We start from the raw sequence: 44644 nt of genomic DNA, 5'->3' as shown, positions 1-44644 counted from the left end.
AATGTATGTTGAAAACTATACAAGAGCGGCTTAGAAAATGCTTTTGCAAAATAAATTTGGAAATATAAGAAACCTAGAATACCCGGTCTACGCTTTGCTGGACCACCCTCTCTCCGGCTTCGCCGCAAAGAGGGTAAAGAAAAAAGAAAGCCCCTCTATGTGCGAAGCGGAGAGAGGGGTGGCGAGCGAAGCGATGTCGGGGTGAGTCTACTCTCCCACAAGACTTTTCAACGATCCACACCATACAATCAGTAAATGATACCATTAGGATTGGTATTCGCCTGCTTATATTTGTTTCACCATGGAACAAAAACTACCATTACCACCGTTTACCTTCGAAACGGCAACCCAAAAAGTTCAGCTGGCCGAGGATGCCTGGAACAGTCAGGACCCTGAACGGGTATCTTTAGCTTACACCATTGACAGCGAATGGCGCAACCGCTCGCAGTTTATCAATGGCCGGGCCGAGATCGTAAAATTCCTGACTGCCAAGTGGCAAAAAGAACTTGACTATAAACTAAAAAAGGAACTTTGGGCTTTTACCGATAACCGGATAGCCGTACGCTTTGAGTATGAGTACCACGATGCCGCCGGGCAATGGTACCGCGCCTACGGTAACGAAAACTGGGAGTTTAACGAGCATGGCCTGATGCAAAAAAGATACGCCAGTATTAATGATGTGCTTATTAACCCCGAAGACCGCCGGTTATAAGCAACTATTGCTTAGTTAATTAACGCAGGGGCCTTTACAATCTGTAATATCATATTAATGATAGCGGCCGGGCCTTTGCCTCTTTTGGCCATCTTTTTAAACTTTTCCCAGGCTTCTTCTATATCGATTTGGCTTTCGGGTTTTACCAGCTCGCAGATCTCCCATACCAGTTTAAACTGTGTAAAATATTCTAAATTCTGCTTACTGGCGGCTATCCATTTGTCAATCGTTTCTATCTCGGTCAGCCTGGCTTCGCCCAGCATATATTTGGTTAATAGCCTGTCCATCGTGTTCATATCCATAAATTACAGACTGCTGGTTACATACCAGATGATCATGGGCAAATCATCAACCAGTTTAAAATGAAGCGCCTTTAAGGCCCTGTCTATATGATCTTCTATTATTTTCAAGGGGTTATTGCTTTCGTACTTTACCGCGCCAAAACTATCTGGCTGGCAATGGCTTATATCATTCATGGTTTTACTGATGTTTATTTTCACTAAAACACTCCCGGGTCAATTTACCCCTACCGGAATATAAAATTTATTTGATCTGCACCAGATCATCTGTAACGAATTGGAGATTACAGCGTCTTTTAATTAGTTCGCCTACTAATCCTCATTACATGAAAAAGATAAGCTGTGCTGTTATTTTACTCCTGGCTTTCACCCATGCATTTTCACAGGAGAAAAAGATAAGATCCTTTGCCGATGAGTATGGCATCCAGGGGCTGCAACTGGTTTATGTTAAGGGCAACCAAACCCAGGCGTACAACATCGGCACAGTAAATAAGGGATCGGATAAAAAAGTAAGCTCCAATACCATTTATGAGGCGGCCTCATTAAGTAAATGCATTTTCGCCTATACGGTAATGCGCTTGTATGACAGGGGCATCATTAGTCTGGACACGCCGTTATTACATTATACCGGCAGCTACGAACGGTTTGACCCCAAAGATGCCCGCTACGCCAAAATAACCGCGAGGATGGTATTAAGGCATACCACGGGCTTACCTAACTGGGGCGACGACAAAGGCGCCCGGTTATTATTTACGCCCGACAGCTGTTTCTCCTATTCGGGCGAAGGCTATGTCTTTTTACAAAAAGCAGTCGAAAAACTAACGCGTAAATCACTAAACACCCTGGTGCAGGAAGAGGTATTCATCCCTTTTAAAATGACCAACAGCAGTTACGTATGGGAAAGCAAATTTGATACTCTGTCGGCATTTGGCAATAACCCCGAAGCTATCACCCGGCATAAAAATGCTAACGCGGCTTATAGCCTGCTCACCACCGCCCATGATTATGCACTTTTTTTACAGGCCTTACTGGCCGGGCAGGGCTTAAAACCGGCTACCCGCCAGCTAATGTTTGAAAAATCAAGCTCGGGAAACCGCTTTGACCATCTCATCATCGACGCTAATCAACATATTGACTGGGGATTGGGCATAGGCTTACAGCAAAATGAACTGGGCAAATCCATCTGGCACTGGGGCGATAATGGCGACTTTAAAGGTTTCTTTATCGCTTTTCCCGATCGGCAGGAGATCCTGGTATATTTTACTCACAATCCTTACGGCTTAAATATTACCGCCGATATATTGAATACATTTTTTGGCAAGCAAACCTGGTGGCAGGCCCAATGGCTCGACTATGGATTTAAATCGCCCAAGGCCATTAAAGATTTACGCGCCAAACTGGCCAAACGGGGCTACAGTCACGCTATAGATATAGCAGCAAAAGAAAAGAAGAAAGATTCCGCCTATCAACTACCCGAAGATGATTTAAATAGCCTGGGCTATATACTGATGTCTGAGAACAAAAAAAAGGAGGCGGCGGAAGTGTTTAAACTCAATGTAAGTTTATACCCCGGCAGCGCCAATACTTACGACAGCCTGGCCGAGGCATACGAGGCTTTGGACGAACGGGAGCTGGCCCTTAAAAATTACAAACATTCACTGGAGCTAAACCCGAAAAATAACAATGCCGCGGAGCATATTAAGAAACTGGAGCTGCTACCCCTTTAAATCGATATTCAATCGCTGCTTCAGTTCAAATTCGCCTTTGGAGGTGATGAGCAAGCTTCTTTTTTGATAAACTTTTCGGAACCAGCCCTCCTTCAGAAAATATTGCAGCATGGCCGCGCCGAGTCCGCCCGCCAGGTGCGGGGTTTTCTCGGTCCAGTCGATACATTTCAGGGCAAGCGGTCTTTTGGCAACCGCTAACTGTGGAATATCTATATCCAACTCTTTAAACCAGCTGATGCCCTGGAGCGTAACGCTGAACTCCTTGAGATGATCGGGGTGATCAGTTATCAATCCTTTTTTGAGCAGTGCTTCGGTTACCTGTACCCCGGCCAACCCCGCCAGGTGATCGTAACAGCTACGTGCCGCCCTTACCTCCCGCTGAGCATGGCTAAGATTGATCTCTTTTGGTTTTGAAAAAACATTACTCAGTGTTTCTACAGCCACCGCTATCTCGGGATTGGCATATACAAAATATTTGTGCTTACCCTGTTTCTGCACCTTGAGTATCCCTGCCTCTACCAGCTTTTTAAGATGACTACTGGCCGACTGCGGTGTAATATTAGCCGCGATGGCCAGGTCGCCGGCAGATACGGGCTTGCCGTCAAACAGTTCCCAGATCATGGCGGCACGGGCTGGTTCGCCAAACAGCGCCGCCGCTTGTTTAAAACTACTCAGGTTAGTCATACTTTTTTGGTTAGTCCCAAATTTGGGGACGGTCAACATTCATTGTTCTCAGGTAGGATAGCAACTGCCCGGTATGTATAGCCTCGTGATAGGCTATCCTTTGCAAATAATCGCCCAGTTTACGTCGTAGATTGGCCTTCGGCCTTACAATCTCTATTTCTTCCAATTCTCTTTCTGAAAATCCGCGTATCACTTCTAAAAAAGCAGCATGATGAGGTGCTGCAAATGCTATTTCCTCTGCAATGCTCGTATATGGCTTATCCTGCCATGGTGTGATCAACTCTCCCAGATCTCCCCGGTTAATCACAATCTGCTGATAAATATACTGGCTTTCGATAATATGACGGATAATTTCGATGCAGGTCATTGCCTCCGCATCGGGTTTCCAATCGTATTTATCTTCGGGTATGCCGAGCCATACTTTGATGCTGCGGCGTCTTATTTCATTAAAATTTAAACAGATAACTTCTTGGCTATTCATATTGTATTATTATTTGATGTAAAAATACAACCGCTAAATAGCTTACACTTCGGACTGGATTTAACTGTGCGCATAAAAAAGCAGGAGCCCGGCTTTTTAGGGTCGGGCATCCTGCCACACACAAATTAAAAATTAAACCTTATCATGTATACAACACGCGCAGAGGCTTTTACCCTTACCGTTATTTGAAAAAATAATTGGTGATACGAATAAGAGAAATGGGCGTCATGCTGAGCGCCGTTGAAGCAGGTGGGCAGGCCTCTGCACACGCCCTTCGACAAGCTCAGGGTGACAGGCCTTTGGTGATAATGTTCGTTATTCTTTAATTTGCACTATGGCTCTATCTGCAAAAGATCATATCATACCGCAATACTCCTTCCAGGAAATGTTTCCGGCAGGTAACGGCATGTTTGAGCTGGTTGAAGCCAAGGGAGAGTTCAACAAACATAAGGCGATGTTCCTGGTACCACACCGGCGGGATTATTACCAGTTGGGACTGGTTGATGAAGGCGACGGGAAGCACTGGGTCGACTCTACCCTATACCAGCTTGATCCTAATTGTTTTTACTTTTCTACGCCGCAGCAGGTTCATATCAAAGAGCAGGCTAAACCCTTTATGGGCATAAATATTTGTTTTACCCGCGAATTTATCGAACTGGAAAGTAACCGGCTGTTCCGGGACCTTCCTATCATTACCAACCCGCAAAATGGGCATGAGCTGAAACTACGGGCTGCCGACCGTGATTTTATCCGCCACATCATTGCCCTGATGCTGGAGGAGCAGCATCAACACCAAAGCTGGAAAAACGCCGCCTTGCAGGCTTACCTGCATAATCTGCTCATTTATCTTAGCAGGCTTTATGAGCAGCAGTTTATGGCCACAGAACAAAATACCGACCGACAGTTACTCCGCCAGTTTACCGCCTTAATAGCAGAACATTACCTGCAATTGCATGAAGTAGCCACCTATGCTCAATTACTAAATATTTCGACAGGACATCTAACGGCCATTGTGAAAGCCCAAAGTGGTAAAACGCCCATTCGGCATATTCATGAACGATTGATGATTGAAGCCAAACGACTGCTTTTTCATACGGAGCACTCCGTTAAGGAAATTGCTTTTGAACTGGGCTTCGAGGACGATGCCTACTTTAATCGTTTTTTTAAACGCCTGGAAAATTTAACCCCGACAGAGTATCGCAGAGCCATCCTTGAAATTTACCGTTAATGCACTGTTTTGTACCATCGGCGTTAAGCCATACCCGGTAATTTTGCCCCTACGTAAAAGATAAAACATGACAGAACAGGAATTAAACAAAGCAGTAGTAACCCGTTTTAACCACGAGGTTTTAGAGCAAGGCAATTTTAACGTTTACCAGGAAATTGTAAGCCCCCATTTTATAAACCACACCGCGCCGGCAGGCGCCGACAATGGCTTCCAGGCCACTTTTGATTTTGTGGACCAGGTGGTTAAAAAAGCTTTCCCTGATCTTCGGATAGAGATCAAAAACATGGTAGCCGAGGGCAATAAAGTATTTACCCACAAAATACTACACGGCACCCATCTTGGTGAATTTATGGGGATAAAAGGCAGCGGCAAACAAGTGGTGATACCTACTATGGATATTATTTATTTAAAAGACGGTGTATACACCGATCACTGGGCCATCAGGGATATACAGGATGTGTTGAAGAAGGCGAATTAGGGTTTTATGTTGCCTCGCTGCAGTCGCACGGCTCCAGCCGAGTGACCATTATTACCCGGCCTCCGGCCGCTGTAAAAAAACAAGAGTGGTCATGTTTGAATCGCAGGCCAGAGGCCTGCGGATAGTCGTCACTCGGCAGGAGCCGAGCGACTGCGAAAGGGCCTTTTAGGACTTCGACAAGCGCATTAATCCCATCCTCAGAGCCGCCATTTGAATGCCTGGGGATCAACGGCACGGCTGATACAAAGGATACCTTCCAGGTGATCATACTCGTGCTGCAGCAGCTCGGCCAGGGCATCTTCCATGTGCCATTCCTGCGGTTGCCAGTTTTCGTCGAGATAGTTGATGGTGAGTTTTTTGTGGCGCGACACTTTTACCAGCAGATTAGGAAAGCTCATGCAATCATCCCAGAGCTCAAACTTTTCGTCGCTTAGCCAGGTAAATTCAGGATTGATGAAAACGGTAGGCTGGTCGATATTCATATAGATCAGCCTTTTCATGATGCCCAGCTGCGGGGCGGCTATCGCCCGGCCAAAATTGTATTTAGTACGGATCTCCCGCATCACATTATCCATATCGACTACCCAGCCGGGTACTAAAGGAAGTTCGGTTTGCAAAACGGGTTCGCATTTTTCATATAACCTGGGATCGCCCAGGAGTAACAGATCGGCTAATGTTTTCATATTATTTTACAGCGCTCGTGGCCACTGCTATTTTTGAATCGGCGGTACCATAGTACAGGTACCAATGATTGTCAAATATAGCCAAACCCTCTACAAAGCAAACCTGGTTCACCTGTCCCGAACGCTCGTAGGATTTTTCGGGTTTCATAAAATAATGATCCAGGCGTTTGAGCAGTTTGGTAGGATCATTCTTATCAAACAAAGCCTGCGAGGCGGTATAGGTACCCTCGGCCAGTAATAAGTCGCCGAAGGATGGCACATTACGGCTGTTATAGATGAGCACAATACCTCTATCCGTCAGTATAGCCGGCGGACCAGGTTCCACCAAATCACTGTCGAATTTACCTTCGCGGGTGGGCAGGGCTATTTTGAGTTCGGGCATGTTAAGTGCCTGCGACCGTAATTTTACCGGAGGCTTTTCGCCGGCTTGCATTTTTACAGGCATCCAGTTGATCAGATCGGTTGAAGTAGCCGTCCAGATCTGGGTATCACCCCAATACATCCAATACTTGCCATTAATTTTGGTGGCTATTACCTTACCGTTTTTCTTATAGGTAGATACGATAGAACCTGACTTGCTCCATTTAACGGCATATTTACCTGTATCGGCTTTGGCAAACACGCTGCCATGCTTTTTCCAGTGAATGAGATCGGTGGAGGTAGCTATCAGTAGCCGCGCGGTAGTACCATCGAAGGCGGTATAGGTCATGTAATAAGTACCGCGGCCGTCTTCCACCACACGGGGATCTTCGCAGCCGCCCTGCCATTCCAGTTTTTGGTAGTCGTCCTTATCGGGATATAATACAGGCGTTGGCTTGCGCACAAAATGTGTGGCGTCGGTACTCACGGCTAAACCAATGCGCGATGTACCCGCTGGTTTGCCTGTACTGTCCTGCGCCCGGTAAAGCATCCAGATCTTGCCGCCACGGTTCACGATAGCCGGGTTAAACACATCTTTTGATTCCCATAAAACCTTGGTTTTTAGTATCGGATCGATAAAATTGCCCCGGCCGGGGCCCAAAACAGGGTTAACACTATCCAGTTTGGTAAAAGGTAAAATGGCCCAGTTATTAGTAGTATCAACCGTAACTGCGACTTTTTTCTGATTGCTTTGACAGCTACTCAGAGTAAGGGTGGCGGCGAGACATGAAATGACAATAAAATTCAGTTTCATAGATGGTAAGAGTCAAGATATTAGAATCAAGGTTCAAGATAGCAAACAAAAAGATTGATCATAAAGTTCTTCGCTTTTAATAATCTCTTATGCGGCAAATAGACCTGACCAAGCAAGCGTTCGCAAGAGCGTAATACTATAAAATTTGTCATTTCGATAGAGCATGGATGGGGATGAGCGTTGTGCGAAAGAGAAATCTTCTGCATAATGCAAAGTTTCTACTTCCAATCGCAGAAGATTTCTCCTCGTGCCTCGTTCGAAATGACAAATTTTATTTCTTCCGAATCACTTTACTACATATGTTTTTTTATCCATACCCACCCCGGTAATGGTTAACGATTTCCAGTTTTTGGGCAGTTTGCTTTTGAGCTGCACAATACCATCGGGCGTAATATCCAGGCCGCCAAAACCCATCAGTAAACTCTGGATAATGCCACCCGCTCCCGTTGCGAAATAAGGATTGGTGCCACCCTTGGTTTCGGCAATCACCCTGAATGGTGGTAGCAGATTGGGCTCATAAGCATCCTTGAAAAAATGATAGGCCTTATCGCCATTGCCTAAGCGGGCGTACAGTAAGGTAAATATACCTTGCGTCATGGCGGGTGTGCCTTCGTTAGGTACGCGGGTTTCGTAATATTCCAGATCTTTTTTAATCTGCGCCGGATCGGTTATGGTTTTCAGTGGATAGGCCAGCAGGTTTACATCGGCCTGTTTAATGCCTTCGCCTTTGTAGCTGGCAAACTCTTTGGTAACCCCATCAGCAAATTGCAGCACCGGGATATTCCTTTCTACTTGCTGCCAATCCTGATCGGCGGTGATGCCCAATATTTTTGCAGCTGCCGTGGCGGCCTGCAGGTTGGCTTTGGCAGCGGCATTGGTATAGGCGTTGTTATCTACGTTTTCGGCCCATTCATCAGCGGCCACCACATCTTTAATATCATAGTGACCTTCGCCATTACGCTCTACACGGCTCGCCCAGAAATCGGCCGTAGCCGAGAGGATCGGCCACCCTTTTTCCTGCAGCCATTGCTTGTCCTGTGTAACACAATAGTAATTCCAGGCGGCCAGTGCTACATCGGCAGTAATATGGTGTTCAAAGGGACCACTCAGGGCCCAAACCGGGGTTTCTTCTACGCCGCTATCGGCGCTTTCCCAGGGGAACATAGCTCCCTTGTAACCGTGCGAAAAGGCATTCTGTTTGGCGGCAGCCAATCGCTGAAAACGGTACTCCACCAGCGACTTTGCGATATCAGGATGCATTACCAGCAGCGCCGGATACATCCACAGGTCGGCATCCCAAAAAACGTGACCATTATAGCCTAAGCCAGATAAGCCCATGGGCGATGGCGAATAGGCCGCACCCGCACGCGAGAATGAGTACAGATGGTACAACATACTGTGCACATCCTGCTGAGCCTGCAAGTCACCTTCAATTTTAATGTCGCTTTTCCAGAGCTCTTCCCAGGCTTGTTCATGATATTTTACTAATCGCTCCCGGCCTTCCAGTTTGGCAAACATGGTGAGGCGCTCGGCCTGGTTCAATGGGTCGGCATCGTGCGCTGAGGTAATGGACGAGCCCGCCAAAGCATACTGATATGTTTGCCCCCCAGCAATGCTTTTGCTAAACTTCATCAGGTGCATGTTATTATCCCACATCTCGTGGATCACCCTTGGTTCCTGGCCATGCTGTTCGTTAAATAAAAAGGTATTAGAAGCGCAAAGTTGCAACTTTCCTGTGGGGCTTTTAGCCGTTGATGTGAGCAGGCTGATGGTTACATGCGGCCTGTCTATCTCGTTATAATAATTCTGAACATCTTTCAAAGCATCCGGTGCTTCCATCACGCTGGCAGCGGTGATATTGATAGCTTTTTTAGCGGTGATACTGATATCCATCAACACAGTAAAAGGCAGCTGCCTTAAGGAATAATAAGTGTATTTAACCGATGCGGCATCGCCATAATCAAATGTGGTGGTAAAGGCAGCATGCTGCATATCCAACTCCTGCTTAAAATTGCGGATGTTTTTAGCCTCCACCCGTTTGCCGTTTATTTCCAGGTAGCTGTTCAACAGGTTAAAACTGTTCAGAAAATTACTTACCCGGCCGCGACCATACAGATCATACGCACCAGCAAGCACCACATTTTTCACCTTAAACGGCTCCGGCGACGATACAATACCAATCATGCCATTAGCTACCGTAATGCCATAGTAATTGGCTGGGTCTATCTTATCGGCTTTTATTTTCCAGGAGTCCTGGGCCTTTGATATCACGCTCAAACAACAGAAACCGGTTAGTAATAGGTATATTTTATTCATATCAATTATTCTACAATACGATCTGAGCTTGTATGCAATTCTGTCCGGAATCTTTTATAAAAACAATGGAACAGTTTTTAGCTGTTCCATTGTCCAATTAGTATAAATCAAATGAATTTATTAATAACCCGGATTTTGGTTCAGGTTCGGGTTAGAAATTTTTTGTTGTGACGGAATCGGCAAAATCAGGGTATGATTATCTGCCGCGTCCTGTACTTTTTCGGGCACCCTCGGACCAGTATAATATTTAACACCGTCCGCTACTTCAAAACGGATCAGGTCATTCCTGCGCCATCCTTCCCAGGCAAATTCACGGCCACGTTCGGCCAGTAAATTTGGTAATGTTAAGTCGCTCGCGCTCCAAACAGGCACACCCGATCTTGTTCTGATAGCATTAACCAAAGTAAGCGCATCGCCAGGTGCCCCCGCTCTTATTTCAGCTTCGGCCTTCATCAGGTAAGCATCAGATAAACGGAAAATAACACCGTCGTTACTCATATCACCAGCAGTTCCGGCCTGTGGATAATATTTAATACTCCGGGCTCCCGCATACCTGAAAGTATCTGCAGGGTTGCTTAATTGTAATACGTATGGGCTCAGAACTACCGAAAGGTTAGTTTTAACATCTACTAACGGTTGGCCGGTTGAGCTATATTGCTGACCGATAAGCCACATTTTTTTACGGGCATCCTGGTCAGTAAATGATCTGAAGAATGCCGTTGGCGTACACCAGCCATTATAAGGCTGTCCCGTTAACCCAAAGGTTAAATTATTAACATAATTCAGCGTATTCATTTCGATGCTAAAACCTTTGATATAGGTATTGTCAAAAGGCACCACAAATATATTTTCGACAGAACCATCATTAACTACGGCAAAATTATCCAGCATAATAGGCTGTAAGCTATATTGGCCCGATTGTATAACCTTATCGGCAGCGGCAGCGGCCTTAGCCCATTGCGGGGTACCGGTATATACCTGCGCGTTCATATATAATTTAGCTAATATCATATAGGCACCCCACTGATTCAAATGACCATAAGTACTGGCATCTTTTGATTGACCTTTGGTTGATAACAATGGAGCATTGGTTGTTAATTCGCTTTCAATAAACGCGTAAACGTCGGCGCGTGTAGCCTGCTTAACTTTTGAAGGGTCGGTATTATAATCTGTTACCAATGGTACACTACCAAACATATCTATAAACTTCAAAAAGTAATAAGCTCTCAAAACTTTCACTTCGGCTATGGTTGCTGGTGAAACACCAGATTGGCTGGCCAGCAGGTTGAGTACAAAATTACATTTGGTAATACCACTGCTAATATCTCCCCATGCACCATTAACAGTATTGTCGTCTACCTTAATGTTATGTGTCCAGTATGATTGCCATTTACCACCATCATACCAGTCGTTACCTCTTGTCGGAACAACCATTTCATCGGTGGTAACCTCATTGAGTACAAAAGTATTTCCATCGTTACCTATCGAGGTCATGGCGTTGTAAGCACTGGCCACAACTGCGGTAACCTGGGCCGGAGTTTTTGGAAAATTGTTTTCTGTAGCATTGCTGTAAACATTTTTATCCAACTTGGTGCAAGCCTGGGTAAGCATAGCCAAACATAGCATCGCGCCTATATGCTTTATATTTATTCCTTTTTTCATGTCTTTAATAATTTATCAGTTATAAATATTGACTACTTTAATGAAAAATTAGCGCCAATTACAAATGATCTTGTTTTTGGATATGGATTATTGTCAATATACGATTGATTCTGAGGCGTAACATTGCTTGGATCAGGGGTATATGAAATCGCGTTAGCAATCTCAGGATCGATACCCTTGTATTTTGTAATAACAAACAAGTTGTTTGTAGCCAGGTAAACCCGTAATGAACTGATGCCCTTAATTTTATTAAATGTATAGCCCAATGCAGCGTTGTCCAGTCGTAAATATGATGCACCCTGAAGCCATCTGTCTGATGCTGTAGGCGCGCTTTTTACGCCATTGGTGAGTGCATCTCGGGTAGTGTTATTGCCAGGTAAGCGGGTAACGGTTTCAAATTGCAATAAGGTATTGTTAAATGCTTTTTGTCCGTAAACACCTCTCAGGAAAAAGTTAAAGCTCCAGTTACCATAATTAAAGGTATTTGTTATCCCATAATTAAATTTAGGAGAGGGATCGATATAATGGCTTGGGGGAATGCCACCAGGATATTTATCAACAGTTTGGCCGTCAAATAATTCATTGCCGTTTGCATCAACACCTGTGTAATGAGGCAAATAAAATACAAATGGAGCATAGCCCGGTTTCAGATAAGTAATAGGTGTAGATGATAAACCACGGCCCAGCGCGTTACCCAATGGTATCTGATCTACCGCCAGATTAAACCCATTATATGTTCCGGATAATTTGGTGATCCTGGTTTTCACAAAAGTGATATTTCCCCCTATGGTCCAGTTGAAGTCTTTTCCTACTATGGGTTGTCCGGTTAAACCAATATCTACCCCCTTGTTGCTTAGGTTACCCACGTTTGCCAGAATGGTGCTGTACAGGAACGGAGGTGTTGGCACGTGATAAAGATAAAGCAGGTCCTTAGTTTTATCGTTATAGTAGTCAATATCACCAGAAAGCCTGTTGTTGAACAAGGAGAAATTAATACCAACGTTTGTACCCTGGCGTTTTTCCCATTTCAAATCGGGGTTAGGGTTTTGTGAAGGCTGATAGGATGGCTTATATGGGAAAGTTTTATCGGATGGATCATAATAAGTGTTTCCTGTACCATACAAACCTATGGCGCTATACGGCCCAATAGCATCTGAGTTACCGGTAACACCATAACCGGCCCTTATTTTCAAATCGTCTATCCACTCCACATCCTTTAACAGATCTCTTTTTAAACGGTAAGCCACATCCATAGCCGGGAAATAACCCCATTCATGGTTTGCCCCGAATTTGTTCGACCCGTCTCGACGGATAGAGGCTGTCGCGTAAAAACGTGAATCGTAATTATACTGTACCCTCGCCAGAAACGAAATTAATTTATACTCCGTTTTGTTTGATGTTATCGCCGATTTTTGAGGGTTGCCACCTTGCAGGTTATTATTCAGGTTTTCCGGCACAAGGTAGTTCTCGCCATAAGCGGTAAAATTATTGGTAAAATAATCATTATACTCATAAACACCAGTTGCTGATACGGAGTGCTTTCCGAAAGTTTTATCATAATTGATGTGAATGTTGGTTTTATAAGAATTGGCATCATAACTCTCGGCTTTAGCGTTGTTGATATTCCCCTCTGTAGGGAAAGCCGGGTTAAATTTGTTATTCTGCGTATGATCCGGGTTGGTAGCACCCATTACCCCTATCTTCAAGCTGGGGATGATGTTATAATCGGCCGTGGCATAAAGTATGGCCAGGTTTTCATAAGAGTTATTTAAGGTTAACGCCGCATGCTGAACCGGATTGTGCCCGTTATAATCTAAAGAGTAAGCATAATAGGATCCATCAGCATTATACACAGGATAAGTTGGCGGGGTATTAAACACGTAATCATAATTTATATTATTATAATTCTGCTTTATCCTCGAATAAGTAATACCCATATTAATCTCCAGCTTATTATCCAGCGCTTTTTGCTGAGCGCTAAAGCGCAGGCCCAGCATATTCTTATCGTTATTGATCGCAACACCCTGCTGGTTCAGGTACGATACCGACCCCCTGTAGTTAAAGTTCTTTGATCCGCCCGAAATGGCTACAGCATGGCTATTGGTATAGGCAGTGCGTGTTACAGCTTTTTGCCAGTCGGTATTGCCGCCTTTATCATAAGTGCTTACAGTAACGTTTGGCAGTTTTGATATGGCATCTAAAAATTGGCCTCTGTTTAACAAATCATAATATTTGCTTTGTTTATCAACACCGGCATAGCCATCATAGCTAATGGAGGTGCCGCCTTCACGGCCTTTTTTTGTAGTTACCAATAAAACCCCATTTGCACCACGTGCACCATATATAGATGCTGCCGAGGCGTCTTTCAGAACATCCACAGATGCGATATCGCCGGGAGGGATGTTTCTGAGCTGGTTAGGATCATCAAGCAAAACACCATCCAGAACAACCAGTGGGTTCTGGTTCCCGGTGATAGAAGTTTGCCCGCGTAAACGCACGGTAGGTGTTCCTGTCGGATCGCTGCCAGCATTGGTAATTACCAATCCCGGTACTTTGCCTTGCAATTGTAATAGCGGGTTGGTGGCTTCGCCCTGGTTAAAATCCTTGGCACTGATGCTCGAAATAGCTCCGGTTACGTCCTTTCTGCGTTGCGATCCGTAACCCACGCTCACTATCTGTACCTCGCTTAATGCGGTGGCGGTACCCACAAGCGCAATGTGCACGTTTGTTTTACCGGTAATATCAACTTCCTGCTTGGCATAGCCAATAAATGATACCTCAAGGGTATTATTGCCGGCTGGCATAGAAAGTTTAAAACTACCATCTGGCCCAGTATTGGTACCAATGGTTGAGCCTTTGGCTACAACGGATACACCTGGCATAGATGTACCATCATGAGAGTCTGTAACCTTGCCGGTTATTACTTTGTTTTGTGCCATTACCGACACAGCAAAGAAGCAAAAAATGGCAAGACAGCTTACTTTAAGTAAATTTTTTAGCTGCATAAATTTAGATTTAGTGTTTAATTGGTTTGTTATAAATGTAAACTATTAATTTATTATATAAAATAACTATAAATGTTATTTTGTACTAATAAATATTAAGTAACTGGCAATTAATTTATTATAATTAATCATTACGGAGGGCTACAGGCGTTGGTAAGTTTTCTATTCATATTCAGGTTATTTTAAAATCAAAAAATTACATATATGCCTAATGCCAACAACCGGCAAAAGCAGTTAATCTGTTTATGGCAAAAGATTATTATCCTTTGCTACACCGGTGGTTTAAAAACCACGCACATGAAAATTTAATTTATTATGGGTTTATATTTATTCGCTGGACAGGATCATTTATCATGAAAATATTTAAACTATTTTACAGGATATAAAATCACCTCATACAAAGTAATATGCGACTGCGGGGATTACCTATTTTTTTTGGTAAAATATAAAAATATATGGCTTTTTTTAAACATAATCAATTGATAATAAGTGTATTAAAAAAGAAAGCACTTCAAAAAGTATAAATAAAATTTAAGTGCTTTTAAGCCTGTTTTACACTTATTTTATACTTAAGCAGGCCATTTACACCCTATGCTTTGTTTAATACATCTACCGCTTTAATAGCCATTATTTTTTGATCGAACTGATCGCCGGGAAGTATGGATTTTGCTTTTATGCGCATTTTATATACGTAAATGGTGTTTACAGAATATTCCAAAATAGTGGCAATAGTTTCATTATCGGTAATTCCCATGCGTATCAGCGCGAATATCCGGAGGTCGGTATTCAGCACCTCATGGTCGCGGGGCCATATCTGGTCTTCCTGTTTAAAAAGGGAGTTAAAAACAGTAATAAAATTGGGGAATATTTTTAAAAAAATATGATCGAAAGTATAAAATAATAATTCGCGTTCTTTTTTAATATTTATTTCATTAACAGCCAGTTGTATATCGTCATATTTTCTGGCCAGCAACTTTCTGTCAATATTTCTTTTCAATTTTTCGAGCTTTAAGATGTAGCCCGATATTACATTAAAAAAGTAGCCGATATACTCCTCCTTAATGTGCGTATCCTCAACCAGCTTGTCGTTAATACTTTCCAGCTGCTGATTTTTTTCTTCGATGATCTTTTCTTTTGCTTTTAAGCGCTTGAGCTGGTTAAATATGATAAACGCCACCATCAGCACTAAAAGCGAAACCGCGGTAATAGATAAGAGGTATACCAGGAATTTATTTTTCTCCTTCTCCATTAAAACCAGTTTTTGAGCGGCTACTACGGGTAATACGGCCCCTATCTTTATTTTACGGAGCCGGGCGCCATAATACTCCGCATCGTTCATGGCCTGATCAACAAAGGTGTAGCCATCGATGATGTTACCGGTACGGTACAGTAAACTACCCAATTCAAAGCTGGCAACGGTTTCTTTGGTTGATGAGCGGATATCATTGATAACACCAATGATGAGCAAATTGGTACGCTCTTCTATTTGCGAAGGGTCGCGGTAAAAATTGCTCAAAGCAGTAGCTATCATAGCCTTCTGATGCGTGGTTAATGGCATATGGTAAAACAACCGGCTATAATATACCGATGGCTTTTTTGTGTCGCCAAGCCTCACCTGTTTATCACCATGGTGCCTTAACCACTCGTATGAATTCGGTGTACAAGCCGCAATGGTTGAATCGAGGTATTTGAGTGACAGCGAGTTATTATACTGGCTGTAAAACGCGTTATCGTCATAATCGGCCAGGTCTGAGTGTGCCCTGGCTTTGAGCGAGTAATATTCAATTTTGCCATCGTTATTTAATAATTTCACATTGATACCATTAAAACAATCAAAAGCCTCTTTAAACATCCCCGCCGAAAGCAAGATGAAACCCAGCTTCATTTTGCAATCATTTTGTTTGGGCGCATCCTTCAGCACATCGCTGATATCCTGCATTTTATGAATATAAACAAAAGCCGAATCGAACTGGTAAACCTTAAATTCTTCGTATATTTTGTTGCACAGCCTGTACCTGGTGTTTGGATCAGTTAAAGGGGTGGCGGCTAATGCTGTTCTGAGATTTTGTATGTCAGCCTCTTTTTTATCGTCGTAATTTTTTTTTCTTGTAAGCTCCATCTTGAGCACAGCCAGCAGACTATCTGTTTTTGCCGATGCGAACGTGGCGGCAGGTGCAAAAAGAACAAGAAATAAAATAAGTAAATAAACTCTCATAGTAAATCGATTAACTGATATGGTGTACTGCAATAGCTTAAATTTGTTTTGAAAACTGGCATTGTAATTTACTTACAACAGCATAAAAAAGGATAATTGTTTAAAAACTGTTACAACTGATTAACCTGGTAATGATTTAGCAAATTGAGCAGCAGGCTGATGGTCCACCCCAAAACCGTCCTGCAGCGGATATTCGTCCCCTCCGGCCTTTGATCCGGTATCCAGCACATTATACTTCTCCATTAGCTTCCCGCTGGCATCAAAAACACGAATACTGGTACTGATCCGGGCTCCGGCCATGGGGCTGTCCAATACCTTATTGTCAGGAAATATATCGGCAAGCTGTACCGCCTCAAACAAACCCGGGTATAATTGCCGGGGAGTAAGGCTTTGGGAATATGTTATTAAAAAAACAAATAACAGTACTAATGTTAAAAGCGCCTTTCTCATGCTTCAGTTAATATAAATGGAAATATGAAGGTAAATAAAAAGCTCAAAATATGTTAAGAGGCATCAAGAATTAACATTTTGGCATTTGATAGCTTGCTTTACAATCTGCTTGTTTAAAAAGCAGAGCTAATTGCTGCAATTACGCTAAGGATTAAAAATTCCACCTCTGCCGGGGCCCTTCCGTTTTGTACAATTTATCTGATTCGGGGCTCCCTATTTTTGAATTAGATTATTTAACAGAACAATAAATTAATTCAAAACAGAAATGAAACAGCATTTAAGCGCCATGCCCATATGGGCCATATTCATGATGTGTTTTCACATTCAGAGCCCGAAATTCGAAACATCATCAAGCTTAATTGAAGCTAAAAAGGCTATAGCAGCAAGCAACCGGGTATATTTTCAGGCGTTTGTAAAAAACGCCCCGGCTATTTTTATTAACCGGTATGCAGACGACTGCCTGATCATGCCGCCCAACATGGAACCACTACAAGGCACAGCAGGAGCACGCCGTTTTTTCAAAATGGCCTATGAGCAGTTTGGCCTGCGCGATGGCCAGTTTATAACCACCGCCGTTTATGGCGATGGAGGGATATTTGTTACCGAAGAAGGATTGTGGCGATCATTTGATGCCAAACACCGGCTCTTTGATAATGGAAAATTCCTGGTGCTGTGGAAAAAAACGATGAAAGGTTGGAAAATGTTTAGGGACTCATTCAGCAGCAACCGCCCCAGGAAATAGACGAGACCGATATAATTGCTAATCCATATTTAAGGACTCGTTACAGACGAGCGTAAGGTGGAAAGAGAAAAAGTGGAGGGCCGTGCGATTCCCATCATATGACAGAAAAGATGAAAATATTCAAAAAAGGGGCTGTCACCCTGAGCTCCGTCGAAGGGTAGAACGCAGAGGCCTGCCCACCATGCTTCGACGGAGCTCAGCATGACACCCTTTTCTTAGCAAATGTCTAATGATGGGCTATTACCCTCAAGAGGGGGAGCTTAAAAAGCTGATCTATACAAACGGGTTCAAAGTCGGAAAAGGTCGGTTAACATAATTTCATCTAATTTTTACACAATTAACTGATTGTTAAATAATGGAGATGTTGTTAACCGTAAAAAATGTAAACCATGTAAACCCACTTTCCGCCGCGCTCGGCTCCTGCCGAGTGACCATTATTACCCCGCCTCCGGCCGCGGTAAAGCAATACGTGTTTTATTCATGGGCCAGAGGCCTGCAAATAGTCGTCACTCGGCGGGAGCCGAGCGACGGCCGGAGATTTTTGAAGCCCTCTCTCCCGATAGCTGTCGGGATGGAGAAGGTTGGGTGAAGCTCTTGAAATGACGCGCGGAGGGACGCATCAACCACCCGCATCAGCCCACGCCCGTATCAATCCCGATATAATCACTTTACCTTTGAATGTAAACTGTTTTTATTGTAATTTAGCCATTGCCGCCAGCTAAATAGCGTAATATTTTTTTGGCCAGATTATAAATACAATACGGGTACTTAAGTCCTAATAGTAAGTACTGATCAACATGAGATTTTTTGTTTCGGGAATAATTTCGGTTATTTTTTTAAATATACTATTGATACAGCCTGTCCATGCGCAATCATACGGGCTTGGTTTTTATAGCCATGATGTAGTACAGGATAAACGTACCACTTTAGACCTGGGCATCAGCAACGTAGCGGCCAAAGACAATCTCGAAGTATCTTTTGATCTGTCGTTCATTCCCAACCAGCAGATCTATTTTGGTTATATGCTTCGCCTGGTGGGCGACGATAAGCAAAACATCGACCTGGTGTATGATAACCAGTACAATACCAAACATTTCAAGATCATCATTGGCGAAAAGCTTTCCAAAATATCTTTCAATATTGATGATAAAGAACTGTTTAATAACTGGAGCAAGCTCCGGATCTTTATCGATTTTAAGAACGATAAGCTCACCGTATCTGCCGGCAAAGTCTCTTACAGCGAAGCGGGCGTACACTTAAAGCCAAGTACAAACTATAAATTATTGTTTGGGGCCAATGCCTACCGGCAATATCAAACTACCGATCTGCCGCCATTTAAGCTGCGCGATGTAAAAATAACGCAGCAAGATAAGTTATTATCGTGGTGGCCGCTGAACGAGTGGCAGGGCGATGTAGTTCACGAAACAGTGAACCAGAACAGTGGCAGGGTTAGTAATCCGTTGTGGATCAAAGCGCGGCACCGCAACTGGCAGATGGAAAAAGAGTTTAGCGTTGTTGGCGATGCCAGTTTGGCTTTTGACCCTGCTACCGAAACCGTGTACGTGATCACCACCGATTCATTGCTTTCGTATTCCGTTAACAGAATAACGCCATTGAAAAGCGAGGCATACAAGATAGGCAGACAACAACTGATCCCGGGAGATCAGACCGTGTTTAGCAATGGTAAGCTGTATTATCTTTTTATTGATCAAAAGGTAGTGGCAACGTATAACATCCAGAGCGGACAATGGGATAAAAGTTTTAAAAACATGCCGCAGGAAACCAATACCGGGCATCTGAACAAGTTTTTCTGCAAAACCGACTCATCTATATACACCATAGGCGGTTACGGGCAACTGGTTTATAAGGATAGTGTGAAGCGTTATAACGTAAACACCAACACCTGGCAGGAAATTAAGGCCAGCGGAGATGTATTTACGCCCCGTTATATGGCAGGTCTGGGTACCAGCGCCTCGGGCGATACGGCTTATGTGATAGGCGGTTATGGCAGCGCATCGGGCCAGCAGATCGTGAACCCGCGAAATCTGTATGACATGATGCAGTTTACGGTTAAGACTAAAACGTTTAAGAAATTATTCAACATCAATGTTAAAAGCGAGGATTTTGCATTTGCCAATTCGCTCATCATCAACAGTAAAACCAAAACGTATTACGGGCTCATATTTCCGCAGCATAAATTTAACTCCAACCTGCAGTTGATCAAGGGCTCGCTGGATAAACCTTCCTACCAATTTGTGGGAGATACCATCCCTTATTTATTTCACGATGCCCGTGCCTATGCCGATATTTACTATTGCCCGCACAGTAATAAATTTTTAACGGTAACGCTTTTTAAGGATAAGGAGCAAACCCGAGTTAAGGTGTACTCGCTGTTGAGTCCGCCGGAGCCTTTGGATAACCCGATACTGAGCGAAGCAGGCATCAACTATATTTTATGGATCAGCGGACTGGTTGTAATTGGCATCGGTGCGGCAACGGTAATAATTATCCGTCGTAAAAAGAAGACCCGGCAACAACCGTCATTACCACAGCCTGCGGCAGAAGTTCCTGTTCAGCATCATACCGAACAAACGGAGCCGCCAATTGAACCTGATCATGACAACAAGCTAAACAGTAACAAGAACGCGATATTTTTATTTGGCGATCTGCAGCTGTTTACACCCGAGGGCCACGAGATCACTAAGTATTTTACGCCGCTGCTTAAAGAGCTGTTTTTGGTTATCTTGTTGTATTCGGTAAAACTGGGCAGGGGGGTAAGCTCCGAAAAGCTGAACGAGATCCTATGGTTTGATAAATCGGAAAAAAGCGCCCGCAACAATCGCTCGGTAAATATTGCCAAGCTTAAATCCCTGCTGGATAAAATGGGGGAGTGCCACCTGTCAAAAGATACAGGCTACTGGAAAATTGAGATCGACTACAACCAGATCATGGTTGATTATCATAATTACCTCAACATCGTATCCAACAAAAGCAAGCTCAACAAGCAAAAGATCATCCAGCTTACACATATTACGCAACGGGGCAATTTTTTATCAAATATCGAGTACGAGTGGCTGGATACATTTAAGTCAGAAGTATCCAACGAGATCATCGACTCCTACATCCAGTTTGCAAACTCGGTTCAGATTGCCGACGATGCCGAGTTCCTGATCAAACTGGCCAACGATATTTTTTACTTCGACCCGGTAAATGAGGATGCCATGATCCTGAAATGCAAGGCCCTATCCTTCCTGGGCAAACACTCGCTGGCCAAAAATACATTCGAGAATTTCAGCAAGGAGTATAAAGTGATCTACGGCGAAAATTTTGAACGGGATTTTCATTCGATACTGGAATAGGGAGTTCTGCATGACACGATATTTAAAAGATACTTGTCATCCTGAGCGGAGCGAAGGATCTATTCTTCGCGTTGTATAGCGTATACCCGCTCTTGGCCGCGGGAGGGCCTTTACTTTGTAGCCACAAAGTAACCAAAAGGCTTTCAGCAGAAATGTTTCTTTGCGCTCCTGGCCTTTACCCTGCAAAGCGGTCAGAACCAGGGCTGCAATTATTTTGCCCTACTTCGTTCGCACGGTCTTATGCTTCAGCAAAAACTTGCTATGCCCCGCATCCACACCAGGCCACCATCGTTCTACCCGCTTTCGCCCGAAGCTTATCTGCTGACGGGGAAAGAAAATCAATAATTCACTAATTCAATAACTTGATAATTCAATAATTAACATAGACCTATCTGCTGACGGGGAAAGAAAATAAAAGAAATCATGGTAATCCTTTAATCCTAAAAATCATGGTTCAGACAAAAGCATCTGCTGGCGGGAAGAAGAAATCACTAATTCACTAACTCAATAATTCGATAATTGCCCCCACCTTATGTTAAAGTTGGGTAATAATAGCGTTACTCGTCAGCATCTGATACTATATATTCCTGTAATCGCTAAACACATTCGTGGCGTTTTTTTTATATTTGCGCACTTGCTGCTATCAAACGTATAGTCAGTTTGCACCGCATACGATATCAGCAGGCAGGCTTTACGGCCATAATTTTTTAATAACACCAGAACAATGCAAGCTCAAATTGACCAGTATACAGCCGAAATAAATGCTTTTTCGCCAGCCAATGCCGATGAACTGGAAATATTTCGGATCAAATTTTTAGGTACCAAGGGAATTATAAAAGACCTTTTTGAGCAGTTTAAAACCGTTGGCCCCGAAGAAAAACGCACTTTTGGTAAAGTACTCAACCAGTTTAAGCAATTGGCCGAGGCCAAATATAATGAGCTGAAAGAAACACTTGACTCGGGCCCAAAGGCTAAAGACTTAGCACTTGATCTTACCCTGCCCGGCGAAGATTTTGCTGTTGGCTCGCGCCATCCATTGTCGCTGGTGCGCAATGAGATCATTGATATATTTAAACGCCTGGGCTTTGTGGTTGCCGAAGGACCGGAGATTGAGGACGATTGGCATAACTTTTCGGCCCTGAACTTCCCGGAAGAGCATCCCGCGCGTGATATGCAGGATACCTTCTTTATCAAAAAGAACAACGGTAAGGATGATATCGCTTTGCGTACCCATACTTCATCGGTTCAGGTGCGGATGATGGAGCATGGTAAACCGCCGTTCCGGGCTATTATGCCGGGCAGGGTTTACCGTAACGAGGCGATATCTGCCCGCGCGCATTGCTTTTTTCACCAGGTTGAAGGTTTATATGTGGATGAGAACGTATCCTTTGCCGATCTGAAACAAACCCTGTATCACTTTGTACAGGAATTATATGGCGAAGGTACAAAGGTACGTTTCCGCCCGTCGTATTTCCCGTTCACCGAGCCATCGGCCGAGATGGATGTATCCTGTACCATTTGCGGCGGATCGGGCTGTAATATGTGTAAATACAGCGGCTGGGTAGAGATATTAGGCTGTGGTATGGTTGATCCTAATGTACTGGAGAATTGCGGTATCGACAGTAAAAAATACACCGGCTTTGCCTTTGGTATGGGTATGGAAAGGATAGCCAACCTGAAATATGTTATCCGCGACCTGCGTTTATTTTCTGAAAACGATGTACGCTTTTTAAAACAGTTTCAAACAGAAATACTATGAGAAAGTTCATACTGATCATATTAACAGGTGCTTGTTTATTTTCATGCGGCAAGGGAAACCCGGTTCCGAGTGTGCTGGTAAACTTCCAGTCACCAATAAATCCGCAGTATAGTGCGCTTAATACCGTTGGCGGTCATGCCTATGCACCGGGTGGAGTGGCAGGTTTACTTTTATACCACTCGCAAACCCGCGGAATTGTTGCTTTTGACCGGTGCAGCAGTTATCAGCCCGAAAAAAAATGCGCTGTCACTGTTGATGATACCGGTCTTACGGCTACCGATGCCTGCAGCGGATCAAAGTTTTCGCTGGAAGATGGTTCCCCGGTAAAGGCTCCGGCTACGAAGTCGCTGCGTTCATACCAGGTGATTACCACTCAGTTCACTATTCAAGTTGTTAATTAGTAAATGGAAGCCGATAAAATAAAAGATAGTATAAAAAGGGCGGCGCAGGAGTTGTTCCGCAAGTTCGGTTACCATAAAACCAGTGTTAATGAGATAGCCAAAAAGGCCAAAATTGCCAAGGCTACTATTTATAAGTATTTTGATAGTAAAGAAGCGGTTTTACATGTACTGCTGATGGATTATATCAAAGCCAGTGTTGATGATCTGGTACAACATAATGCCCCGGAGATAGACGAGGAGGAGTATCTGAATAACCTGATCATGAAAACCTGTCGCCTGTCATACACCATATGCAATGAATTTATAGGCTGGGATTTTATCAGGGAATCAACCAATTCACAGGATTTTTTGAAGAATCTTTCCAACGAACTGGAAGAACTACTAATGGCATCATTTATACAACTGCCCGGTATCCGTAAGCATGAAACTTACCAGCAAAGGCTAAGGTTTTTGATCAAATGCAGTAAAAGCATTGTGTTTAGCTTTGCTTTCACCTCGGTGAGCGACTCAGATGTGCGTAAGAATTTTGTTTCTTTTCAGAAGGAGATCCTGCCTTACTTGGTAAAGGCTGCTATTTCGGTATAAAATCAATTTGCTGAGCCCTACATCCGCTCCATAATTTTTAACCGTTTAATGCGGATATAGCCCCGGCGTATAAAAAACAAACCCACAGCCAGTATTAGCCCGAGGATGGCCCATTTGCCGCCAAATTTGTATAACCATAGTGTAACATCGTCCATTTCAATGTTGCCCCCTTTGTTTTCCCATTTTTGTATTGCAAAGAAGCGTAAAGTGCCCGCGACAACAAATATTAGTCCGATGCCGATGTTGAACCAGGCACGGATATAAGGTTCTTTTTTATTACCGCTGTAAATATGGTCTTCAGCAAAGTTTTCCTGGTTTTTGTCTGTTTCGTTTTGCATAGTATTGTATGTTATTTTCTGAAGACCGCTGAGATATTACCTACTCTTTCGCCATTGGGGGTGTTAAACATTCGGTTTTCGTAATCGTGCAAGGAAAATATAGCTTCTTTGCTGCTGTCAAAATCAGTAAGTGCCAAAGTAGCTTCTTTAGTTATAGGTGGTGTATCAGGAATAACAGTTTTGGTGTAAGGCTCGGCCTTGATTGTTTTGGTACCGTGGTCGATAGCTGTTATTTGGTACATGACCATGGAGCTGCTATCAAACCGGTACACTTTTACAATATCACCGGTTTGCGGCCCGGCTGTGTACCTGGTTAAAAGTACCTGTTCGTTTTTATATCTATCATCGGCGGTTTTGGGTCTTGGAACCACGCGGTGATAAATAAATAAGCCAGCCAGGAATAAAATAACTGCTCCAAAAAATACGATGTTAAGCCATATCAAAACTTTTCCCTTTGTGCCTGTTTTAAAAGATGTGGATACCATTATTGTTTCTTTTTCGGTTATGAAAAAGGTGTCTAATGCACTATCCCAGCGAACAATGGGAACATCCTGGTTACATTGATGACAATAAACTGAGCCCGAGATCTGACGGGTGTTACGTTCCCAGCCTGCCTCCAATTGGATCTGGTAAAAGCTCATTTCTAACTTGCCCTTGTTTGCGCACAGGGGGCAAATCAAATCAGGTGCCTGTACTGTTTGCAGAAACAGGTGATTTTTATTTACGCGATTAACAACGATCATTCTGCTGAAGAGTTTTAATGTATATGATAATATCAAAGCTACGGGTGGGAGTGTCTTTAGGGAAATTTCGGTTATCTACAAAGTATCTACTTCTTTTCTGAGTAGGGTCTACAATACGACTACGTTTGTTTTTAATTATTTGGATATCAATAGTTTGAAATGAAATGTGTTTTAGGCTGCATATTGAACTCTCCTGGTATTATCTAAAGAGGAGCATAGCTTTTAAATAAGTTTTAGCAAAAATTATTTGGATTGTTTAATTCTTCTTTGTTACTTTGAATTGCAAAGTACTTTATATTGAAATATAGAATCGGGCCTTCGGGTCTTATTTTTGATATTGATACTTTGAATTACAAAGTACTTTATATTAAAAAATATATGATCCAGGACGAACCACACAAACACGGAATAATGGACGGGCTCAAGGAGTCGGTTACCGTTAAATTGCTCTTTATTGCTACATTGATCTTGGTGTTGCTTATACCATCATCATTGGTCAACAACCTTATAGATGAGCGGGCCAGCCGCCAGGATGAGATGATGCGCGATGTATCCGATAAATGGTCGGGCAGCCAGGTAATCAAGGGGCCCGTGCTGATCATTCCTTATAAGCAACAGATTAAGGAAACCGATGCGACAAACAAAGAAATTATGAGGGAGCATACCGGAAATCTGTACCTATTGCCTGATAACCTGCATATTAAAGCCGGGCTTACCACCCAGATCCTGCACCGGGGAATATTTGATGTGGCCGTGTATAACTCCCTGGTAAAAGTATCGGGCAATTTCTCCAAAGCCGACCTGAGTAGCCTATCCCTTACCTCTGACCAACTTTTACTGAACAAGGCCCGGATAGTATTTAGTATAACTGATTTGAAAGGGTTAAAAAACAACCCGGTTATCAAAGCCAATGAGCAGTCACTTACAGCCGAACCGGTATTTGATAATGCATCGATATTTGGCGGTGGCCTGCAGGTAGCCGTAGATATTTCAAACGCCAAAGACGGAAATGTACCTTTTGAATATGCCCTGGATCTGAAAGGGAGTCAGGGGCTAAGCTTTCTGCATTTAGGCAAAACAACGGATGTGGAAGCCGACGGTAGCTGGAGCAGCCCAAGCTTTGACGGCCGCTACCTTCCCGATGAGCGAACTGTAAGTAAGGATGGTTTTAAAGCGCGCTGGCGCATGTTGTACTACAATCGCCCATTTCCGCAGCAATGGGTGGATAATGACAGACTGCTCAGTAACGATAAAAAGCTTGCCGATGCCATATTCGGTGTAAAATTACGCCTGCCCGTTGATCAGTATCAAAAAACAATGCGTACCAGTAAGTATGCCCTGCTCATCATCGCTTTAACGTTTATCTCGTTGTTTTTAACCGAGGTGATCCGTAAACAAAGGATACATATATTTAATTACATACTCATTGGTATAGCCATGATTATTTATTACTCTTTGTTGCTTTCTTTCTCCGAGCAGGTGGGGTATAATTATGCTTATCTCATCGCTTCGGTATCAACCATCGTGTTGGTGTCGGTGTTCATCGCATCCTTGTTAAAAAGGAAAATGGCCGCCTGGTTGTTTGCCTTTATCCTATCGGTTTTTTACGCCTTTATTTTTGTGATCATCCAACTGGAAGATTTCGCGCTCATTATTGGTAGCATCGCTTTATTTATAGTTGTAGCTATACTGATGTACTTCTCACGCAAAATAAATTGGGAGAAACATTAAAATAGAAACGGGGATAGTGAAAGATCTATCCCTTTTTTTTATTAAATACCGTATACCGATTTGGTTTTTAGTATAATATTTACTATGTTAGCATAATAAATTTTTTATCATGAGTCCCGAACTGACAGAATTTTCAGACCTGATTGATGAGCAATTTGACATAGCCGATATGGATACCGACGATTTTGTATCCTACATATTGAGCCTGTTTGCCTGATTGCAGATCACATTGCTGGTAGTTCGCTTTTAAGCGGAAAGGATATTCTTTTGTCCGGCAATTCATGAAACCGAGCTTTTAAAACCTAAACCTTATTAACCCAAAACGAGCCGTGAAGCAGCCAATTTGTTGTTTCACGGCTCTTAAACCTTTAACCAGGTGCGTTTACCCTGGGTTTACATGTAAACCCACTTTTTGAAGCGGAAATTAATTTAATATATTGATTGTCAATTAAATATATCGATGTTAGCCATAAAAAGTGTAAACCCATGTAAACCCACTTTTTACTTATCTCTAACCTCCTGTTTTTATCCTAAATAAATACGGTTAACTTTGCACCCTGATGAATAAAGTTGCCAAACAGAAGTTTTTTGAGGATGTCCGGATCATTGATATTGCCGAAGAAGGCAAAGGTGTAGGTAAAACCGACGATTTTGTGCTTTTTGTAGATAAAGCCATTCCCGGCGATGTAGCCGACGTACAGGTTTACAAAAGCAAAAAGAATTTTGGCGAGGGCCGGATAATCGCGCTCAAACAGCCATCCGAATACCGGGTTGAACCCTTTTGTGAACACTTTGGCACCTGTGGGGGCTGCAAATGGCAGCATATGACTTATGAAGGTCAGCTCAAATTCAAACAAAAATCTGTGGCCGATGCCCTTGGCCGCATAGCCAAAATTGACGTACAGGGCATCATAGACATAGTACCGTCGCCCGAAGATCGTTATTATCGGAATAAACTGGAATATACATTTTCTGATAAACGCTGGCTTTACGACGGCGAAAACAAGGAAGATGAAACCCTGAATATGAACGCCCTGGGTTTCCACATTCCCGGCCGTTTTGATAAAATATTGGATGTAAAGCATTGCTATCTGCAGGCCGAACCATCCAATACCCTGCGCAACAGCATCCGCGATTTTGTAATTGCACAGGGCTACACTTTTTATAACCTGCGCAATCATGAAGGTGCTTTGCGCAACCTCATTGTACGTACCTCATCAACCGGCGAAGTAATGGTTATTGTGGTATTTGCCTATGTAAGCGAAGAGGAAGTAAACAAACTGATGAGTTTTATTGATGCCGGTTTCCCGGAAATCACTTCGCTGCTGTACATCATCAACCAGAAAAAAAACGATACCATTTTTGATCAGGATGTGATAGCCTTTAAAGGGCCCGAATACATCCATGAAGAAATGAATGGCATCAAATTCCGTATCGGGCCGAAATCATTTTACCAAACCAACAGCATCCAGGCACTGCGCCTGTATGAAATAACCCGCGATTTTGCCGGTTTTAAAGGCGATGAACTGGTATATGACTTGTACACCGGCGCCGGTACCATTGCTAACTTTATTGCCGGGCATGTAAAAGAGGTAGTGGGAGTAGAGTATGTTCCTACCGCTATTGAAGATGCTAAAGTGAATTCGGCCATCAACAATATCACCAATACCAAGTTTTACGCCGGTGACATGAAAGATGTGCTGGTTGCTGATTTCGTAGCAGAGCATGGTAAACCTGATGTGATCATCACCGATCCGCCCCGCGCGGGCATGCACCCAGATGTGGTGAACCGCCTTATGGAAATTGAAGCTCCAAAAATTGTTTATGTAAGCTGCAATGCCGCTACCCAGGCCCGCGACCTGCTGGTACTCAAGGAAAAATACGATACTGTAAAAATACAACCCGTTGATATGTTCCCACACACACAGCATGTGGAAAATGTGGTGTTACTGGTGTTAAGGAGTAATTAGTTCGTAGATCATGGTTCATAGTAAAAAGAGGAAAAATCGAAAGAGAAAAATTGAGGCAATCCTTTAATTCAACGAATCAGGATTCAGACAAAAGAAGTATCAACGTAATCAAAAAAATCAACGGTCAATATGCAACCCGAAGATCTGTTAAACGAAGGCAATGAAAGCCAGCAACCGGCAAAGGACAGCCCGCTGTTGAGCCTGGAGCGTGAGCTTAAAATTTTTAAAGAATCTATCCATGAAGTGGCCGTCGAAATTATGATGGAGGGGCTATCTTCTTACCCTATTTTTATAGCGCATCAGCATGAACTAAGTCTTGGAGAAGTGATCCTGGATCGTAACGAGCTGAACACCGATTGGAGTATCCATGCCTCAACCCTCGAAGAGTTTGAGGAGCGCGGTGTGATCAAGCCCGAACTAAAAGACCGTTTTATCAACAGCTATAAAAACCCCAACGATTTTATGTGCATTTTTGTGGTGGTACCCGAGGGCGCGAATTTTGTTTATTTCCCGTATGGGAAATGATTGTTGCAAGGTTTCAATGTTGTAAAGTTGAAAGGTTAAGGCGTATATTTACAAGGTTGATACTTAAAAACATTACAACGTTCAAACATTAGAACATTTCAACAAAGAAGCGCACATGTCTGAAAAGAAACTCCTCATATTAAATCAGCACCAGATAGAGCAAAAGCTCGACCGTATTGCCTACCAGATCCTGGAAGATAATTTTGACGAACAGGAGATCATCATTGCGGGCATATTACCCCGTGGCAATCATATTGCGCAACGGATCAAAACTATCCTGGATGGTATAGCCCCATTTACCAGTAAATTGCTCACCATTGAGCTCGAAAAACAAAGCAGCACCCTGCAGGCTAAAGTTGATTTTGATGTTCAGGAATGCAGCAATAAAGTGGTGATTCTGGTTGATGATGTACTGAATAGTGGCAAAACGCTGGCCTACGGTTTTGCGGTGTTTTTAGATGTACCCCTCAAAAAACTGCGTACAGCCGTATTGATAGATCGCAACCATAAAAGCTTCCCTGTAACTACCGATTTTGCCGGTGTTGCTCTTTCTACTGTGATCAAAGAACATGTGGATGTGGTGCTGGATGAAGATGGTGAAGAGGACGCGGTTTATTTGAGGTAATTTATTCGGTGTAAAAAGTACCCCTTGAGTATGTTTTAGCTTTACCGCCGATTAAAACCCGATCATCAATATCTATACAAACTAATTCACCCATTCTGTCAGATAATTGGAGTGCTCTCATTTGTTTTTTATGGAGTTTATTGCTCCAGTAGGGTATCAACGAGCAATGGGCCGAGCCTGTTACCGGGTCTTCTAATATGGATGCCTGCGGTGTAAAATAACGGGATACAAAATCGCAATTATCGCCTTTCGCGGTAACTATAACGCCACCCGGATCAAGGTTAATCTGATCAAGGAGTTGTTTATCAACTTTAATATCCCTTATTTCCTGTTCACTGTCATAAACCAAAACCAAATCTCTTGATTGTAGCGTTGTTTTTGGTTGTATATTGAGCGCGCTTTTGATTACTTCTGGTAAAGAAGCGGGTACAGGATTTCTCGAGGGGAAATTTAGCCAATAAAGGCCATCCTTGTCATTAAAAGTTACAATAAGCTCACCGCTGATAGTATTGAAAATTATTTTCTCTTCGGGGTAGTTAAGAATGGTTTTAAGCACATGGGCTGCTGCTAAAGTTGCATGGCCGCATAAATCCATTTCAATTTCAGGGGTAAACCATCGCAGATGGACCCCATGATCATTAATTACAAAAAATGCGGTTTCGGCTACGGCATTTTCTTTAGTGATATTTAAAAGTACATCATCAGGAAGCCAGCTTTTGAGTGGGACTACGCAGGCTGGGTTTCCTCCAAATATTCTATCAGTAAAACTGTCGATCTGAAAAAAATCTAATTCCATTCTGTTTTATTGTTGATTGAAGCTGGGATTTAATCCCAGTGCTTCTTCCAGTTTTTCTACAGACATGTCAATGCCTTCTACAATGTGAGCGGCCTGTAAATAAAAACTTTCCCGCTCGGCCAGTTTGCCGGTTATAAATTCAACCAGTTCATCACCTTGTTTGCCTTGTAATACCGGGCGCACGGTTTTGCTGTTGGTGAGCCTGTCGGCCAGGGTTTTAGGCGATAGTTTGATATACAGGGTTTGGCCATGCGTATTCATCCATTGCATATGGTCAAAAAAGCAAGGGAGGCCACCACCTGTTGATACCACTACATTCTCTGGGTATTCGGTTTGTTTCAGCACTTCCGATTCCAGTTTACGAAAAGAATCTTCGCCAAAGCTCGAAAAATATTCGGCTATGCTCATGCCTGCTTTTGCTTCGAGCACATGGTCCAGATCAATAAATTCATAGCCTAATTTGGCTGCCAGTTTACGGCTCCAGGTGGTTTTTCCACAGCCCATAAAACCAACTAAAAAGTACTTCATGTAGCAGTAATTATTGAATTAGTGAGTTATTGAATTAGTGAATTTTTCCATCTCCTTGGGCTGCCTCATCTGCATATTTGCACATATAGAATCTGCACATTTTACTGTATCAGCTTAATTTAACCCGCGGATCGATCCAAACATAAATAATATCGATCAGAATACTGATCACCACAAAAATAAAGGCGATAAAAAGGATAGATCCCATCACCACCGGAAAGTCCGACATCTCCAGGGCATCAACAGTGGCCTTGCCCAAGCCATTGTATCCAAAAATATATTCTACAAAAAACGAACCCGCCAGTAACGATGCAAACCAATTGGCTATAGCCGTGATTACCGGGTTCAATGCGTTTTTTAAAGCATGGCGATAGATGATGGCCCGGTTGCCAAGTCCTTTTGCTTTCGCGGTGCGGATATAATCTTGTCCCAGTACATCCAGCATGGCATTGCGGGTAAGCTGCACAATAATAGCCAACGGGCGCAAACCCAGCGTGATCATCGGTAATATTAAATTCCGGATGCTGACCACCTCGCCCCGGAAAGGATCATAACTATACAAACTGCCCGACATATTGAGACCGGTATATTTACTCAGCTCAAAACCAAATATCCAGGCAATAATAATCCCGGCGAAAAACGATGGCGCAGATATACCCAGTGTCGAGAAACTGATGGCCAGCTTATCTATCCAGGTATCTTTATTTACCGCGCTTAATACACCCAAAAACACGCCGATAATGATGGCGAATATCATTGCCGTGGTAGCCAGTACTAAGGTGTTGGGGATAACGTCCATCAATAAGCTTGCTACATCCTTACGGGTTTGGTACGACCGGCGCAAATAAGGCCATTTCAGCGCCAGCACTTTGGTATCACTCACTGCGAACAGCTTGGCGTAATGATACCGTTGCTGTTCTTCGGTATTATTTAAGTGAATGCCTACCGGCGAAAGATCATTCAGATAATAGGCAAACTGCACAGGTATGGGTTTATCCAAACCAAACTCTTTGCGTACGGCCTGTAACGATTGTACATCGGCGCGCTGACCCTGTGTCATCCGGGCCGGGTCGACAGGTAAAATATTGAACAGAAAGAAAACCACCAGCACAACGCCCAGCATTACCGCTAGTCCGTAAAATAATTTGCGGATGAGGTAACGGATCATAACTACTGTTTCTGGAAGTATTTTTTTACTAAACCATCATAAGTAGGTACCGTGTGGTAATGCCATTTGTTAATGATAGTACCGTTTTTAAGCAGCAGCACACCCGGATTGGCCCTCACCATTTCTTTCAGCGGAACGCCATCGGCGTAAAAAATTTCGGTAACCAGTTTATGTGCTTTGGCAAATGCTTCGGCGCTTTGTGCCGAATTGGACGTAAGTAATACCGTGCGGATATTATAATTTTCGGTAGCGTTTATAGCCAGCGCGTTTAAGCGGTTGATAGCTTCGGCATTGGTTTTATCCAGATCATGAGCTACGATAACCAGGCTATAAAATGGATTGGATAATAACTCTTTGGTATAATCATTACCCTGGCCATCCTGTATAGATAAATCGCGGATCTTGGGTTCGAAGCCTTTTTTAACCAGGCGGCTTTCCGGGTTTCCTACAACTTCCCAATTAGCGTCCTTCCAGATATTGGTTTTCAGGTACTCTTTATCGCTCATGGTTTTGGTTTCGCCGGTCTTTTTGTTTTTAAGATTGTAGGTTACCTCAAATTCATCCAGCTGTACTCCCGGCGGAATTTTCATCTCGTCGGGAATATTAGCGCCTATTTTATACGGTAAAAAATCGATGATAGGCATAAAGTTATAGGTATATATGCCAAAACTCAATGCAACAACGGCTGCGCCGATAAGCCATTTATCGGCCGTTTTAGGTTTAAATATGGGCTGTATTTTTTTACGGTTGATAAATGGCACCAATACCAGTAAAAGCAGGATCATATCCTTACTGAAGGATTGCCAGGGCGTTAGCGGTATAGCATCACCAAAACAGCCGCAGGTTTGTACCACCTTAAAAAAGGCCGAATAGAAAGTTAAAAAGCCAAAAAATATAATGAGCAGCAATAATCCCCAGGCCACTTTTACAGCGCGAACACCGATAAGCAGGGCAAAACCCAGAACCATTTCCAATGTGCACAGCAATACAGCTATAGTAAGCGCAAAGCCATTCAGGAACATGATATGGAAAACCTCAAAATACTCCTCCAGCTTGTACGAAAAACCCAGCGGATCATTAGCTTTAATCAGTCCCGAAAAAATAAATAATAAACCAACCGCTATCCTGCAAAACCAAATAAAGCTGTTTTTCATAGTTATATGTTATGAGATCAAAGATTTTGGGAGTAAGGAGCAAGGACTTTTTCTTTGTCTTGTTTTAAAAATCTTTGCTCTTTGTTCCTTTTATCCTTGCTCCAAAAATTCTTGCTCCAAAAGTCTATTATACCCCTAATTTTATTAAAGCGAACACTGAATAATTGAGCATGTCCTGGTAATTGGCTTTCACGCCCTCAGATACTTCGGTAAGGCCCTGGTTATCCTCAATTTGTTTAACACGCAGTAGCTTCATCAATATCAGATCGGTTAATGAACTGATGCGCATATCGCGCCAGGCCTCGCCATAGTCGTGGTTTTTGGCAAACATGAGTTCCTTGGTTTCCTTTACGCGCTCGTCAAACAGGCGCTCTACATGATCGGGGGCAAGCTCCATGGCGGTTTCGGCACTGCATTCCAACTGCATCATGGCAATAACGCAGTAATTTACTATGCCAATATATTCGCCGGTAATATCCTCACCCACCTTAGATACTTTTTTTTCTTCCAGGGTACGTATACGCTGGGCTTTGATAAATATCTGATCCGTGATGGATTGCGGGCGCAGTATGCGCCATGCGGTTCCGTAGTCGCGGGTCTTTTTCATGAAAAGGCCCTTACATGTGTTAATTACTGCGTCGTACTCTGCTGATGTATTAGCCAAAAGTTGAAATATTTGAATGTTGAAACGTTTTGAATAAAGCGTGCTTGCGCCAATGCTGCAAAGTTAAACTAAATTACAATATTTAAACTTTGTAAAACACATGGTTCAAGATACATTTTTTCATAAAAAAACTACCCTGAACGCGAGGGGAAAACTCATCGACCTATCCAGCCCAAAGGTTATGGGGATCATCAATATTACGCCTGATTCATTTTATGCCGGCAGTCGCAAGCCCGGTATTGACGAGGCCCTGCAGCAAGCTGAAAAGATGCTGGCTGACGGTGCCACTTTTTTAGATATCGGGGCATATTCTTCGCGGCCCAATGCCGAAGATATTGCCATTGCCGAAGAAACCGACCGCCTGTTGCCTGCTGTTGAGGCTATTGCAGCAGCTTTTCCTGACGCGGTGATGTCTATTGATACCTTCCGGGCGCAGGTTGCCGAGGCTGCTATTAATGCTGGCGCGCATATCATCAATGATATATCGGGTGGAACCCTGGATGAAGCTATGTTTACCACCGTTGCCAGTTTGCAGGTTCCCTACATTTTGATGCACATGAAAGGCACGCCGCAGACTATGAATCAATTAGCCCAGTACGATGATGTTTTTACCGAAGTACTCGACTATTTTGTAACCCGGTACCAGCAGCTAAAGCAATTGGGTGTACACGATGTGATCATCGACCCGGGTTTTGGTTTTGCCAAAAAGAACGAACATAATTATAACCTGATGAACCGCCTGCAGGATTTTGATATGTTATGCTTACCAACCTTAGTAGGTATCTCCCGCAAACGGATGATCTACGGACTACTAGAAACTACTGCCGCCGAAGCCCTGAATGGTACCACCGTTTTGAACACCATAGGCCTGATGAAAGGCGCCAATATCCTGAGAGTTCATGATGTTAAAGAAGCGGTAGAAGCCGTAAAGATCTGGGAAGCGGTTAACAGCTGAAAAACTTTTTAAACCTCAAATTTTAACAAATTTTTGCTCAAAAAGGCCCTTTTTTTCATCAAAAGTGTTCGGAAAACATCAATTTTAACACTTTTTAACAAATTTTAACCGTGTTTTTAATGTGCTTTTTTAGGTTTAAAAAGTATTAAATATTTGATTTTCAAATAACTAATAGAAAAATGGATGCTTTCTGGCTTGCTTTTTCCCTTAACTAAACAGCCCGGTTCTCCTTTTTGAAGAGGAACCGGGCTGCTAGCTATACAAAGATACGAAATTTAAGGATGCCTTAAAATGGCTATATTTAGTTTTTAATATTCAATAAGCTTATCATGAAAAATTTACTGCTCCTGCTATTTGTTGTACTCCTGTCATCCAAATCCTTTGCCCAGCAGCCGGATCAGGAGGGTATTAAACAAACCATCAATACCCTGTTTGACGCCATGCGCAAGGGCGATAGTACCCTGCTGCGGTCAACATTTGCAAAAGATATTGTCTTTCAGAGCGTCGCCAACAAAAAGGATGGTTCAGTTGCCCTGGTGACTGAAAACGCGAATGATTTTATAAAGCAAATAGGCACGCCGCATAAGGAAGTGTACGATGAACAGATTGTTTATAACGATATTAAAATTGACGGCGACCTGGCCAGCGTTTGGGCGCCCTACAAATTTTACCTGGGCAAAACGTTCAGCCATTGCGGGGTGGATGTTTTCCAGTTGATGAAAACCAAAGATGGCTGGAAGATCATTTATATTGTAGATACGCGCAGGAAAGATAATTGTCTTTAGTGGTGAGTAGTGAGAAAGAAAACAATATGAAATTAAAAGCATGGGAAAGTGCGATTCCCTCCCGACGGGAGGGGGAGGGAGGGGTTTCTTCGCTATGCTTGTGGTATAAATCCCTCCCTGTTACTACACTATCCCTCCGCTCCCCTCCCCTCCCCAAGGAGGGAATTTAAGCTGCAAATAATCATTTGCGTTTTAATGTGTATTGGGGGCTTAACAGGGAATCTTAAAAAACATAAAACTTTACAACGCCCCCAGTTTCACCATGCCATAAAACAAACCCGTGCAGTGCATGGCCTGGGCTATTTTATTTTCGAGCAGCAGTTGTTTTACTTCGGCGATGGTGTATTCTTCTACGATTAACTCTTCATGAGCATCCAATGACTGATCTTTTACTTTTTTGCCGCCTTTGGCCAGGTAAGTAAAAGTTTGATTGTTGGCGGTTGCCGGGTTGCCGTACACGGTACACAGATGTTCAAAATTATCAAACTGGTAGCCCGTTTCTTCCAGCAGTTCGCGGCGCAGGGCTTCCTCTGGTTTTTCGTCACCGTCGATAACACCACCCGGAGGTTCGAGCGAAATAATTCCGGCAGCATGGCGGTATTGTTTTACCATCAATACTTTATTGTCTTCGGTTATAGCTACGCCGTTAACCCAGTTGCTGTATTCCAATACGTAGTAATCATCAACTATTCGGCCATCGGGCATTTCGCATTTGTCAATCCGCAAGGTAGCCCAGGGGCCTTTATGTATGTAATGTGATGAAAGTAGTTTCCAGGTGAGATCCATTATTTAATTAGTGAATTATTGATTTAGTGAATTAGTGATGGGGGGAATGTTTAATTAGTGAATTAGCGATTTAGTGAAGTTGGTAGTTAAATTCTGAAAATTAGTTAATTCTGAAAATTCTGATTCAGACAAAAAATCACTAAATCACTAAATCAATAATTCAGTAATTCAAAAAATCACCAGCTGCCACTTGAGCCGCCGCCGCCGAAATCGCCGCCGCCAAAACCACCGAAGCCCCCACTGTCGCCGCCACCACTATCATTACCTCCACCGCTGAAGCCTCCCCAGCCACCACCACCGCTGCCACGACCTAGCAGATTGCCGGCTAAGAACCACCAGAAAGGACTGGCTCCGCCACGGCTACCAATGATCTGGCGACCGCCACCACCGCCACCGCGGTTGCGGAAAATGAGTACGATGATCACAATTACGATGATAATGACAATGAGCACACTGCCGCCACCGCCGCCATTTTGTTTAGCCTGTGGTTTTTTATCGGCCTTGTACTCGCCTTTGGTATATTTAATGATCTGATCTACGCCTGCATTTAACCCGCCATAGTAGTCGCCCGCTTTAAAGCGTGGGTTAATATCATTCACCCTGATCTCCTGGGTTACAATATCAGGCAATGCACCTTCGGCGCCGTAGCCGGTTTGAATAGTAAGTTTCCTGTCGGCAAGGGCCACCAGAATAAGTATGCCGTTGTTTTTTCCTTTTTGCCCGATACCCCATTTACGACCCAGCGCGGCACCATATTCGGCGATGTCATAGTTCCCTACCGATTTGATCATTACAATAGCGATCTGGGTGGAGGAGGAATCGTTAAAAGCTACCAGTTTACTCTCCAGCCGTTGTTTATCATCGGCAGACAGGGTGTTAGTATAATCGGTAACCAGCGTGTTTGATCGTTCCGGAAAATCCTGAGCAAACACGGCAAAGGCGCACAACACCAGGGTAAAGAACAATATGATTTTTTTGAACATGAGTTTTAAAGGTTAATCGCCATCCATAAAGGCAACGTCATCAGGCAATTCATTGTTATTATCCCCGGTATGCGGAAAATACTTCTGCAACTGTTCGCCGGCAATTTTTAAGCCGGTAACTATGCCCTCTATAATATCGCCATACTTAAAATGCTGCAGCATATCTTCCTTGGTAGCGTCCCAAAAATTGGCCGGTACCACCGAATTGATGCCCGCATCGCCAATAATGGCAAATTTCCGATCTACAGTGGCTACATAAATCAATATGCCATGGCGCAGTTTGGTTTTGTGCATATTAAGCTGGTAAAAATATTTAGCGGCACGATCAAGCACATCTTCGCTGCATTTTTTTTCGATGCATACCCTGATCTCGCCCGAACTGCGGTTCTCGGCTTCCTGTATAGCTTTGCGTATCCGCAGCTGCTCTTCTTCGGTAAATACGGGCATCTTTTTAATTATTGAATTATTGAATTAGTGAATTACTGAGTAATTGAATTAACGATTAGTGAATTGGTGATCTGGAATGCTTTCCTGAAGCTCAAATCACTAATTCACTAAATCAATAATTCACTAATCAGAATTGAACCTTAGGGGCTTTATCAGCTCCGGGTTCGGCGGTGAAATAGCCTTTTTCGCTAAAGCCAAACATTTTGGCTGTTATATTGGCCGGGAACGAGCGGATCTTGGTGTTAAATTCCTGTACGGAAGCGTTAAAATCCTGGCGGGCTACCTGTATACGGTTTTCGGTACCTTCAATCTGCGCCTGTAAACCCAGGAAGTTTTCGTTGGTTTTTAAGTTAGGATAATTTTCTGTTACCGATAATAAACGACCCAACGCGGTGCTTAATTCACCCTGCGCTGCCTGGAAAGCTTTGATGGATTCCGGGGTAAGCTTGGTAGGGTCAACCTGTACAGATGTTGCTTTGGCGCGTGCTTCAACAACGGCGGTTAAGGTACCTTTTTCAAAATTGGCAGCTCCTTTAACGGTGTTCACCAGGTTAGGGATCAAATCGCTGCGGCGCTGATACTGACTTTGAACGGCCGCCCATTTGGTTTTTACGTTTTCATCCATTTTAACCATGCTGTTATAACTGCATGAGCTTAATGACATTGCCGCCGTTATAATTAATATTACCGAGAATAACTTTTTCATTTTAATTATGCTTTTTAGTGATGTGTTTCAAATTAGATTACAAAAGGCGTACCGTTGTTACAACAGTTAATGGTTATGACAACATGGCAAGATACACATCGCTAAAGATAATCAAAACATTTGTGGTACGCGATTAAAGCATGGAGATGATTTTTTAGGATAGGAAGGACTTTGGGGACGCTAAGAAATAGATTTGTCATACTGAACGCAGTGAAGCATCGGTTATTGAACTTTTCAATTGTAAAACAGATCCTTCGTCCCTCAGGATGACATGTTTTAGGGGGGCTTATAAAAAGGGCTGTGTGTCTGAGCCTGTCGAAGACTCGCGCGTAGAGGCCTGCCCACCATGGTTCGACGGAGCTCACCGTGACATCCTTGTTTTATTATTAAATATGCATTTGATTATGGAATAAGCTTTTATGGCTTACTGGTATAAGTTCAGGCGGGTTGCCTGAACTGCGGCGGTGATAAGTGTACGGGTTATGGGATAACCGGGCGGAAAAGGGGGCAGGGTAAGGGCTGATTACCCTGCCAGGCAATGCTGCTCACGCATGGTAAGCTGGCCAATCATGTCTTTTAAAATATTGCGTGCACGGTATAAGGTAGTGCGTGATAACAATTCTGTCATACCCAATGAGCTGCCAATTTCCTGATGGGAGTAGCCCTCAATAGCATACATGCTAAATACAGAACGGTAAGTTTTGGGTAGTTTCTGGATCAGTTTCATCAAATCTTTTGCTTCCAGTCCGTTATCATTGTATGATCTGCTGCCCATAGCCACGCTGTTTTCGGCGGCAAAATCTTCCACCAAAACCATGGGTTTTAATTTGCGGTAGCGTGATATGGCGCAATGTACCATAATACGGCGGATCCATCCTTCCAGGCTGCCCTCGCCACGGTAATTGTTCATGTTTTTGAACATTTTTATAAAGCCTTCCTGTAATATATCCTGTGCTTCGTCTTTATCAGTTGCATAGCGCATGCAAACTGCCAGCATTCTTGGGGCCAATGCCCTGTATAATTGTTCCTGTTGCTTGCGGTCGTTTTTCAAACATCCTTCCCATAGGGTCATCAAGCGGTCTTCGGCGATATTCATTTTGTGTGTTATTTTTATAACGAGCCTATGCCAATACCAATGCCATTTTATAAGTTATTGATTTTCAATTAAATAAATTTTAATGGTCATTTCAAACTGTTCGATAGCGGACGGTTAATGTGCACGGGCGAACAGTTTGGTTTTACATGTTTTAACGGATATCACCCTTTTAGGGGGAGGAGAAAGGGGCCACACCCAACCCTCTCCATCCCGATAGCTATCGGGAGAGAGGGCTTTACTTAACATATCTGACTCCCTCTCCAAAGGAGAGGGCTGGGGTGAGGCCTTTTTTCCTTACCTTTGCACAGCTCCGGGATAAAAACCTGGCAATTATCATGATCAAAGAAGTAGAAATAGTATGCCCGCCCGGGCAGCAAGAAGATGAAGCCGTAATAACCCGTTTGGCGGCGGCTTCTCTGAATATTCAACCCCAAAAAGTTTCGGCAGTAAAAGTTTTAAAACGATCCATAGATGCGCGTGGTCGCAAGGTGGTTTACCGCATGCAGTTGCAGGTGTTTTTGGATCAGCCTTATCAGCCCGAAATATTTACCGTTAATTATCCTGATGTGCAGTTTGGCAGGCCCGTTATTATTGTAGGCGCCGGTCCCGCAGGGATATTCGCGGCGCTGCAATGTATCCAGTCGGGATTAAAGCCCATTATTGTAGAACGTGGTAAGGACGTAAAACAGCGCCGGCGGGATTTGGCCAATATTAACAAGCAAGGCCTGGTAAATCCCGAATCAAATTATTGCTTTGGCGAAGGAGGGGCTGGAACTTACTCGGATGGTAAACTATATACCCGGTCTACCAAACGTGGCGATGTAAACCAGGTGCTGAAAATGTTTGTAGCGCATGGTGCCGAGGAGAATATATTGATAGATGCCCGGCCGCACATCGGCACCAATAAACTACCGCAGATCATCACCGCCATGCGCGAAACCATACTGAATGCCGGCGGCGAGATATTGTTTGATACCAAAGTGACCAGCTTACTGGTAGAATTTGGCAAAATAAAAGGCGTAAAACTGGCCAATGGCGAAAAACTGACGGCCGATGCGGTAATACTGGCTACGGGCCACTCTGCACGCGATGTTTTTGAAATGCTGCATCATCAACATATATTGATTGAGGCTAAGCCTTTTGCATTGGGGGTGCGGATAGAACATCCCCAGGAAATTATCGACCGGGCCCAATACCATTGTGAATATCGCGGCCCTGATCTGCCGCCATCCTACTATAACCTGGTGGAGCAGGTGGACGATAGGGGCGTATTTTCCTTTTGTATGTGTCCCGGCGGTATCATTGCCCCCTGCGCAACGGAACCGAATGAAATTGTGGTGAACGGCTGGAGCCCATCTAAACGGAACAACCCTTTTGCCAACTCGGGAACTGTAGTGCAGATCAATATGGAAGATGTGGCCGGTGATGACAACGATCCTTTTAAAATGCTGCGCTTTCAGCAGGAGATTGAGAAAGCAGCTTTTGTGGCAGGAGGTGGTAACCTGGTAGCTCCGGGTCAGCGTATGGTTGATTTTGTGGAGGGGCGTTTGTCGCGAGATCTGCCGGAAAACTCCTACCTGCCCGGAACCAAAAGTACCGAGTTGAAAGAAATACTGCCTTTATGGATCCATAAGCGGCTGCAAAAAGCGCTGCCAGCCTTTGGCAGAAAGATGAAAGGTTATTATACAAATGAAGCTATATTAGTAGGAGTGGAGTCGCGCACATCATCGCCGGTAAAAGTTCCACGCGATAAGGAAACACTGCAGCACCCGCAGGTTCAGGGTTTGTTTCCTTGTGGTGAGGGTGCCGGTTACGCGGGTGGCATTATTTCTGCGGCAATTGATGGCATCAACTGCGCTTTGGCAACTTTAAAAATATTAGCATGAGTACCTCAGAAAATCTTTCGCACGAATTGCAAAATGTACTGTCGGGCAATCCCTGGTATGGTTCGCCGGTTTATACTATATTAAAAAGTGTCAACTTTGAAACCGCGTACGAAAAGCCGCCGGGCTCAATACATAATATAGCCGAAATAGTGCTCCACATGATTGCCTGGACAGAAGAGGTGATGGATAGGATGAACGGCCTGCCATCGGGCCTGCCCACCAGTGGCGACTGGCCACCTATAGGCAAACCTGACGAACAAAAATGGCAGAATTATGTTGAAGATTTGAAACTGGTTAACGTAAATTTGATTGGCATCATCCAAAACTTCCCTCCGGATCAATGGAATGAGCCAACAAACGACGAAAGGAACCGCGAACAGGGAACCGGTGTTACCTATGAAGAACTGATCAACGGATTGATACAGCATCATATCTATCACTCGGCCCAGATAGCGTTACTAAAAAGGATAATTAATGGCTGATAAAAAAACATTGGTATTGGGCGCTACGCCTGATCCCAGCAGATACGCTTACCTGGCCTCGAACAGACTGGTAAGCAAAGGACACACCATCGTAAATGTAGGGATAAAAACGGGTGAGGTAGCTGGTGTACCCATCGAAAAGCCCGAAATCATCCATCACGATATTGATACGGTAACCTTATATGTTGGTCCACAACATCAACCGGAACTATATAACTATATATTAGATACTCATCCGAAGCGAATTATTTTCAACCCAGGTACCGAAAACTCCGAGCTGCGCCGTCTGGCCAATGAAAAAGGTATCCAGACAGAGAATGCCTGCACGCTGGTGCTGTTATCTATAGATGGGTATTGAGCCCCCCAGCCCCCTGAAGGGGGAACTCTTAGCGGGTTACTTGTCAGAACCACGATTTTCATGATTAAGGGATTACTATGATTTTTTGGAGTGGTTAATGAAAATCGTGGTAATCCCTTTATCTGTTTAATCCCGGTTCAGACAAAAGCACCCGGCTCATCAAAAGCTCCCCCTTCAGGGGGCTGGGGGGCTCGGGGCATGACTTATAATCCTGATCTCTTTAGGATAATAGTTATTGATACGATTGGGCAGGAGTTTAGCCCAACCCATGGCCTGGCTTTGAAAGGTCATCAAACTCCAGCCTTTTTGGGTAGGGTTCAGGTCGATATTATCCCGGCGCAGGTATTGGATAGCCTGATCATAGTTAAGTTCGGTTTGTAAAACTGCGTCCTTATTAATAATAGTGCTCAGGGCCAGTTCATGGTCGGGTATCAGATCTTTCCCCATCAGCTGACCTACGCGTACGCCAGATTTTTTGAGATACAGGTGGCGTTGCAAAATATTCAGACTTTCTTTATGTGCGCGGTTAATGACCAGCCAATCATCATTTACTTTAAAATAATAGAAACTTTCGGGGTTATAGAGATAGGTCTTTACCTGGTCAATTTCCTTGCTGCTTATTTTTTGCTGCATATTGTTTTTAAAGTTGCCCAACTCGCCTGTATTGTTTCTCTTGCGCAGGCAGGAGGCAAACAAACCTTCGCCCTTTACCTGGCCTGGATAAAAGCGGTAACCCCATGCTTTTTGCTGCGCCGATTCGGTTTCCACAATACCCCACTCCTTATATATAGGTATACGGATGCTTTCCAGATCGAATTCCTGGCAAAGCCAATCGAGGATATCCTCATTTTCCTGGTGCGAGTAGGAGCAGGTACTATATATAAGGTAACCATCCTCGTTTAAGGCGGGGAGCATATCGGCCAAAATCCGTTCCTGCCGTTGATGACAGAGATTGACGTTGGCTTCAGACCACTCGTTCATCGCCTGCGGATCTTTGCGAAACATGCCCGAGCCAGAGCAGGGGGCATCAACCAGGATAATATCAAAAAAGCTTTTGAGCCGGCCAATGTCTTTAGGGTCGTTATTACTCACGATGACGTTGCTTTGGCCCCACCGGCTCAGGTTATCTGTTAATATAGGTACACGCGTTTTAATGATCTCGTTAGCCACCAGCAGATCATCAGCCCCGATAGCCGAATTAAGCAGGGTGCTTTTACCGCCCGGCGCCGCGCAAAGATCAAGCACTTTGATAGGTTGCTCCTTATTTTGCCTGATGTGTTTCATGATATGATCAATAAACATCGACGATGCCTCCTGTACATAATAACATCCGGCATGAAAAAGAGGGTCAAAAGTGAAGGACGGACGGGTATCTAAATAAAAACCATCGGCACACCAGGGCACTTGCGCGCTTGTTTTTAAGGCCGAGGGTTTAAATGGATTTAATCTTATAGAGGTAGGCGCCTCAGAATTTTCATGGGCTTTAATAAAATTTTGCTCATCAAATCCACTTTCTGCGCTTAAAGAGGCCAGGAAGTTTTCGGGAAATGGGTGGTTGTTCATATACTTTTCAAATATACAAATTAGGTAAATGCTATTATTATAGGATAAAGAAGGCTTGTTACGACAGAATTTAGGGTTAGTTTACAGACAGTTGTAAAATAGTTTTAATTATTTCAAAATTTCTCTTGGAAGGGATGTGTTTTTCTCTGTACATTTGTGACCGCTTAAGGAAAAAGGGCGTTGTTTTTTGAAGATTTAGCGAATAAAAAAAAGTTTAAAAAAGTGAAAATTTCACTTGATAAATTAAAAAAGGTTTCGCACCTTTGCAGCCCGCTGAGGGAGGAATAGAAGAGAGGGAAAAGGCGGTCAAAACTTAGAATAAAAAAAAGAAAAAAAAGTTTTGGAAATAAGAAAAAGGTTTCTACCTTTGCACTCCCGAAACGAAGGAAAGAAAA

At 43.5% G+C, this 44644-nt stretch carries 43 protein-coding genes; 18 read left to right on the top strand and 25 right to left on the bottom strand.

Annotated features, from left to right (window positions below; translation table 11 throughout):
* The first annotated feature begins 301 nt into the window (after nucleotides 1–301).
* Complete coding sequence (locus FHW89_RS27995; RefSeq protein ID WP_172338348.1) at nucleotides 302–712, top strand: nuclear transport factor 2 family protein; 411 nt, start codon at nucleotides 302–304, stop codon at nucleotides 710–712.
* A gap of 11 nt (nucleotides 713–723) precedes the next feature.
* On the opposite strand, the gene FHW89_RS27990 is transcribed toward FHW89_RS27995, so the two are convergent.
* Entirely contained in the window at nucleotides 724–1014 is a 291-nt protein-coding gene (locus tag FHW89_RS27990) for a hypothetical protein (protein WP_172338347.1), read from the bottom strand.
* A 3-nt stretch (nucleotides 1015–1017) separates the two neighbouring features.
* A complete protein-coding gene (locus tag FHW89_RS27985; RefSeq protein WP_172338346.1) occupies nucleotides 1018–1188 on the bottom strand; it encodes a hypothetical protein in 171 nt (56 codons plus the stop codon).
* Between the two features lie 149 nt (nucleotides 1189–1337).
* Here FHW89_RS27985 and FHW89_RS27980 point away from each other — a divergent pair, with 149 nt between their 5' ends.
* Complete coding sequence (locus FHW89_RS27980) at nucleotides 1338–2738, top strand: serine hydrolase domain-containing protein (RefSeq protein WP_172338345.1); 1401 nt, start codon at nucleotides 1338–1340, stop codon at nucleotides 2736–2738.
* On the opposite strand, the gene FHW89_RS27975 is transcribed toward FHW89_RS27980, so the two are convergent.
* Nucleotides 2727–3422, bottom strand: coding sequence for a helix-turn-helix transcriptional regulator (locus FHW89_RS27975; RefSeq protein ID WP_172338344.1), 696 nt, complete (start codon nucleotides 3420–3422; stop codon nucleotides 2727–2729). The genes FHW89_RS27980 and FHW89_RS27975 overlap by 12 nt on opposite strands.
* Nucleotides 3423–3432: 10 nt before the next feature.
* Nucleotides 3433–3903 carry a DinB family protein gene (locus tag FHW89_RS27970; protein WP_172338343.1) on the bottom strand — a complete coding sequence of 157 codons (471 nt, stop codon included), beginning with the start codon at nucleotides 3901–3903 and terminating at the stop codon, nucleotides 3433–3435.
* Nucleotides 3904–4237: 334 nt separating this feature from the next.
* On the opposite strand from FHW89_RS27970, the gene FHW89_RS27965 reads away from it, so the two are divergent.
* Both FHW89_RS27965 and FHW89_RS27960 read left to right on the top strand, forming a co-directional pair.
* A complete protein-coding gene (locus tag FHW89_RS27965) occupies nucleotides 4238–5131 on the top strand; it encodes a helix-turn-helix domain-containing protein (RefSeq protein ID WP_172338342.1) in 894 nt (297 codons plus the stop codon).
* 67 nt (nucleotides 5132–5198) lie between these two features.
* Nucleotides 5199–5609: an ester cyclase gene (locus FHW89_RS27960; RefSeq protein WP_172338341.1), complete on the top strand. Its 411-nt coding sequence runs from the start codon at nucleotides 5199–5201 to the stop codon at nucleotides 5607–5609.
* Between the two features lie 197 nt (nucleotides 5610–5806).
* Here the strand turns inward: FHW89_RS27960 and FHW89_RS27955 are convergent, their stop codons facing one another.
* The 7 genes from FHW89_RS27955 to FHW89_RS29075 all read right to left on the bottom strand — a co-directional run bounded on the left by FHW89_RS27955 (nucleotide 5807) and on the right by FHW89_RS29075 (nucleotide 17114).
* Nucleotides 5807–6292 (bottom strand): peptide deformylase, encoded by a 486-nt coding sequence (locus tag FHW89_RS27955; protein WP_172338340.1) that lies wholly within the window; start codon nucleotides 6290–6292, stop codon nucleotides 5807–5809.
* A 1-nt stretch (nucleotide 6293) separates the two neighbouring features.
* Nucleotides 6294–7466 carry a glycoside hydrolase family 130 protein gene (locus FHW89_RS27950; protein ID WP_172338339.1) on the bottom strand — a complete coding sequence of 391 codons (1173 nt, stop codon included), beginning with the start codon at nucleotides 7464–7466 and terminating at the stop codon, nucleotides 6294–6296.
* Between the two features lie 285 nt (nucleotides 7467–7751).
* Complete coding sequence (locus tag FHW89_RS27945; protein WP_172338338.1) at nucleotides 7752–9782, bottom strand: glycoside hydrolase family 65 protein; 2031 nt, start codon at nucleotides 9780–9782, stop codon at nucleotides 7752–7754.
* A gap of 120 nt (nucleotides 9783–9902) precedes the next feature.
* Nucleotides 9903–11444 carry a RagB/SusD family nutrient uptake outer membrane protein gene (locus tag FHW89_RS27940; protein WP_172338337.1) on the bottom strand — a complete coding sequence of 514 codons (1542 nt, stop codon included), beginning with the start codon at nucleotides 11442–11444 and terminating at the stop codon, nucleotides 9903–9905.
* Nucleotides 11445–11476: 32 nt separating this feature from the next.
* Nucleotides 11477–14449, bottom strand: coding sequence for a SusC/RagA family TonB-linked outer membrane protein (locus tag FHW89_RS27935; RefSeq protein ID WP_172338336.1), 2973 nt, complete (start codon nucleotides 14447–14449; stop codon nucleotides 11477–11479).
* Between the two features lie 589 nt (nucleotides 14450–15038).
* Nucleotides 15039–16664, bottom strand: coding sequence for a DUF6377 domain-containing protein (locus tag FHW89_RS27930; RefSeq protein ID WP_172338335.1), 1626 nt, complete (start codon nucleotides 16662–16664; stop codon nucleotides 15039–15041).
* Between the two features lie 120 nt (nucleotides 16665–16784).
* Entirely contained in the window at nucleotides 16785–17114 is a 330-nt protein-coding gene (locus FHW89_RS29075; protein WP_305848685.1) for a trehalase family glycosidase, read from the bottom strand.
* A 265-nt stretch (nucleotides 17115–17379) separates the two neighbouring features.
* Between FHW89_RS29075 and FHW89_RS27920 the strand changes: the two genes are divergently transcribed.
* The 5 genes from FHW89_RS27920 (at nucleotide 17380) to FHW89_RS27900 (ending at nucleotide 23960) form a co-directional block, all read left to right on the top strand.
* The gene (locus FHW89_RS27920; protein ID WP_216650711.1) at nucleotides 17380–17856 is read left to right on the top strand and encodes a DUF4440 domain-containing protein; all 477 of its coding nucleotides are present in this window, start codon (nucleotides 17380–17382) and stop codon (nucleotides 17854–17856) included.
* 797 nt (nucleotides 17857–18653) lie between these two features.
* On the top strand, nucleotides 18654–21215 hold the full coding sequence (locus FHW89_RS27915) for a galactose oxidase (protein WP_172338334.1): 2562 nt from the start codon (nucleotides 18654–18656) through the stop codon (nucleotides 21213–21215).
* A gap of 724 nt (nucleotides 21216–21939) precedes the next feature.
* Nucleotides 21940–22974, top strand: coding sequence for a phenylalanine--tRNA ligase subunit alpha (gene pheS / locus FHW89_RS27910; protein WP_172338333.1), 1035 nt, complete (start codon nucleotides 21940–21942; stop codon nucleotides 22972–22974).
* Nucleotides 22971–23375: a hypothetical protein gene (locus FHW89_RS27905; RefSeq protein WP_172338332.1), complete on the top strand. Its 405-nt coding sequence runs from the start codon at nucleotides 22971–22973 to the stop codon at nucleotides 23373–23375. The genes pheS and FHW89_RS27905 overlap by 4 nt, the downstream gene beginning before the upstream one ends.
* Nucleotides 23376–23378: 3 nt before the next feature.
* Nucleotides 23379–23960: a TetR/AcrR family transcriptional regulator gene (locus FHW89_RS27900; protein ID WP_172338331.1), complete on the top strand. Its 582-nt coding sequence runs from the start codon at nucleotides 23379–23381 to the stop codon at nucleotides 23958–23960.
* Nucleotides 23961–23977: 17 nt separating this feature from the next.
* Here the strand turns inward: FHW89_RS27900 and FHW89_RS27895 are convergent, their stop codons facing one another.
* Together FHW89_RS27895 and FHW89_RS27890 are read right to left on the bottom strand one after the other, a co-directional pair.
* Entirely contained in the window at nucleotides 23978–24298 is a 321-nt protein-coding gene (locus FHW89_RS27895; RefSeq protein ID WP_172338330.1) for a hypothetical protein, read from the bottom strand.
* An 11-nt stretch (nucleotides 24299–24309) separates the two neighbouring features.
* Nucleotides 24310–25041 (bottom strand): hypothetical protein, encoded by a 732-nt coding sequence (locus FHW89_RS27890; protein ID WP_172338329.1) that lies wholly within the window; start codon nucleotides 25039–25041, stop codon nucleotides 24310–24312.
* Between the two features lie 297 nt (nucleotides 25042–25338).
* Between FHW89_RS27890 and creD the strand changes: the two genes are divergently transcribed.
* The 4 genes from creD (at nucleotide 25339) to FHW89_RS27870 (ending at nucleotide 29892) form a co-directional block, all read left to right on the top strand.
* On the top strand, nucleotides 25339–26772 hold the full coding sequence (creD, locus tag FHW89_RS27885; protein WP_253952339.1) for a cell envelope integrity protein CreD: 1434 nt from the start codon (nucleotides 25339–25341) through the stop codon (nucleotides 26770–26772).
* Nucleotides 26773–27332: 560 nt separating this feature from the next.
* Entirely contained in the window at nucleotides 27333–28742 is a 1410-nt protein-coding gene (rlmD, locus tag FHW89_RS27880) for a 23S rRNA (uracil(1939)-C(5))-methyltransferase RlmD (RefSeq protein WP_172338328.1), read from the top strand.
* Nucleotides 28743–28871: 129 nt separating this feature from the next.
* Nucleotides 28872–29267 (top strand): hypothetical protein, encoded by a 396-nt coding sequence (locus FHW89_RS27875; protein WP_172338327.1) that lies wholly within the window; start codon nucleotides 28872–28874, stop codon nucleotides 29265–29267.
* Between the two features lie 115 nt (nucleotides 29268–29382).
* Nucleotides 29383–29892: a phosphoribosyltransferase family protein gene (locus FHW89_RS27870; RefSeq protein WP_172338326.1), complete on the top strand. Its 510-nt coding sequence runs from the start codon at nucleotides 29383–29385 to the stop codon at nucleotides 29890–29892.
* Between the two features lies 1 nt (nucleotide 29893).
* Here FHW89_RS27870 and FHW89_RS27865 read toward each other — a convergent pair whose 3' ends face one another.
* From FHW89_RS27865 to FHW89_RS27845, 5 genes are all read right to left on the bottom strand, one after another.
* Nucleotides 29894–30688 carry a PhzF family phenazine biosynthesis protein gene (locus tag FHW89_RS27865; protein ID WP_172338325.1) on the bottom strand — a complete coding sequence of 265 codons (795 nt, stop codon included), beginning with the start codon at nucleotides 30686–30688 and terminating at the stop codon, nucleotides 29894–29896.
* A 6-nt stretch (nucleotides 30689–30694) separates the two neighbouring features.
* Nucleotides 30695–31216 (bottom strand): shikimate kinase, encoded by a 522-nt coding sequence (locus tag FHW89_RS27860; protein WP_172338324.1) that lies wholly within the window; start codon nucleotides 31214–31216, stop codon nucleotides 30695–30697.
* Between the two features lie 109 nt (nucleotides 31217–31325).
* Complete coding sequence (locus FHW89_RS27855) at nucleotides 31326–32384, bottom strand: ABC transporter permease (protein WP_172338323.1); 1059 nt, start codon at nucleotides 32382–32384, stop codon at nucleotides 31326–31328.
* 2 nt (nucleotides 32385–32386) lie between these two features.
* On the bottom strand, nucleotides 32387–33538 hold the full coding sequence (locus FHW89_RS27850; protein WP_172338322.1) for a BT_3928 family protein: 1152 nt from the start codon (nucleotides 33536–33538) through the stop codon (nucleotides 32387–32389).
* Between the two features lie 127 nt (nucleotides 33539–33665).
* Nucleotides 33666–34145: a DUF1599 domain-containing protein gene (locus tag FHW89_RS27845; protein ID WP_172338321.1), complete on the bottom strand. Its 480-nt coding sequence runs from the start codon at nucleotides 34143–34145 to the stop codon at nucleotides 33666–33668.
* Between the two features lie 157 nt (nucleotides 34146–34302).
* On the opposite strand from FHW89_RS27845, the gene folP reads away from it, so the two are divergent.
* Both folP and FHW89_RS27835 read left to right on the top strand, forming a co-directional pair.
* Nucleotides 34303–35157, top strand: a complete 855-nt coding sequence (folP, locus tag FHW89_RS27840; RefSeq protein ID WP_172338320.1) for a dihydropteroate synthase — start codon at nucleotides 34303–34305, stop codon at nucleotides 35155–35157.
* A gap of 329 nt (nucleotides 35158–35486) precedes the next feature.
* Nucleotides 35487–35942, top strand: coding sequence for a nuclear transport factor 2 family protein (locus FHW89_RS27835; protein ID WP_172338319.1), 456 nt, complete (start codon nucleotides 35487–35489; stop codon nucleotides 35940–35942).
* 240 nt (nucleotides 35943–36182) lie between these two features.
* Here FHW89_RS27835 and FHW89_RS27830 read toward each other — a convergent pair whose 3' ends face one another.
* The 5 genes from FHW89_RS27830 to FHW89_RS27810 all read right to left on the bottom strand — a co-directional run bounded on the left by FHW89_RS27830 (nucleotide 36183) and on the right by FHW89_RS27810 (nucleotide 39960).
* On the bottom strand, nucleotides 36183–36728 hold the full coding sequence (locus FHW89_RS27830; RefSeq protein ID WP_172338318.1) for an NUDIX hydrolase: 546 nt from the start codon (nucleotides 36726–36728) through the stop codon (nucleotides 36183–36185).
* Nucleotides 36729–36904: 176 nt separating this feature from the next.
* A complete protein-coding gene (locus FHW89_RS27825; RefSeq protein ID WP_172338317.1) occupies nucleotides 36905–37711 on the bottom strand; it encodes a YgcG family protein in 807 nt (268 codons plus the stop codon).
* 12 nt (nucleotides 37712–37723) lie between these two features.
* Nucleotides 37724–38158 carry a TPM domain-containing protein gene (locus FHW89_RS27820; RefSeq protein ID WP_172338316.1) on the bottom strand — a complete coding sequence of 145 codons (435 nt, stop codon included), beginning with the start codon at nucleotides 38156–38158 and terminating at the stop codon, nucleotides 37724–37726.
* A gap of 127 nt (nucleotides 38159–38285) precedes the next feature.
* Nucleotides 38286–38864, bottom strand: coding sequence for a LemA family protein (locus tag FHW89_RS27815; protein WP_172338315.1), 579 nt, complete (start codon nucleotides 38862–38864; stop codon nucleotides 38286–38288).
* 523 nt (nucleotides 38865–39387) lie between these two features.
* Nucleotides 39388–39960 (bottom strand): RNA polymerase sigma factor, encoded by a 573-nt coding sequence (locus FHW89_RS27810; RefSeq protein ID WP_172338314.1) that lies wholly within the window; start codon nucleotides 39958–39960, stop codon nucleotides 39388–39390.
* Nucleotides 39961–40295: 335 nt separating this feature from the next.
* On the opposite strand from FHW89_RS27810, the gene FHW89_RS27805 reads away from it, so the two are divergent.
* The 3 genes from FHW89_RS27805 to FHW89_RS27795 are packed head-to-tail and all read left to right on the top strand — an operon-like array spanning nucleotide 40296 to nucleotide 42686.
* Nucleotides 40296–41846: an NAD(P)/FAD-dependent oxidoreductase gene (locus FHW89_RS27805; RefSeq protein ID WP_172338313.1), complete on the top strand. Its 1551-nt coding sequence runs from the start codon at nucleotides 40296–40298 to the stop codon at nucleotides 41844–41846.
* Entirely contained in the window at nucleotides 41843–42328 is a 486-nt protein-coding gene (locus FHW89_RS27800; protein ID WP_172338312.1) for a DinB family protein, read from the top strand. Before FHW89_RS27805 ends, FHW89_RS27800 begins: the two co-directional genes overlap by 4 nt.
* A complete protein-coding gene (locus FHW89_RS27795) occupies nucleotides 42321–42686 on the top strand; it encodes a CoA-binding protein (protein ID WP_172338311.1) in 366 nt (121 codons plus the stop codon). Before FHW89_RS27800 ends, FHW89_RS27795 begins: the two co-directional genes overlap by 8 nt.
* Nucleotides 42687–42860: 174 nt before the next feature.
* On the opposite strand, the gene FHW89_RS27790 is transcribed toward FHW89_RS27795, so the two are convergent.
* Both FHW89_RS27790 and FHW89_RS28740 read right to left on the bottom strand, forming a co-directional pair.
* The gene (locus tag FHW89_RS27790) at nucleotides 42861–44249 is read right to left on the bottom strand and encodes an RNA methyltransferase (RefSeq protein WP_172338310.1); all 1389 of its coding nucleotides are present in this window, start codon (nucleotides 44247–44249) and stop codon (nucleotides 42861–42863) included.
* Between the two features lie 164 nt (nucleotides 44250–44413).
* On the bottom strand, nucleotides 44414–44644 hold a 231-nt coding region (locus FHW89_RS28740), incomplete at its 5' end, for a hypothetical protein (protein ID WP_216650710.1).

Origin of the sequence: Mucilaginibacter sp. SG564, from assembly GCF_013149275.1 — a bacterium.
Classification (GTDB): Bacteria; Bacteroidota; Bacteroidia; order Sphingobacteriales; family Sphingobacteriaceae; genus Mucilaginibacter.
Note: the sequence above shows the minus strand (reverse complement) of the source record. Positions and strands in the feature narration are given on the sequence as shown.

Bases quoted from the DNA above. Each gene is read 5' to 3' on its own strand.
- FHW89_RS27920 (WP_216650711.1), top strand. From the start codon at position 17,380: ATGAAACAGCATTTAAGCGCCATGCCCATATGGGCCATATTCATGATG.
- FHW89_RS27970 (WP_172338343.1), bottom strand. From the start codon at position 3,903: ATGAATAGCCAAGAAGTTATCTGTTTAAATTTTAATGAAATAAGACGC.
- FHW89_RS27825 (WP_172338317.1), bottom strand. From the start codon at position 37,711: ATGTTCAAAAAAATCATATTGTTCTTTACCCTGGTGTTGTGCGCCTTT.
- FHW89_RS27995 (WP_172338348.1), top strand. From the start codon at position 302: ATGGAACAAAAACTACCATTACCACCGTTTACCTTCGAAACGGCAACC.
- FHW89_RS27795 (WP_172338311.1), top strand. From the start codon at position 42,321: ATGGCTGATAAAAAAACATTGGTATTGGGCGCTACGCCTGATCCCAGC.
- FHW89_RS27790 (WP_172338310.1), bottom strand. From the start codon at position 44,249: ATGAACAACCACCCATTTCCCGAAAACTTCCTGGCCTCTTTAAGCGCA.
- folP (WP_172338320.1), top strand. From the start codon at position 34,303: ATGGTTCAAGATACATTTTTTCATAAAAAAACTACCCTGAACGCGAGG.
- pheS (WP_172338333.1), top strand. From the start codon at position 21,940: ATGCAAGCTCAAATTGACCAGTATACAGCCGAAATAAATGCTTTTTCG.
- FHW89_RS27895 (WP_172338330.1), bottom strand. From the start codon at position 24,298: ATGCAAAACGAAACAGACAAAAACCAGGAAAACTTTGCTGAAGACCAT.
- FHW89_RS27950 (WP_172338339.1), bottom strand. From the start codon at position 7,466: ATGAAACTGAATTTTATTGTCATTTCATGTCTCGCCGCCACCCTTACT.
- FHW89_RS27915 (WP_172338334.1), top strand. From the start codon at position 18,654: ATGAGATTTTTTGTTTCGGGAATAATTTCGGTTATTTTTTTAAATATA.
- FHW89_RS27955 (WP_172338340.1), bottom strand. From the start codon at position 6,292: ATGAAAACATTAGCCGATCTGTTACTCCTGGGCGATCCCAGGTTATAT.
- FHW89_RS27805 (WP_172338313.1), top strand. From the start codon at position 40,296: ATGATCAAAGAAGTAGAAATAGTATGCCCGCCCGGGCAGCAAGAAGAT.
- FHW89_RS27800 (WP_172338312.1), top strand. From the start codon at position 41,843: ATGAGTACCTCAGAAAATCTTTCGCACGAATTGCAAAATGTACTGTCG.
- FHW89_RS27860 (WP_172338324.1), bottom strand. From the start codon at position 31,216: ATGAAGTACTTTTTAGTTGGTTTTATGGGCTGTGGAAAAACCACCTGG.
- FHW89_RS27855 (WP_172338323.1), bottom strand. From the start codon at position 32,384: ATGATCCGTTACCTCATCCGCAAATTATTTTACGGACTAGCGGTAATG.
- FHW89_RS29075 (WP_305848685.1), bottom strand. From the start codon at position 17,114: ATGAGAAAGGCGCTTTTAACATTAGTACTGTTATTTGTTTTTTTAATA.
- FHW89_RS27830 (WP_172338318.1), bottom strand. From the start codon at position 36,728: ATGGATCTCACCTGGAAACTACTTTCATCACATTACATACATAAAGGC.
- FHW89_RS27960 (WP_172338341.1), top strand. From the start codon at position 5,199: ATGACAGAACAGGAATTAAACAAAGCAGTAGTAACCCGTTTTAACCAC.
- FHW89_RS27900 (WP_172338331.1), top strand. From the start codon at position 23,379: ATGGAAGCCGATAAAATAAAAGATAGTATAAAAAGGGCGGCGCAGGAG.
- FHW89_RS27815 (WP_172338315.1), bottom strand. From the start codon at position 38,864: ATGAAAAAGTTATTCTCGGTAATATTAATTATAACGGCGGCAATGTCA.
- FHW89_RS27990 (WP_172338347.1), bottom strand. From the start codon at position 1,014: ATGGATATGAACACGATGGACAGGCTATTAACCAAATATATGCTGGGC.
- FHW89_RS27965 (WP_172338342.1), top strand. From the start codon at position 4,238: ATGGCTCTATCTGCAAAAGATCATATCATACCGCAATACTCCTTCCAG.
- FHW89_RS27875 (WP_172338327.1), top strand. From the start codon at position 28,872: ATGCAACCCGAAGATCTGTTAAACGAAGGCAATGAAAGCCAGCAACCG.
- FHW89_RS27850 (WP_172338322.1), bottom strand. From the start codon at position 33,538: ATGAAAAACAGCTTTATTTGGTTTTGCAGGATAGCGGTTGGTTTATTA.
- FHW89_RS27845 (WP_172338321.1), bottom strand. From the start codon at position 34,145: ATGAAAAAGACCCGCGACTACGGAACCGCATGGCGCATACTGCGCCCG.
- FHW89_RS27870 (WP_172338326.1), top strand. From the start codon at position 29,383: ATGTCTGAAAAGAAACTCCTCATATTAAATCAGCACCAGATAGAGCAA.
- FHW89_RS27905 (WP_172338332.1), top strand. From the start codon at position 22,971: ATGAGAAAGTTCATACTGATCATATTAACAGGTGCTTGTTTATTTTCA.
- rlmD (WP_172338328.1), top strand. From the start codon at position 27,333: ATGAATAAAGTTGCCAAACAGAAGTTTTTTGAGGATGTCCGGATCATT.
- FHW89_RS27980 (WP_172338345.1), top strand. From the start codon at position 1,338: ATGAAAAAGATAAGCTGTGCTGTTATTTTACTCCTGGCTTTCACCCAT.
- FHW89_RS27975 (WP_172338344.1), bottom strand. From the start codon at position 3,422: ATGACTAACCTGAGTAGTTTTAAACAAGCGGCGGCGCTGTTTGGCGAA.
- FHW89_RS27930 (WP_172338335.1), bottom strand. From the start codon at position 16,664: ATGAGAGTTTATTTACTTATTTTATTTCTTGTTCTTTTTGCACCTGCC.
- FHW89_RS27865 (WP_172338325.1), bottom strand. From the start codon at position 30,688: ATGGAATTAGATTTTTTTCAGATCGACAGTTTTACTGATAGAATATTT.
- FHW89_RS27945 (WP_172338338.1), bottom strand. From the start codon at position 9,782: ATGAATAAAATATACCTATTACTAACCGGTTTCTGTTGTTTGAGCGTG.
- FHW89_RS27940 (WP_172338337.1), bottom strand. From the start codon at position 11,444: ATGAAAAAAGGAATAAATATAAAGCATATAGGCGCGATGCTATGTTTG.
- FHW89_RS27935 (WP_172338336.1), bottom strand. From the start codon at position 14,449: ATGCAGCTAAAAAATTTACTTAAAGTAAGCTGTCTTGCCATTTTTTGC.
- FHW89_RS27985 (WP_172338346.1), bottom strand. From the start codon at position 1,188: ATGAATGATATAAGCCATTGCCAGCCAGATAGTTTTGGCGCGGTAAAG.
- FHW89_RS27820 (WP_172338316.1), bottom strand. From the start codon at position 38,158: ATGCCCGTATTTACCGAAGAAGAGCAGCTGCGGATACGCAAAGCTATA.
- FHW89_RS27810 (WP_172338314.1), bottom strand. From the start codon at position 39,960: ATGAATATCGCCGAAGACCGCTTGATGACCCTATGGGAAGGATGTTTG.
- FHW89_RS27890 (WP_172338329.1), bottom strand. From the start codon at position 25,041: ATGATCGTTGTTAATCGCGTAAATAAAAATCACCTGTTTCTGCAAACA.
- FHW89_RS27835 (WP_172338319.1), top strand. From the start codon at position 35,487: ATGAAAAATTTACTGCTCCTGCTATTTGTTGTACTCCTGTCATCCAAA.